The sequence below is a fragment of the Thermomonospora catenispora genome (assembly GCF_006363815.1).
GTDB lineage: Bacteria > Actinomycetota > Actinomycetes > Streptosporangiales > Streptosporangiaceae > Thermomonospora > Thermomonospora catenispora.
In genome coordinates this window covers 228,456-279,516 of sequence record NZ_RRYT01000003.1, presented here as the reverse complement: position 1 = coordinate 279,516, position 51,061 = coordinate 228,456, and the positions used below count along the sequence as shown (strand labels likewise).

The window sequence follows — 51,061 nt, the reverse complement described above, 5'->3', positions numbered from 1 at the left end:
GCCTCGAACAGGCTCGCCATGAGCACCACCGTCCTCGCGCGCAGAACCCGGCCGCAGGCGAGACTACACGTCCCGTTTTCAGGGGAATGGGGGACGAGGTCCCGCAGGCCCGCCGGTGCCCGGTTCCGGGCGGGTGATGCTCTGACCGTGGGCGGCCCGCCCCGGGGGGTGCCGCCGCGGTCGACCGGCGGGCGAGCGATGGACGCCTCGCCGCCCGCCTCCGGCGACGTCACATGTCACGTTGCGGCGGACACCCGCCTGTTCCGCTTTTTGATCTCCTCCCGGAACCACCGGGTGACCTCCTCCTGGTAGCGCATGTAGGAGGAGTGGACGTGGCGGAACCCCGGATACGGCTCCCTGGTGGGGTCCAGCGGCGCCGGCGGGCGGCGGCCGGAGAGGACGACGGACATGTGCAGGCGTTCGTCGAGCTTCCCCATGACGACGTAGGCGGCGAGCAGGGCCCTGATCCACTGCGGCGTCCGCGGGTCGATCTCCAGCGCCGGGCTGCCGAGTTCTCTCANGATCTCCAGCGCCGGGCTGCCGAGTTCTCTCATCCAGGCCCATACGGTGCCGTCCGGCGCGACGATGCGCACCGCGTGGTCGCCGGGGGCCAGGTCCCGCCGTAGCGAATCCATGGTCCACCGCACCCGCTGCACGACCTCACCCACGACCTCCTGGTTCCGGTTCCGCAGGTAGAACCGGCCGCTCAGCGTGACGACCCCATCGGGGCCCGCCGGCCGGTCCATCGGGTCCAGGGCCTTGTAGTGGTCGCTGACCGCGTACCCGAGCACGTTCCCGGACGGTTCGACGATCGCGCATTGCGGAGTAGCGGGATTGTCGACCAGTTTCTCCGCACGGTCGATGTAGAAGAGGGTCGAATTCTGTGGATCCGCGACCCTGAGGGTGACCCGCGGGATGTGGTATCGCGCCGCCCTGTAGAGGCGTCCCACCGTCCCTTCCTTGAGGACCCTCTTCAGCCAGGCGAATCCCCTCGGCGGCGGTGAGGCCTCCATGACGACCACGGGGGAGACCTCGGCGACCACGGTGCCCCTGCCGGGATCGGTCAATCGATAGTGCAGGTCCTCGGGGCGTTCTTCGATCCCCAGCTGTGCGGCCTCGAACAGGCTCGCCATGAGCACCACCGTCCTTACGCGAAGAACCCGGCCGCAGGGAGACTACAGGTCCTCTTTCGCGGGGAACGACCGCCGGAGCCGCAGAAGCCTCTTTGCGCAGGTCCGGGTCGGTGGCGGGAGGTGCGGAACGGCGGCGCACGCGCCCTCGAGGCCGCGAGGGCCGTCGATGGGTCCGCGGGTCCGGCGCGGCGGCGCCCGCGTGAGCCCCTCGGGCCGGGGCGCGGGAGCCGGCGGGTCCTCGGGTCCGGTGGGCCGAGGGCCCGTCACCGGCGTCGACGGCCGCATGGCCGGGGCCGGTCGGTGAGCCCTCCGACGTTCGCCGGATCCGCGCACCGGGAACCGGTCGCACCGCGCCGGAGGGCCGGTCGCACCGGTCGTCCGACGTCTCGTCCCGGTCTCGCCCGCCGCTCCGCTCACCGAGCGTCGTCCCGGTCGGCGCCGCGGTCCGGTGCGGCTCCGGGTGCGCCGAGTGCGGCGCCGAACGCGTCGAGGGCCGAACGCGCCCGGAAAGGGAGGCGTTTCCTTTCCGCGCAAGGCGCGCCGGGTGCGCGATTCCCCATCGGGATTCGGGAATCTGCACGGATCGATCGTCCGTACCCGGCCGGCCGCCTTGGGGATGCGCGGCGGCGCCGGAATCGTCGTGCGGTGCACCGCGCCGTTCCATGGCAGCGGAAACATGTCATTGCCTGATAAGGGCTTCGTCACATATGGCTTGAACGGAGGCGCTCCCGCTGGCATCTGCCCACAGCATGTCCGTTTCATCCTAGACTTTCCGATTCCACCGTGTGACCATTCCAGCGAGATGACGGTCCGTTACGGACCGTGACGACACTCGGTGCCGGCCCGTCGTGCACGACGGGGCTTTCGAGGCGGTTCCGCGGCAGGAGGTTCCGGTCATGCGGGCTGGGGATCCGGCGCTGGTGGAACGCGACGGGGACCTGGCGGCTCTGGTCGCGGCGCTCGTCCGGCCGTCCGGCGTGGCGGTCGTGGCGGGCGAGCCGGGCGTCGGCAAGTCCCGGCTGGTGCGCGAGGCGTTGTCCGATCCGCGGCTCGCCGGACGGCTCCGGCTGGTCGGGCGGGCCGGCCCCACCCTGGCGCCCTGCCCGTTGGGGCCGGTGATCGAGGCGCTGGCCGGGGTGGACCGTCCGCCAGCGCGTCCGCTGGGACCGCTGGCCGGGGCGTTGCGGCCGGTGCTGCCGGATCTGGCCGCCGTCCTGCCGCCGCTCCCGCCTCCGTTGGGCGATCCGCGGATGCGCCGTCACCGGCTGGTGCGGGCGATGGCGGAGCTGCTGGCCGCGCTGGGGCCGACGATCCTGGTGCTGGAGGACCTGCAGTGGGCCGACGAGGACACCGTCGAGCTGCTGCGGATGATCGACGCGCGACCCCCCGCGGAGCTGGCGGTGGTGGTCACCTGCGACGCCGCCGAGACCGTCCCCGGCGCCCGACGCATCCGCCTGTCGCCGCTCTCCCCCGCGGGCGCCCGGCGGCTGGCCGCCGCATGCCTCGGGGCGGACGCCGCGGTTCCCCGGAGGCTCGCCGACCTGCTCTACCGCCGGCACGGCGGGGTGCCGGGAGCGGTGTGCGAGGATCTGCGGCTGCTGCGGGAACGCGGTCTGCTCCGCCCGGTGGACGGCCGCTGGGTCCTGGCGGACGGCGCGGATCCGGCGGCGCTGGTCCCGCCCGCGGTCGGGGCGGAGATCACGGCGCGGGCGCGGCGGCTGGGCGCGGACGGGATCGTCGTGCTGGAGGCCGCCTCCGTGCTGGCCGAATCCGCCGAACCCGAGCTGGTCGCCGGGGTCGCGGGAGTGGACTCCGCCCGGGTCGACGCCGCCCTGGCGGCGGCGGTGCGCTGCGGGCTGGTGCGGGAGCACTCCGTCGGCGGGGTCGTCGTCTTCCGCCATGAGCTGGCTCGGCTGGCGGTCTATCACGCCATTCCCGGTCCCCGGCGGCGTCGGCTGCACGCCCGCGCCGCCCGCGAGCTGACCCGCACCGGTCGGGCGGCCCTGCTGGTGCGGGCGGTGGAGCACCATCGACGGGCGGGCGACGGGCGAGGGTGGGCGGCGAGCGCGGAGGTCGCCGCCGGGATCGCCGCGCAGGCGGGGGACTTCGACGCCGCGCACGCCCGTCTGCTCGCCGTGCTGCGGGCGGGCGCGGTCACGGGGCATCGGCGGGTGGAGCTGGCGATCAAGCTGGGGTGGGCGGCGCTGCACGGCGGCCGCGTCGACTCCGAGACCCTCGCCGTGCTGGCCGAGACCTGCGAGGACGCCACGCCGGCCCAACGCGCCGAGGCGTCCCTGCTCCGCGCCTGGGCGCTGGTGGAGTCCGCCGAGCCGGAGCGCCGGACGGCCGAGGCCGTGGCCGGGTTGCGGGCGGCGTTGCCGGAGCTGGCCCGGCGTCCCGGGCTGCACGCCATCGCGCTGGCCGTGCTCGCCAGGCCGGACCGGCTGCCGGATCTGGACCTGGCGGCGCAACGGGCGTCGCTGGAGCAGGCCCGTGCGGTGCTCGCCGGGTCCGCCGACCCGCTGGCGCGGGCGATCGTCTCGGCCGGGGCCGCCCGCCTGTCGCTGGCCGAGGGGGATCCGGCGGGCTGGTCGGCCGCCGCCGCACTGACCGTCACCGGGGAGCGGCCCGAGGTCGACCGGCACATCGTCCGCGCCCTGCGCGCCCTGGCCGACGACGCCTTCCACCTGGGCCACTACGGGCGCGCCGTGGAGCTGGCGGACCGCGCCGGGGATCCCGGGCTGCGCGTCCGCCGGGCGCTGGGCGAGGCCCGCCCGGACGGCGCCGCCGGGGACGGCGACGAGCGGTTGGGCGGGCGGCTGCTGGCGGCGCAGACGGCCGCGGAGCGGGGCCGGCTGGGGCGGGCGCGGCGGATGCTGCGCGCGGTGGCCGAGGAGGCGTGCGAGGTGGGGGAACTGGCCGTCGCCGCGCAGGCGGCGGCGGAGTTCACCCGGATCGCGCCGCCGGGGACGGACCTGGAGGTCGGGCGGGCGCTCGCCGGGCGGGCGGCGGAGGCGCTGGACCGCAAAGGGGCGTGGGTGTGGGCGGCTCCGCTGCTGGTGTTCGCCCCGATGGAGCTGGTGGAGGCGGTGCTGCCGCGGTATCGCGCCGGCGTGGCCGGCCGGGACGCGCCGCTCGCGCTGGCGGCGCTGGACGTCGCCGAGGCCCGCCGCCGGGAGCGCTCGGGCGACCTCGAGGGGGCGGCGGCCGCTTACCGCCGGGCCCGCCGCCGGTATGCGGAGCTGCCGGATCCCCGGTTGGCGGCGCATGCGCGCGTCGCCGAGGCCCGATGCCGGATGGCGGCGGGGCGGGCGCCGGACGCCGAGTCGTTGCGGCAGGCGTGGCGCACGTTCACCGGTCTGGGCGCCGTCTGGGACGCCGACCGGACCAAGCAGCTCATGCGGGCGGCGGGTCTGCCGGTCCCCCATCGGCGCGGCCGGCCCGGCTACGGCGATCGGCTCTCGCCCCGGGAGCGGGAGGTCGCCGCGCTGGCCGCCGCCGGCCGCACCAACACCGACATCGCCGCCGAGTTGTGCCTGTCGGACCGGACGGTGAAGTTCCACCTGGCCAACGCCATGCGCAAGCTCGGGGTGCGCAGCAGGCGGCAGCTGGGCGAGGCGCTGGAGCCGGGCGGGACGCATGTCTGCCGGTGCATCCGATGCGGACGGCGGATGGGCGAATGAAGGCGAATAAAACTGTCCTCCATGGACGGGTCGGCCGCCGCGGATCCCGCCGATTATGAGGGAGATTCACGTTCGCCGGGTGCCGCGAACACGAACCACCCCCGCGGCCCGCGCCGAACGGCGGCTCCGGGACCGCGCACACCCGAGGAGGAAGCCCATGAGATCCGCCATCCTGCTCGCCGGAATCTCCCTCACCGCCCTGGCCGTCACGGCCGCCCCGGCCCACGCCGCCACCGGGCTGGTCGACGGCGCCGTCACCGCCGCCGGCGTCACCTGCTCCTGGACGAACGCCACCACCAGCGACGTGCCGCCGAACACGCTGGTCGTCGACCACACCACGGTCCACCCCTCCTGCAGCAGCGGCGGCATCAGCGTCACCCTCTCCGCCAGCCCCACCGTCTCCTTCGACGATGCGGCCGGGACCGCCTTCTCCCCGCAGATCGACGTCAGCGTCAGCGCCCCGATCGTCGGGACCTGCTCGTACCGGGTGACGAACGCGACGGTGAACCGGCAGGGCACGGGACGCACCTACACCGGCGGCGGGCTGACCGCCACCGAGACCTCCAACCGGCTCCTGTGCCCCGACACCCAGACCATCGACTCGGTCACCTTCACCTTCCACTGATCCCTGCGCCGTCCCACCCCCGCCCGTGCCCCTGGACCGCCGCGTTCCAGGGGCACGGCCCCGTGCGGGGAACGCCCTCATGCGCGCGTCCGGCGACGTCGTCGCGCCGCGGGCACGGCCCCGCGCGGGGCGCCTCGCCGCGTGGGCGCGGGGCCCGGGTCGGCCGGCGACCGGCCGTCCCCGCGCAAAGCCGTGCCGCCGGCCGTGTCGGCCCTGAGGGGCCTGCCGGGACCGCCGAGCGGACGCCTCCGCCGGGGTCCGCCGAATCCACGGAATCCATTGCGTGCCTCCCAGCGCCGCACGGCCGCCGGGACGCGGAGCGGACGACGCCTCGGACGGATGAACCCGATCACACCTGCGCTCATCGAAGATCCGTAAAGATCCCGAGTCTGGAAACGGATCCCATGAGCTACGCGATCATGTCGTACGCCGTCCGCATGGAGTCCCTGGAGAAGGTGGTCGGCTCCGGTGAGGAGCGGCTCTTCACCACGCTGGTGAGCCGGGCCGAGGACGAGCTGGCGCGCCTCGACGAGATGATGGGGGACACCCTGTCGGCCAGGGACGCTCTGCGCCACATGATCATGGGTGAGGAGTACGACAAAGAGGCCGGCGCGGTCTACGGGTACTGCCTGAAGCTGTTGTGCGAGTTCCTCAACGACAGCACGTGGCTGCCCAACGACTATTGGAGCGGCATGCGGTTCGGCTGGTTCGACGTGGTGCACGGCGAGCTGAAGCGGGCGGGCGTGCACTTCGACCCCACCGACCTGATCTACGGCCCCATACCGTTCGGGCTGCCGTCCCCCGACGACTTCCCCAACATCGGTCACACGACGCTCGCCGAGATACCGCCCCTGCTGGAGAAGTTCGACGCCATGGACCCGGAGGCCGTCACCGATCCCGACGCCCGGGGGGCCATCGAGCAGATCCACGACTGGCTGCGCACCTGCGACGAGATGAAGCGCGACCTGATCTGCTTCTACCACTGAGCGGCGGCCCCGCCCGCCGGCGCTCCGGATGCGGGCCCGGCGGGCGGCCCATGCGCATGGGCCGCCCGCCGTGCAACGGCGCCCTCCGCGGTGCACCGTGCGGCGGTCGGGCCGAGTCTGAAGGACAGGGACACCAAGAATTCGGACCACAGGTCCGGGCGGGGTCGACGGCGCCCCGCACCGGTCGGCGCCGGCGGCCGCCCCACCGGCCGGGCGCGGATGCGGGCTCGGCCGCGGGGGACAGGCGTCTTCCGGCCGGGGTCAGCGGACGGCCGTGAAGGCGTCGAGGGTGCTCAGCCGATGGTGGACGACCTGGGTGAAGACGTCGGCCAGGGCGTCGTTCAGCCGGGCGAGCCGGTCCTCGGGCAGGCGGAGGCTGCGGGCCAGCCGGGAGGCGCCCTTCCCGCCGTGCCAGGCGACCAGGAGGGTGCCGCCGGGTTTGAGGACCCGGTGCAGCTCGCGCAGGCCGGCGTCCAGATCGGGCCAGACGGCGACGCTGTTGACCGAGACGACGACGTCGACGCTCCGTTCGGCGAGGCCGGTGTCCGCCGCGGTGCCGATCCGCAGGTCGACCCGCCCGGCGGCGACGGCGGCGCGGTTGCTCCGGGAGGCGGCGGCGCGCATCTCCGCGGAGGGGTCCACGCCCAGGATGTGGTCTGCCGGGGTGCGCTCGGACAGCAGCCGGATCAGGGCCCCGGGGCCGTAGCCGACCTCCAGGACCCTCTGGCCCGGCTCGATGTCGAGCAGCGCGAGGACCTCCCGCTGGTCCCGCCGGTTGGTCCACCGCATGATCGCCCCGGAGAGCCGACCCAGCAGCCCTTCCGGGCGGGCGAACGGCGACGATGCGGGCTGGTCGAAAGCCCACGAACGTTCTGCTGCGTCCATGTCCCCCAGGGTGCACCGACGATCATGCGGTCGGGGACGAGTCAGGACTTGTGGGTGTTCAGGAACTCGAGCAGGTCCTCGCACAGCTGCTGCTTGTGGGTGTCGGTCAGACCGTGCGGGGCGCCGGGATAGGTCTTCAGCTCGGCGTCCGGGATGAGCCTGGCCGCGGCCTGCCCGCCGACCTCGTACGGGACGATCTGATCGTCGCTGCCGTGGACGATCAGGGTGGGCAGGGTGAAGCCGCGCAGATCGTCGCGGAAGTCGGTGGCCGAGAACGCGGCGATCGAGTCGTAGGCGTTCTTGTGGCCGGCCTGCATGCCCTGCAGCCAGAAGAAGTCCCGCGCGCCTTGGGACACCGCGGCGCCGGGCCGGTTGTTGCCGAAGAACGGCCCGTCGGCCAGGTCCCGGTACAGCTGGGAGCGGTCGGCGATGGACTGCTCGCGCAGCCCGTCGAACACCTCGATCGGGACCCCGCCCGGGTTGTCGTCGGTCTGGAGCATGAACGGCGTGACGGCGCTGACGAGGACGAGCTGGACCACCCGGTCGGTGCCGTGACGGGCGAGGTAGCGGACGACCTCGCCGCCGCCCGTGGAGAACCCGATCAAGGTGGCCTCCGACAGGTCGAGGGCGTCGATGACGGCGGCCAGGTCGTCGGCGTAGTGGTCCATGTCGTTGCCGTCCCAGACCTGGGCGGAACGGCCGTGGCCGCGGCGGTCGTGCGCGATGCACCGGTAGCCGTGCTCGGCCAGGAAGAGCATCTGCGCCTCCCAGCTGTCGGAGTTGAGCGGCCATCCATGGCTGAAGACGACGGGGCGTCCCGTCCCCCAGTCCTTGTAGAAGATCTCGACGCCGTCGGGTGTGGTGACATAAGGCATGGGCGAGTCCTCTCCCTTCGTTGCGACTCTCGCCCCTTGCCCCGTTCGGCCGGGGTGAATCCTCCGCCGGCCCGATCGCGGGGCGTCGGCCCGGGCCCGGCCGGCATCGACGCGGGAGCGGAGGAGCGGCCCGGCCCGATCACCGTCCCCGCCGCCCGCGACCGACGAGGACGCCCTGCGGACCGCGGATGAATTTGCTCCCGCCCGAGACGGCGCGGTATTCGTTCCCGACTGTGATCGTTCGCGTCATCCGTGCACTCATCGACTCCTATGACCGGGGTGCGGGCATGTCCGTGGGCACCGCTTGGGACGACCCGGACCTCGCCGCCGTGCTGCGCGCCCCCGCCCGGAAGCGGCTGCGGCAGGGGCTGGCGCTGCTGGCCGAGTCGAGGGGGTTCCCCGAGCTGCGGGCGTTGCGGGTCCGGGTGCTCGCCCGAGGGCTCACCGGGCGGCTCAAGGAGCTCGCCGCCGCCCCCTCCGACGACCCGGACGCGATGCTGCTGCTGGGGACGACCCGGATCCACTACGCCTGGAACATCCGCGGCGGCGCCTACGCCGAGCACGTCAAGCGGGAGCGTTTCCAGCGGTTCTGGGCCGAGCTCCAGCACGCCCAGGCCCCGCTGCTGCGGGCCGCCGACCTGCTGCCGCCCGACCCGGTGCCCTGGGATCAGCTTCAGCGGTACGCCATGGGCATGCAGCTGGAGCGGGAGGAGCTCGACCGGGTGTGGCACGAGGTCCTGTGGCGGGCGCCGTCGCTGTACTCGGCGCACTGCACCCGGGTCCAGGCGATCTCCGCCAAGTGGTACGGCTCGGACGAGGAGGCCGCCGCGTTCGCCGAGGAGGTGGTCGACCGCGCCGCGCCCGGCGACCCGGTGGTGGCCGCGGCCGCCGCGGTCCACTTCGAGATCGCCGGACGCCGGATCGAGGACATGAGCCGGTGCGAGGCCGTGCTGCGCTCCCACTTCCGCGATCCGGCGGTGACCGATCTCATGGTCCGCGCCGCCGACCGGTGGCTGCGCTCCCCCATGCCCCACCCCCGGACGCCGGAGGCCCACCACATGTTCGGCGCGGCCTTCCATTTCGCCGGTGAGGAGGACCGCGCCCGGCACCATCTGCGGCAGACGGACAGGCGCATGCCCGAGCTCCTCCCCTGGAGCGTCGCCTCCCTGACCCCGGCCCGCTACTACGCCAAGACCCGCGCCGCCCTGGGCGTGTGAGCACGAGCGCGCCCCCGCCGCGGCGGGCGGGCTCGGCCGGGCGGAGGTGTGCGGCCTGGTGGCGGCGCTGGCCGGGGCGGCCCTGCTCCGCCGCCTGTCGCACGTCCGCCGGACGAGGAGGGCGCGCCGCGGGGACTCCCCAGGCCGCGGGGAGTTCTCAGGCGGCCCGAAGTCCTCAGGCCGTCAGGAGCCCCCGGGCCGCTCGGACTCCTCGGCCAGGCCGGCGTAGCGGGTGCGCAGCTCGCGCTTGAGGATCTTGCCGCTGGGGTTCTTGGGCAGCGAGTCGGCGATGACGACGTACTTGGGGCGCTTGAAGCCCGCCAGGCGCTCGCGGGCGTGGGCGTGGACGTCGTCGGCGGTCAACGCGGCGCCCGGCTTGGGGACGACCACGGCGGTCACCGCCTCGATCCAGTGCGGATGGCTGATGCCGAAGACGGCGACCTCGGCGACCCCCTCCAGCTCGTAGATGACCTCTTCGACCTCGCGGCTGGCGACGTTCTCGCCGCCGGTCTTGATCATGTCCTTCTTGCGGTCCACGACGGTGAGGTAGCCGTCGGCGTCCAGCACGCCCAGGTCGCCGGAGTGGAACCAGCCGCCGCGGAACGCCTCCGCGGTCTTGTCCTCGTCGTTGTAGTAGCCCAGGGCGGCGTGCGGGCTGCGGTGCACGATCTCGCCGATCTGGCCGACCGGCACGGGGTTGCCGTCGTCGTCGACGAGCATGGTCTCCACGTTGATCGCCGCGCGGCCGGCGCTGCCGGGCTTGGTCAGCTGCTCCTCCGGCCGCAGGATCGTGGCCAGCGGGGACATCTCGGTCTGGCCGTAGAAGTTCCACAGCCGCACGTTCGGCAGCCGCCGCTGCAGCTCGCGCAGCACCTCGACCGGCATCGGGGAGGCGCCGTAGTAACCCTTGCGCAGGCTGGACAGGTCGGTGGAGTCGAACGCCGGGTGCCGCAGCAGCGAGATCCACACCGTCGGCGGGCAGAACAGCTTGGTGACCTTCTCCCGCTCGATGGTGGCCAGCAGCGCCGCCGGGTCGGGGGCGGGCAGGATGATGCTGGTGGCGCCCAGGTAGACGTCCACGGAGAAGAAGCAGTCCAGCTGGGCGCAGTGGTACATCGGCAGGGCGTGCACCTCGACGTCGTCGCCGCTCATGCCGCCGTCGATGATGCAGGACACGTACTGGGAGATCAGCGAGCGGCTGGAGAGCATCACGCCCTTGGGGCGGGATTCGGTGCCGGAGGTGTACATCAGCCGCAGCGGGTCGTCGTCGGCGACGTGCACCTGCGGGGCCTCCTCCGGGCCCTCCCGCCACCAGGGGTCCACGTCCTCCCAGCCGGGGGCGGGCGCGGCGCCCGACAGCCCGATCCAGCCGCGCACTCCCCCGTCGATCCCCGCGGCGGCCAGCGCCTTCTCGGCGGTGGGCGCCAGCGCGTCCTCGGCGACGATGCCGCTCGCCCCCGAGTGCCGCAGGATGTAGGCGATCTCGTCGGCGTTCAGCATGAAGTTGATCGGCACCAGCACCACGCCGAGCCGGGCGGTGGCGAACGCCAGCACCGCGAACTGCCAGCAGTTGTGCGACAGCAGCGCCAGCCGGTCGCCCTTGGCCAGCCCGCGGTCGGCCAGCGCGTGGGCGGTCCGGTTCACCGCCCGGTCGAACTCGGCGTAGGTGATGCGCAGATCCCCGAAGACCACGGCGAGCTTGTCGGGTTCGCGGCGGGCGGTGCGGTGCAGCAGGTCCCCCAGCGAGTGCTGGCGGGCGCGGGCGACCAGCGACGAGACCTCGGGCGAGTACACGATCGGCGTCCCTCCGAACACGGTTCTTGGAACGATCAAATACCCCCGCGCACCTTGACCGCAATACCCCTTTTTCAGCACCCCTTTTTCAGCGGGCCGCCAGGAGGGCGGCGGCCTGGCGGCGGACGATGTGGCGCTGCAGCTTGCCGGTGGCGGTGGTGGGGAGCTCCTCGACGATCAGCACCTCGCGGGGGCGTTTGAACGAGGCCAGCCCCGCCCGGCAGAACTCGATCAGCTCCGCCGGGTCCGCCGCGGTCCCCTCCCGGGGAACGACGCAGGCCACCGGCTTGTCCAGCCCGTCGCCGTCCGGAACGCCGACGACGGCGGCCATCGCGACCGAGGGGTGCTCCAGCAGGCGGGCCTCGACCTCGGCGGGCGAGACCCAGATGCCGCCGGCCTTGAGCATGTCGCCGGTGCGGCCCAGGCAGGTGTAGTAGCCGTCCTCGGACCGCACGTAGGTGTCGCCGGTCCGCAGCCATTCGCCCTGGAAGACCTGCCGGGTGACCGCGGTCTGCGCCCAGTAGCCGGTGGCGATGGATTCGCCGCCGACCAGCAGCGTGCCGGGGGTTCCGGGGGCGACGTCCCGTCCGTGCTCGTCCACCAGGCGCACCCGGTAGCCGGGGACGGGGGTGCCGGTGGTGCCCGGCCGCACCTCTCCCGGCCGGTTGGACAGGAAGATGTGCAGGGCCTCGGTGGAGCCGATCCCGTCCAGCAGCTCCACCCCGTACCGCTCGGTGAAGCGGTGGTACAGCTCCGCGGGGAGCGGTTCGCCGGCCGAGACCGCCAGCCGTACCGAGGCGAAGGCCTCCCGCGGCACCTCGGCGTTCAGCAGCGCCGCGTAGAACGTGGGGACGGCGAAGAACAGCGTCGGCCGGTGCTCCACCAGCCGTTCGGCCACCCCCTGGGGGGTGGGGCGGGCCGGGTCCAGGATCGTCGTCGCCCCGGCGGCCAGGGGGAAGAACAGCGAGTTCCCGATGCCGTAGGCGAAGAACAGCTTGGCGATCGAGTAGCAGCGGTCCTCGGCGGTGATCCGCAGGACGTGCCGGGCGTAGCCCTCCACCACATGGCGGATGGCGGCGTGCCGGTGCATCGCCGCCTTGGGCGTCCCGGTGGTGCCGGAGGTGTACAGCCACAGGGCGCAGGAGTCCTCGCAGGTGAGGTAGGGGTCGACCAGTTCCCCGCCGCGGCGGCGACCGTCCTCGACCAGCTCGGCGAACGGCCGCAGGCGCACCCCGGGCGGGACGGGGAAGCCGGGGCCGCCGTCGACGGCCACCCAGCTCACCGTCGGGGTCTGCGCCACGGCCGCCTCGGCGGCCGCCGTGAACGGCTCGCCGACCAGCAGGATGCGGGCACGGGAGTCGGCCAGCAGGGCGGCCAGCTCGGGGCCGGTGAGCATGGTGGACACCGGGACGGGGACGGCTCCCAGCCGCATCGCGGCCAAGACGGCGGCGGCCATCGACGGCCCGTCCGGCATGAAGAGCATCACGCGTTCCTCGGGCCGCAGTCCCCAGGCCTGCAGACCGGCGGCCAGGTGTCCGACCAGCTCGTCCAGCTCGGCGTAGGTGAGCTCGCCGGCGGGTCCGGTGATGGCGGTGCGGGCGGCGCCCTCGGGGCGGCGGGCCGAGCGCAGCAGCAGATCGCAGGCGTTGAACGGCGTCATCATGCGGACTTCCCTTCGCCGGGTGGCGACATGTTCCACAGAAAATCCGCGGACGTCAATAGTTTTGTGGAATGCCGTAGATGGGATACTTGCCGGGATACGCCGAAGTACGGGGACGGAGGTCGCAGATGAGCGATCCGCTGGCGCGCGGGAAGGCGGACGGCGGCGGGTTCGGGCCGTGGCCGGGGTTCGACACCGTGCTGGGCCTGAACTACACCGAGCTGACGCCCGACCGGGTCACGGCGACCTGCACGATCACCCCCGAGCTGCGGCAACCGTACGGGATCGTGCACGGCGGGGTCTACTGCGCGCTGGTGGAGAGCACCGCGAGCACGGGGGCGGCGCTGTGGTTCGGCGACCGGGGGAACGTGGTGGGGGTGTCCAACCACACCAACTTCCTGCGGGCCAAGCGGGAGGGGACGCTCACCGTGACCGCCGCCCCGATCCACCGGGGTCGCACCCAGCAGTTGTGGCAGGTGGTCATCACCGACGAGGGCGCCCGGGAGATCGCCCGCGGCGAGGTGCGGCTGGTCAACCTGGCGTCGGCGGACGGACTGGGCCGCGAGCACAAGTAACGCTACATAAAATTGTAGCCGCGACACAAGAGTGTAGAGTGTCGCGTATGGACGGAGTGGTGATCGGCGCCGGGACCATGGGTCTCGGCATCGCATACGTGCTGGCGGCCGCCGGGGACGAGGTGACCGTGGTGGAGCCCGACGAGGGACAGGCCCGGGCCGCCCGGACCCGGATCGCGCAGGTCGCCCGGAACGCGGTCGAGCGCGGCAGGCTCGACTCCGCGGAGGCCGACGCGCTGGTGGAGCGGGTCGCCTTCGTCTCCTCGCTGGAGGAGGTGGAGACGACCGAGCCCGCGCTGGCGATCGAGGCCGTGCCCGAACGCCTGGAGCTGAAGCGGACCGTGCTGCGGGCGGCCGAGGCGCTCAGGCCCCGGATGCTCGCCACCAACACCAGCGGCCTGTCCATCGACGCCATCGCCGAGGGCCTGTCCGACCCGGCGTCCTTCATCGGCCTGCACTTCTTCAACCCGGTGTGGGCGATGCCGCTGGTGGAGATCGTGCGCGGCTCGGCCACCGCGGAGCCGACCCTGCAGGCGGCCCGGGACCTGGCGGCCCGCATCGGCAAGGAGGCCATCGTCGTCAAGGACTCCCCCGGCTTCGCCACCAGCCGCCTGGGCGTCGCGCTCGGGTTGGAGGCCATGCGGATGCTGGAGGAGGGCGTGGCCGAGGCCGCCGACATCGACCGCGCGATGGAGCTGGGCTACCGGCACCCGATGGGACCGCTGCGGCTGACCGACCTGGTGGGGCTGGACGTCCGCCTCGACATCGCCCGGCACCTCGCCGAGACCTACGGCCCGCGCTTCGCTCCGCCGCGCATCCTGGAGGAGAAGGTCGCCAAGGGCGAGCTGGGCAAGAAGACCGGCCGCGGCTTCTACGACTGGAGCGAGTGATGGGGTACCGCACGCTCGAGCTGCAGGAGGGCGAGGGCCGCGTCACCGTCCGGCTCGACCGTCCCGAGCGGCGCAACGCCATCGACCTGGAGATGGTGCGCGAGCTGCACGCCGTGTGCGAGGAGCTGGAGCGCGAACCGCGCGTGATGATCCTGACCGGCGGCACGGACGGGGTGTTCGCGGCGGGCGCCGACATCGGCCAGCTCCTCCGGCGGGGCGCAGCGGACGCCCTGGCGGGCATCAACCTCAAGATCTTCCAGCGCATCCGCGAGCTGCCGATGCCCACCGTCGCGGCGGTCGACGGCCATGCCCTGGGCGGCGGGGCCGAGCTCGCCTACGCCTGCGACCTGCGCATCGCCACCGATCGGGCGGTGTTCGGCCAGCCCGAGGCGGCGTTGGGGATCATCGCGGGCGCCGGCGCCACCTGGCGTCTGCCGCGGCTGGTGGGCGAGAGCCTGGCCAAGGAGATGCTGCTGGCCGGCCGCCGGCTGGACGCCGAGGAGGCCCGCCGGTTCGGCCTGGTCACCGCCGTCGTCCCGCCGGAGAGGCTGCTGGAGGAGGCGAACGCGCTGGTGGACCGGATGCTCCGCAACGGCCCGCTGGCGCTGCGGCTGTCGAAGCTGGCGGTCGACGCCCCCGAGGGCGCCCATCCCGCGCTGGAGCTGGTCGCCCAGGCGGTGCTGTTCGAGAGCGCAGACAAGCGCGAGCGCATGACCGCGTTCCTGAACAGGCGCCGCCGCTGACGCCCCGCCCGGCTCAGCCCGCGGCGAGCTCCCGCCACCGCCGCTCGGCGCCTTCCTTCCAGGCGGCGTGCTTGTCGTCGAACAGGCGCCGGGCCTGGCGGCCGATCCAGCCGGGCGGCAGCAGGGCGTCGGGGAGCATCGGGTCCAGCAGCGGGAAGCGGCGCCATTCGTGCACCAGCCACACCTGGGCCTGCAGCATCGGGTCGCCGGGCTGGGGGCGCATCCCGGAGAACCGGTCGAGGAAGGCCGCATAGCGTTCGGCGACCTCGTCGAGGTTCCAGGCGCGGGCCACCAGCTCGGCCTCGGAGCCGATGGCGGCGAAGGGGCCGACGAAGGAGAACGCCGTGGAGCCGATGCCCAGATCGGCCATGATCTGCTTGACCTCGGCCTCCCGGTCGGGGTGCGGGCTGACCCACATCCCGGCGGTGGGGTTGCCGAAGCCGGCCCAGGCCAGGCGGGTGTGCAGCTGGTGGCGCAGCCGGCGCTGGGATTCGGGGACGGAGGTCATGACGACCAGCCAGCGCCCGTCCCAGGGGCGGCCGCCGACGCCGAAGGAGTAGATGCGCTCGGCGCCCTCGGTGAGCATGCGGCGGCCGGCCGGCGTCAGCTCCCAGCGGACGCGGCGGCCCTCGCGGCGGGAGACGATCCAGCCGTCGGCGGCGGTGCGGGTGATGGCCTGGCGGGAGGACTTCTCCTCCACGCCCAGGCCGCCCAGCACGTGCAGGAAGGTGGAGGTCCACACCGGCTCGCCGAACGGGAGCACGAACTCGCCCAGGACGGTGAGCAGCAGCGAGCGGGCGCTGGCGGCGCCGTTGCCGCCGCGCCGGGTCAGCACCTTGCCGGTCCCCATCGGGCCTCCGATCACGCTGGCGAGCCGCGCGCGGCCCCGCCGCCCGCATGATCGAAGGGGTGGCGGGGCCGCGCGACGCACGATTCATTTCCAGTATGACAGCCGTGACGACATCTTTTTGTCGGATGTCAGTAGGGTCACATCTGGATGGATTTGATCTCGCAGAACTCCTCCAGGCCGGCCTCGCCCAGCTCCCGGCCCACGCCTGAGCGCTTGTAGCCGCCGAACGGGGCCAGCGGGTTCCAGGCGGCGCCGTTGACGTCGACCTGGCCGGTGCGCAGCCGGCCGGCCACGCGCAGCGCCCGGTCGACGTCGGCGGACCAGACCGCGCCGTGCAGGCCGTAGTCGCTGTCGTTGGCGATCCGCACCGCCTCCTCCTCGCCGTCGTACGGCAGCACCGACAGCACCGGTCCGAAGATCTCCTCCCGGGCGATGCGCATGTCCGGCCGGACGTCGGCGAAGATCGTGGGCCGCACGTAGTAGCCGGGCCCCGGGGGCGTCTCGGGGCCGCCGCACACCGGCCGGGCGCCCTCGGCGATGCCGATCCGGATGTACTCCACGACGGTGTCGCGCTGCCGGGCCGAGGCCAGCGGGCCCAACCGGGTGGACTCCTCCAGCGGATGCCCGAGGGTGAGGCGCTCGGCGGCGCGGACGGCGATCTCCAGCGCCTCCTCCTGCATCGGGCGGGGCACCAGCATCCGGGTCCAGGCCGAGCAGGTCTGGCCGGAGTTGAGGAAGGCGTTGTTGACGCCGGTCCGCACCGCGCGCTCCAGGTCGGCGTCGTCGAGGATGACGTTGGCCGACTTGCCGCCCAGCTCCAGGGAGACCTTCTTGACGGTGCCGGCGGCCAGCTCGGCGACCCGCCGGCCGGCCCGGGTGGAGCCGGTGAAGGACACCATGTCGACGCCGGGGTGGGCGGCGATGGCCTCGCCGACGACGGGTCCGGAGCCGGTCACCACATTGAGCACCCCGGCGGGCACCCCGGCCTCGTGGGCGGCCTCCATCAGCATGAACACGCTCAGCGGGGCGTCGTCGGCGGGCTTGAGCACCACGGTGCAGCCGGCGGCCAGCGCCGCGCCGATCTTGGCGACGACCTGGTGCAGCGGATAGTTCCACGGGGTGATGGCGCCGACCACCCCGGCGGGCTCGCGCACGACCAGCGAGGTGCCGACCCGCCGCCGCCAGGGGAAGTCGGCGGCCATCTCGGCGTAGGAGGCCAGCACCGCCAGCGGCGCCCCGACCTGGACGCGGCGGGACATCTTCAGCGGGGTGCCGACCTCCTGCGCGATGGTGACGGCCAGGTCCTCGGCGCGCGCCTCCAGCGCCCGGTGCAGCGCGGCGAGCACGGCGCCGCGTTCGGCGGGCGGGACGGCCGCCCAGCCGTCGAAGGCGGCGCGGGCGGCCCGCACCGCCGCGTCCACGTCCGCCGTGCCGCCTCGGGGGATACGTCCGATCGCCGCCGCGTCCGCCGCGCCGAGCACGTCGACGAAGGCGGGTTCCTGGGGAGCGACCCACTTCCCGTCGATGTAGAGGGCGTCGTACTGCCTCATGAGCTGCCTCCCGAGCACTCAAACATGCTACAGAGTCTTGACGTAGCGGAATGAAGATGTCAAAGATTGGCCCACGAGGCACCCCACCGAAGCAAAGGGAGGCACCGACCCATGTCCCTCACCGCGGCGGCGGAGACACCCACCGGGCAGGAAGCGGTGCCCGTGGTGTCGTTCGACGCGCACCCCGACTCCTACCGGCACCTGCGGCTGGAGATCGACGGCGAGATCGCCCGCATCGTGCTCCGGGTCGACGAGCACGGCGGGCTGACGCCCGGCTATGAGCTGAAGCTGAACTCCTACGACCTCGGCGTGGACATCGAGCTGTACGACGCGGTGCAGCGGCTGCGCTTCGAGCACCCCGAGGTGCGCGCCGTGGTGATCACCGGCGGGTTGGAGAAGGTGTTCTGCGCCGGCGCCAACATCCGGATGCTGGCCGCCGCCAGCCACCCGTGGAAGGTCAACTTCTGCAAGTTCACCAACGAGACCCGCAACGGCATCGAGGACGCCACCGCCCACTCCGGCCAGACCTACCTGGCCGCGGTCAACGGCACCGCCGCGGGCGGCGGCTATGAGCTGGCGCTGGCCTGCGAGCACATCATCCTCATCGACGACGGCTCCTCGGCGGTGTCGCTGCCGGAGGTGCCGCTGCTGGCGGTGCTGCCGGGCACCGGCGGGCTGACCCGGGTGGTGGACAAGCGCGGCGTCCGCAAGGACCTGGCCGACGTGTTCGCCACCAAGAGCGAGGGCGTGCGCGGCGCCACCGCCGTGGAGTGGAAGCTGGTGGACGAGGCCGTGCCGCGCAGCCGGTTCGCCGAGACGGTGCTGCAGCGGGCGCGGGAGTTCGCCGCCCGCTCCACCCGGCCCCGCGACGCCGAGGGCATCGCGCTCACCCCGCTGGAGCGGACGATCACCGCCGACCGCATCGCCTACCGGCACGTCACCGCCGAGCTGGACCGCGAGCTGGGGGTCGTCGCCATCACCCTGCACGGCCCCGCGGAGGACGCCCCCGCCGGCGTCGACGGCGTCCACGAGCGCGGCGCCGACTTCTGGCCGCTGGCGCTGACCCGCGAGCTGGACGACCTGATCCTGCGGCTGCGCACCAACGAGCTGGAGCTGGGCACGTGGGTGTTCAAGACCCGCGGCGACATCGGCCGGGTGCTGGCCTACGACGACCTGCTGGCCGTGCACGCCGACGACTGGCTGGTCAACGAGATCCGCCACTACCTCAAGCGGACCCTCAAGCGCCTCGACGTCACCAGCCGCAGCCTGATCGCCCTCATCGAGCCGGGCTCCTGCTTCGCCGGCCCGCTGCTGGAGGTCGCCCTGGCCTGCGACCGCTCCTACATGCTCGAGGGGACCTTCGAGGACGACCCCGACGCCGAGCCCGCCCGGATCGTGCTGACCGGGGCGAACTTCGGCCCCTACCCGATGGGCAACGGCCTGACCCGGCTGCAGTCCCGCTTCCACGGCGAGCCGGCGCAGGTGCAGCGGCTGCACGAGCTGACCGGCCGTCCCCTCCAGGCCGCCGAGGCCGCCGAGCTGGGGCTGGTGACCTACGCCTTCGACGACATCGACTGGGAGGACGAGGTGCGCATCGCCCTGGAGGAGCGCTCCTCGCTCAGCCCCGACGCGCTGACCGGGATGGAGGCCAACCACCGATTCGTCGGCCCCGAGACCGTGGAGACCAAGATCTTCGGCCGGCTGTCGGCCTGGCAGAACTGGATCTTCCAACGCCCCAACGCCGCCGGCCCGGACGGCGCGCTGCGCAGATACGGCACCGGACTCAAGGCCGCCTACGACCGGAAGCGAGTGTGACCATGACCAGCACCGTCGACTACACCGAGCGGATCCCCAACAACGTCGACCTCTCCAGCGACCGGCGGCTGCAGCGGGCGCTGGAGTCCTGGCAGCCCAAGTTCCTGCAGTGGTGGAGCGAGATGGGCCCGGCGCTGCCCACCAAGGACGTCTACCTGCGCACCGCCGTGTCCGTGGGCCGCGAGGGCTGGGCGCAGTTCGGGCACGTGGCGCTGCCGGAGTACCGGTGGGGCATCTTCCTGTCCGAACGCGACCCCGACCGGCGCATCGCCTTCGGCGAGCACAAGGGCGAGCCGGTCTGGCAGCAGGTCCCCGGCGAGTACCGGGCGGACCTGCAGCGGCTGATCGTCATCCAGGGCGACACCGAGCCCGCCTCCGTCGAGCAGCAGCGGCACCTGGGCATGACCGCGCCGAGCCTGTACGACCTGCGCAACCTGTTCCAGGTGAACGTGGAGGAGGGCCGTCACCTGTGGGCGATGGTCTACCTGCTGCACGCCTACTTCGGGCGCACCGGCCGGGAGGAGGCCGAGGCGCTGCTGCACCGCAACTCCGGCAGCGACGACTCCCCGCGCATCCTCGGCGCGTTCAACGAGGAGACGCCCGACTGGCTGTCGTTCTTCATGTTCACCTACTTCACCGACCGGGACGGCAAGTACCAGCTCGGCACGCTGAAGGAGAGCGCCTTCGACCCGCTGTCGCGGACCTGCCAGTTCATGCTCAAGGAAGAGGCCCACCACATGTTCGTGGGCACCACCGGCGTGGACCGGGTGGTGGAGCGGACCGCGCAGCTGATGGTCGAGCACGACACCGACGACGTGCGGGCCTACGGCGGGATCCCGCTGGAGATCGTCCAGAAGTACCTCAACTTCCACTACAGCGTCTCGCTCGACCTGTTCGGGTCGGAGACCTCCACCAACGTGGCCAACTACTTCACCGCCGGGCTCAAGGGCCGCTGGCAGGAGGAGCGCCGCAAGGACGACCACGTGCTGGCCGACGACGTCGCCACCGTCGCCCAGGTGGAGGACGGCCGGATCGTGGAGGTCGAGACGCCCGCGCTGATCGCCCTCAACAACGACCTGCGCGGCGAGTACGTCTCCGACTGCCAGAACGGGGTGACCCGCTGGAACCGGATCCTGGAGGACGCCGGCATCGACGTCCGGCTGCGGCTGCCGCACGTGGGCTTCCACCGCAAGGTGGGGCTGTTCGCCGGGCACCACATCACCCCCGACGGCCGGGTCGTCACCGAGCGGGAGTGGCAGGCCCGCAAGGACGAGTGGCTGCCCACCGACGACGACCGCGCCTACGTCGCCTCGCTGATGCGGCCGGTCTACGAGCCGGGCAAGATCGCCGCCTGGCTCACTCCGCCCAAGCAGGGCATCAACGGTCAGCCGTTCGACTACGAGTACGTCCACCTGGCCTGAGGCGGGAGACCCCCCATGCCCCACCCCTTCAACGCCTCCGCCTACCTGGTCGACAGGCGGCTCGAGCTCGGTCACGGCGACCGCGTCGCGGTCGCCGGGCCGGGCGGTTCCCTCACCTACGCGCAGCTCGCCGAGCGGGTCCGCCGGGCCGCCGCCGGGCTGCGCGCCGCCGGGCTCCGCCCCGAGGAGCGGATCGTGCTGTTCGCCGCCGACGGGCCGGAGCTGCTGATCACGTTCCTGGCCGGGCTGCGGATCGGGGCCGTGCCCGTGCCGGTGTCCACCATGTACAACGGCGCCGAGCTGGGCCGGCTGCTGGCCGACTCGCGGGCGCGGATGCTGCTGGTCACCCCCCAGTTCACGGCCGCCGCGCAGGAGGCGCTGGCCGGCACCGAGATCCGGGACGTGGTGCTGGCCGGCGACGCCGTCGTCGACCCGCCCGCCGGGATGCGGGCCTGGCGGTGGGAGGAGCTGCTGGCCGCGGGAGACGACGCCTCGGTGTACGGCACCTGGGAGGAGTCGCCCGCGTTCTGGCTCTACACCTCCGGCACCACCGGGACGCCCAAGGCGGCGATGCACCGGCACGGCAGCATCCGGCACGTCGCCGAGTGCTATGGAGCGCAGGTCCTCGGCATCACCGCCGAGGACCGTTGTTTCTCGGTGGCCAAGCTGTTCTTCGCCTACGGGCTGGGGAACGCGGCGCTGTTCCCGCTGTCGGCGGGGGCGACGACGATCCTGGACCCGGCCCGCCCCACCCCCCAGGGGGTGGCCGAACGGCTGGTGGAGCACCGGCCGACGCTGTTCTTCGCCGTCCCCACGTTCTACGCGGCGCTGCTGGACGCCGGCGTGCCGCGGGAGGCCTTCGCCTCGGTGCGGCTGGCGGTCTCGGCCGGCGAGCCGTTGCCGCCGGAGCTGTACCGGCGCTTCACCGAGCGGTACGGGGTGGAGCTGCTGGACGGGATCGGCTCCACCGAGGCCCTGCACATCTTCCTGTCCAACCGGCCGGGAGAGGTGCGGCCGGGGACCTCCGGACGCCCGGTGCCGGGCTATGAGGTGAAGGTGGTGGACGAGACCGGTGCGGAGGTCCCGCCCGGGCAGCCCGGCGACCTGCTGGTCCGGGGTCCGTCGCTGACCACCGGGTACTGGTGCCGCACCGAGGTCACCCGCCGCGCCTTCCAGGGCGAGTGGATGCGGACCGGCGACACCTACGTGCGGTCCGAGGACGGCTACTACGCCTGTCTGGGCCGCAGCGACGACATGATCAAGGCCGGCGGGATCTGGGTCTCGCCGACCGAGGTCGAGCAGTGCCTGGTGGAGCACCCCTCCGTGGCCGAGGTCGCGGTGGTGGCGGTGCCGGACGGTCACGGCCTGGACAAGCCGGTCGCCTGCGTGGTCCCCGCCTCCGGCGCCGCGGTCGACGCCGAGGAGCTGATCGCCCACTGCCGGGCGCGCCTGGCGGCCTTCAAACGCCCCCGGCAGGTCCTGGTGGTGGAGGAGCTGCCCAAGACCGCCACCGGCAAGCTCCGCCGCTTCGCCATCCGGGAGCTGGCCCGGGAGCTGCTCCAGGAGCGGCCCGAGGAGCCCGAGCGGGAGCCCGAGGAGAGGGTGACGCCGGTATGACCAAGGTCGACCTGCTGATCGTGGGGGCCGGCCCGGTGGGCCTGTTCGGGGCCTACTACGCGGGCTTCCGGGAGATGTCGGTGGCGGTGATGGACTCGCTGCCCGAGCCGGGCGGCCAGGTCACCGCGATGTACCCGGAGAAGCCGATCTACGACGTCGCCGGGTTCCCGGCGGTCAAGGGCCGGGACCTGGTGACCGGGCTGGTGGAGCAGGCGGGCCGGTTCGACCCGACCTATCTGCTCGGGCACTGCGCCCAGACCCTCGAGCAGGACGGGGACCGGTTCCACGTGACCAGCCGGGAGGGGGCCTCGGTGGAGTGCCGGGCCGTGCTGGTGACCGGCGGGATCGGGACGTTCACCCCCCGCCCGCTGCCCGCCGGCGGCGAGTACGAGGGCCGGGGCCTGGCGTACTTCGTGCCGCGTCCACAGGAGTACGCCGACGCCGACGTGGTGATCGTCGGGGGCGGGGACAGCGCGTTCGACTGGGCGCTGACCCTGCATCCCATCGCCCGTTCGGTGACGCTGGTGCACCGGCGGGAGACGTTCCGCGCCCACGCCCGCACCGTGCGGCAGGTGCGGGAGGCGGGCGTGGAGATCCTCACCAGCTCCCAGGTCGCCGCGCTGCGCGGCGACCCGGAGGTGGAGTCGGTCGAGGTCGTGCACACCCCCACCGGGGAGCGGCGGGAGCTGAAGGCGCAGCGGGTGGTCGCCGCGCTGGGCTTCACCGCCAATCTGGGGCCGCTGAACGACTGGGGCCTGAACGTCCGCGACCGCCGGCACATCCCGGTGGACACCACCATGAGCACCGCCCGTCGCGGGGTCTTCGCGGCCGGCGACATCACCGACTACCCCGGCAAGGTCCGGCTGATCGCCGTGGGGTTCGGGGAGGCCGCCACCGCCGTCAACAACGCGGCGGTGTTCCTCGATCCGCAGGCCGCGCTGTTCCCCGGCCATTCCACCGACGCGCTGTAGGAGGAGCCGCATGCCCTACGTCATCGCCGAGCCCTGCATCGACGAGATGGACATGTCCTGTGTGGACGAGTGCCCCGTCGACTGCATCTACCAGGGCGAGCGCAAGCTCTACATCAATCCGAAGGAGTGCATCGACTGCGGCGCCTGCGAGCCGGCCTGCCCGGTGGAGGCCATCGCGCAGGACCGCCGGGTCCGCCCCGAGTACCGGGAGTACATCGCCGACAACGCCCGTTTCTTCACCGAGCCGTTGCCGGGCAGGTCCGAGAGCCTGGGCAATCCGGGGGGCGCGTCCCTCGTCGGGAAGATCGGGGTGGACACCGAGCTGGTCGCCGCCCACCCCGCCGGCTGAGAGGAGAGACATGCTGGACGGGCACCTGCTGATCGACGCGCACGTGCACGCGGCCCGGCTGCCCACGCTGCGTCCGGCGTGGCGGGCGTGGGCGGAGGAGTTCGGGCGCTCCCATCCGTGGCCGGATCTGTACGACGCGGACGGTGCGCTGGTGCCCGAACGGGTCGACGCCTACTTCGCCGCCGAGGGCGTGGACGCGGCCCTGCTGTTGTGCGAGTACAGCCCCAAGGCCACCGGGATGCAGCCGATCGAGGACGTGCTGCCGCTGGTCGAGCACAACCCGCGGCGGTTCCGCCCGGTCGCGAGCGTCAACCCGCACCTGCACCACCCGATCGACGCGGAGCTGAGCCGGCAGATCGAGCTGGGCGCGGTGGCGTTGAAGCTGCACCCGGTGCACGGGGGGTTCAGTCCGTCGGACCCGGCGCTGTATCCGGCGTACTTCGTGTGCCGGGAGGCGGGCATCCCGGTGATCGTGCACTGCGGGACCAGCACGTTCCCGGGGTCCTCCAACAAGTACGCCGACCCCGCCCTGCTGGACGACGTGCTGCGGGACTTCCCGGGGCTGACCATCGTGCTGGCGCACGGCGGCCGGGGCTGGTGGTACGACGCGGCGGCGTTCCTGGCGCTGTCCCGCGAGAACGTGTGGATCGAGCTGTCGGGTCTGCCGCCGCGTCGGCTGCCGGACTACTACGCCCGATACGACCTGGCCCGCCTGGCCCGCAAGTTCATCTTCGGCACCGACTGGCCGGGGGTGCCGGGCGTCGCCCGCAACGCCCGCGCCATCGCCGATCTGGGGCTGGACGAGGAGACCGTCGCGCTCGTGCACGGCGGCAACGCCCTTCGGGTATATCCCGCGCTGCGCGACCTGGAACGCTAGGCCGGCGCGGTGCGCCCCGCCCTCTCCCGGCCGGCCGGGGGAGGCGTCCCCGCCGTCTCGTCGAAGGAGAATCGCATGGCCGTCTACGCGCTCGGCGACCGGGTGCCCGTCATCCACGAGACCGCCTACGTGCACCCCGACGCGGTGGTGATCGGCGCGGTGACGCTGGGACCGGAGTCGTCGGTCTGGCCCGGCGCCGTGCTGCGCGGCGACTACGGCCGCATCGAGGTCGGCGCCCGCACGTCCGTCCAGGACGGCACGGTGCTGCACACGACCGAGGAGTGGCCCACGCTGATCGGCGCCGACTGCGTGGTCGGCCACAACGTCCATGCCGAGGGCTGCACGGTCGAGGACCGCTGTCTGATCGGCTCGGGGTCGGTCGTCCTCAACCGGGCCCGGATCGGCACCGGCTCCATCGTCGGCGCGTGCGCGCTGGTCCCCGAGGATCTCCAGGTCCCGCCGGGGTCCATGGCGCTGGGCGTCCCCGCCCGCATCCGGCCGATGGGCGAGCGGGCCCGCCACGGGGAGTGGCTGGAGGAGGCGGTGCGGCTGTATGTGGGCAACGCCCGCGACTATCGCGAGAACCTGCGCCGTCTCGACTGACCTCGGCTCGGCCGATCTCGGCTCGACCGACCTCGCCTCGGCTGCGCCCTGCCTCGGCCGAGAGCCGCCGGGCGCCCTGGGGCCCCGCGCGTCGCACGATGCGCGGGGCCCAGAGCGCATGCGGTCGGATGCAGCCTGCATCATTTGTCAACAGATGTTTGCAACGACTCCTGTCTAGTGTCGAACATCTGAACGCTTCACACCTAGGGCAACGCTGTCACAGCATGTGATCAGCCGATCGACGCAAAAAAGATCTAAGACAAAGTATTGACGTGACGGCTATCACATGTAGATTTTGAGCCCAGTTCCACCGACCGGAAGGTCGGCGTTCCACCCCCCTCGAGGAGGAACCATGGGTGTTCTCTCCGCCGTTCTCCGCTCCCTGCGCCGCACCACGACGATCAGCGGGCTGGCCGTCGGCGCCCTCGCGCTGTCCGGCTGCGCCGGCTCCAGCCTCGACCAGTCCGGATCACAGGGTTCCGGCGACGAGGTCAAGCTCGGTCTGCTGGTGCCGCTGTCGGGCGTGTACGCCCCGCTCGGCGAGGACATGCGCGACGGCTTCCAGCTCTACCTCGACCAGCACGGCGGCAGGCTCGGCGGCAAGACCGTGCGGGTCGTCACCGTCGACGAGGGCGAGACCCCCCAGACCGGCGTCCCCGCCGCGCAGAAGCTCGTCACCCAGGACCGGGTCACCGCCGTCGTCGGGGTGGTCAACTCGGCCACCGCGCTGGGCCTGCGCGACTTCTTCCACGAGTCGAAGGTGCCGCTGCTGGTCGCCAACGCCGGCGCCGACGCCATCACCGGCGAGCGCAGCTCCCCGTACGTGTGGCGGACCAGCTTCGCCAACGGCAAGGTCGGCGCCGCGCTCGGCCCGGCGGTGGCCGAGGAGGTCGACGGCGGCGTCTACCTGATCACCGCGGACTACGCCGCCGGACGGGAGATGGTCGGCGGGTTCCGCAAGGCGTTCGAGGCGGCCGGCGGCAAGATCGCCGGGGAGAAGTACACGCCGTTCGGCAAGACCCAGGACTACCAGCCCTACCTGTCGGCGATCCGCAACTCCGGCGCCAAGGCGGTCTTCAGCTTCTACGCCGGGGCCGAGGCGGTGAACTTCGTCAAGCAGTACAAGCAGTTCGGACTGGCCGACCGGATCCCGCTGTACGGCACCGGGTTCCTCACCGAGGGCGGGGTGCTGAACGCCCAGGGCGCCTCCGCGGTCGGCGTGAAGACCTCCCTGCACTACTCCACCGAGCTGGACACCCCGATCAACAAGGCGTTCGTGGAGGCCTACCGCACGAAGCACGGCAAGGCCCCCACCGTCTACTCCGTGCAGGCCTACGACGCCGCCGCGGCGCTGGACAAGGCGATCGCCAAGGCGGACGGCACCGGCGGCGAGGACATCGCCGAGGCGCTCGGCGGCATCGGCACCATCGACAGCCCGCGCGGGCCGTGGAGCTTCGACGCCGACCACGACGCCCGGCAGAAGTACTACCTGCGCGAGGTCCGCTCCGACGGCGGCTCCTTCGTCAACGCGGTCCTCGGCGAGCTGGACTGACCCATGGACACGTACCTGGTGACCGTTCTCAACGGGCTGGCGATGGGGTCGCTGCTGTTCGCCATCGCGCTGGGCCTGTCGCTGGTGTTCGGCATGATGGACGTCCTCAACCTCGCGCACGGCGCGATCTACCTGGTCGGCGCGTACGTCGCGGTCGCGCTGACGGGGGACGGCGCCGGTCCGGCGATGTTCGTGGCGGCGGTGCTGGCCGCCGCCGCGGCGGGCGCGGTGCTCGGCGGGGCGCTGGCGGGCATGACCCGGGCCACGCCGCACCACCTCGACCAGGCGCTGCTGACGCTCGGGGTGGCGCTGGTCGTCGCGGAGTCGCTGACGGTGGTGTTCGGCAGCGACGTGCACTCGCTGGCGGCCCCCGCCCCGCTCGACGGCGGGGTGCAGATCCTCGGCCAGACCTACCCGGTGTACCGGCTGCTGGTCATCGCCTTCGGCGCGATCCTCGCGCTCGTCGTCTACCGCCTGGTCGAGCGCAGCCGGCTCGGCGCGGTGATCCGGGCCACGGTCGCCGACCGGGCCATGGTGTCGGCGCTGGGCATCGACACCGGCCGGGTGCTGGTCGGGGTGTTCGCGGCGGGGGCGGCGCTGGCGGCGGTCGGCGGAGTGCTGGCCGGGCCGATCCTGGGCGCGCAGCCCGGCCTGGACGAGAAGGTGCTGCTGCTGGCGCTGGTGGTGGTCGTCGTCGGCGGGCTCGGGTCGGTGCGCGGCGCGCTGCTCGGCGCGGTGCTGATCGGGCAGGTGCAGGCGCTGGGGGTCGCCCTGCTGCCGGAGTACGCCTCGTTCCTGTTGTTCGCGGCCATGGCGGCGGTGCTGCTGATGCGGCCCGCCGGGCTGCTCCCCGCTCCCACGGCGGTGCGCGCATGAAGGCCGTGGAGACGACGGCGCCCGCACCGGCCGTGGCGGCGCGCCCGCGCCGCCCGGCCCGGCGCGGCCGGGCGGTCGCGGCGGCGGTGACGGCGGCGGCCCTGCTGGCGGCCGTGCCGCTGGTGCTCGGCGCCTACCCGGTGTCGATGATGACGCGGATGCTGGCGTTCGCGGTGCTGGTGCTCAGCGTCGATCTGCTGACCGGCATCACCGGGATGCCGACGCTGGGCCAGGCCGCCTACTTCGGGGTGGGCGCGTACACGGCCGCGCTGGTCGGCGTCCACCTCACCTCGGACGGGGCGGTGCAGGTCGCCGCGGCCCTGCTGGCGGGGCTGGCGGCCGCCGCCGTCACCGGGTGGATCGCGGTGCGGGCGCACGGGATCGTGTTCTTGATGCTCACGTTGGCGATCGGCGAGTCGGTGCACCAGCTCGCCGACACCTGGTCGCTGGTGGGCGGCGGCAACGGGCTGGCCGGGATGCCGCCGGTCAGCGTGCTCGGCACCGCGCTCCCGGCGGCCGGATTCGTCTACTGGTGGGTGCTGGCGGTGGCCGCGGCGGCGTTCGCGGTCGTGGCGCTGGTGGCGCGCTCCCCCTACGGGCGGACGCTGCGCGGCATCCGCGACAACGAGGCCCGGATGCGGGCCCTGGGCTACCGGCCCGGGCCGGCCAAGTTCGGCGTCTTCTGCCTGGCGGGGGCGGTCGCGGCCGTGGGCGGCGCGCTGTGGGCGGCCCAGGTCCGCTTCGTGTCCCCCGGCGACCTGGGCTTCGAGGTCGCCGCGCTGGCGCTGCTCAGCGTCGTGATCGGCGGTTCGGGCACCCTGTGGGGGCCCTGTCTGGGCGCGGCGCTGGTGCTGCTGGTCCGCGACAACCTGTCCGCCCATGTCGGCGGGCACGGCGCGTTGGTGCTGGGGGCGGTGTTCGTGGCGGTCGTGTTCACGATGCCGCGCGGGCTGGCCGGCCTGGCCCGGCGGCCCCGTCGCACGGAGGCGCGGTCATGACGCCGGCGCTTCGGCTGGAGGGCCTCACCCGTTCCTACGGGTCGCTGACCGCCGTCGATCATGTGGATCTGACCGTCGCCCGCGGCGAGCGGCACGCGCTCATCGGCCCCAACGGGGCGGGCAAGTCGACGCTGTTCGCCACCGTCGCCGGGACGCTGCGGGCGACCTCGGGGCGGGTGCTGCTGAACGGGCGGGACGTGACGGCGCTGTCGGAGTCCGAGCGGGCCCGGCGGGGGCTGCTGCGCACCTACCAGCACTCCAGCCTGTTCCTGGGCTGCACGGTGCTGGACAACGTGGCGCTGGCGGTGCAGCGGGTGCAGCGGGTCGCGCACCGTTTCGACCGTCCGGCGCGCGGTTTCCGGCGCGTCCAGGCGCGGGCGCTGGAGCATCTGGAGTCAGTCGGGCTGGCCGGGCGCGCCCACGACACGGCCTCGGAGCTGTCGCACGGAGAGCGACGGCAGCTGGAGGTGGCGATGGTGCTCGCCGCCGAGCCGGCCGTGGTGATGTTCGACGAGCCCACCGCGGGGATGTCGGCCGCCGAGACCGAACGGTTCGCGACGCTGCTGGAGGGGCTGCCCCGCAGCCTGACCGTCGTCATCGTCGAACACGACCTGGACGTGGTGTTCCGGCTGGCCGACCGCGTCACCGTGCTGCATCTGGGCGCCGTGCTGGCCTCCGGGCCGCCCGCGGCGATCCGCTCCGACGAGGCGGTGCGGGCGGCCTATCTGGGCGCCGCCCGCACCGAGGACCTGTTCACCGGAGGTGCCCGATGACCGACCTGCTCACCGTCTCCGGGCTGCGCGCCGGGTATGCGGGCGGCACCGTGCTGGACGGCGTGGACCTCACCGTCCCCGCCGGGTCGGTGGTGGCGCTGCTGGGCCGCAACGGCGTCGGCAAGACCACGTTCGTCCACACGGTGATGGGGATGCTGCGGCCCTATTCCGGCAGCGTCCGCCTGGGCGGACGGGAGCTGGCCGGCGCCCCGGCGCACGTCGTCGCCCGCGCCGGGGCGGCCATCGTGCCGCAGGGCCGCCGGGTGTTCGCGCCGCTGACCGTCGAGGAGAACCTTCAGATCGCCGCTCCCCGCCGCGGCGGCCCCTGGACGGTGGAGCGCGTCTATGAGCTGATGCCCCGGCTGGCCGAGCGCCGCGCCAACCGGGGCGACCAGCTCTCCGGCGGCGAGCAGCAGATGCTCGCCATCGGCCGGGTGCTGCTGCGCGCCCCCCGGCTGCTGCTGCTCGACGAGCCGTCCGACGGGCTGGCCCCCGCCGTGGTGGACCAGATCGCCGGGGTGCTGGAGCGGCTGTGCGCCGAGGGCATCTCCGCCGTCCTGGTCGAGCAGGACCTGCACCTGGCGTTCCGGCTGGCCGACAAGGTCGCGGTGATGCGCAAGGGCCGGATCGTGCACCGCGGCCCCACCGCCGAGTTCCGCTCCGACCGCCGCCGCGCCCACGCCCTCCTCGGTGTGGCGTGACCACAACCCGATGAGGTCCGTCTCGCCCGTTTGTCGCCTTTGGCCCCTCCTCACCTCGTCATTGCCAGGTTGTGAGGAGACGCAACTAGGCTTGCGGGCAGCCAAGCAGGGAGGAATCGGGCGTGCACGAGAGGCTTGAGCCGATCTATGAGCAGGTGGTGCGACGGAACGCCGGCGAGCTGGAGTTCCACCAGGCGGTCCGGGAGGTGTTCGAGAGTGTGGGACCGGTGATCGCCAAGCATCCCGAGCTCACCGAGGCCAAGATCATCGAGCGCATCTGCGAGCCCGAGCGCCAGATCATCTTCCGCGTGCCGTGGGAGGACGACCGCGGGGAGGTGCACGTCGAGCGGGGGTTCCGGGTGGAGTTCAACAGCGCGTTGGGCCCCTACAAGGGCGGGCTGCGCTTCCACCCCTCGGTCAACCTAGGGATCGTGAAGTTCCTGGGGTTCGAGCAGATCTTCAAAAACAGCCTGACCGGCCTGCCCCTGGGCGGCGGCAAGGGCGGCTCGGACTTCGACCCCAAGGGGCGCTCGGATTCGGAGATCATGCGCTTTTGCCAGTCGTTCATGACCGAGCTGTACCGCTACCTCGGCGAACACACCGACGTGCCGGCCGGCGACATCGGGGTGGGCAGCCGGGAGATCGGCTATCTGTTCGGCCAGTACAAGAGGATCACCAACCGGTACGAGTCGGGGGTGCTCACCGGCAAGCCGCTCCTGCACGGCGGGGCGCAGGTGCGCCGGGAGGCCACCGGGTACGGCTGCGTGTTCTTCGTGGACGAGATGCTGCGGGTCCGCGGCACCTCCTTCGACGGCAAGCGGGTGGTGGTCTCCGGGTCCGGCAACGTCGCCATCTACGCGATCGAGAAGGCCGCCCAGCTCGGCGGGGTCGTGGTGGCCTGCTCGGACTCCAGCGGCTACGTGGTCGACGAGAAGGGCATCGACCTGGAGCTGCTCAAGGAGATCAAGGAGGTCCGGCGGCAGCGGATCTCCGAGTACGCCAAGGCGCGGGCCGGCAGCGGGGCGGTGTTCGTGCCCGGCCGCAGCGTCTGGGAGGTGCCGTGCGAGGTGGCGCTGCCGTCGGCCACGCAGAACGAGATCACCGGGGCCGACGCGGCGCGGATGGTCAAGAACGGCCTCATCGCGGTCGGCGAGGGCGCCAACATGCCGACGATGCCGGAGGCGATTCGGATCTTCCGGGAGGCCGGGGTGGCGTTCGGGCCCGGCAAGGCCGCCAACGCGGGCGGAGTGGCGACCAGCGCCCTGGAGATGCAGCAGAACGCCAGCCGGGACTCCTGGTCGTTCGAGTACTCCGAGGAGCGGCTCCGCCAGATCATGAAGGACATCCACACCCGCTGCATGACCACCGCCGAGGCCTACGGGATGCCCGGCGACTACGTGGCGGGGGCCAACATCGACGGGTTCACCCGGGTGGCCGAGGCGATGCTCGGCCTGGGGCTGGTCTGACCGCGCGACGCCGACGAGGTCGGCGGGCGCGGGCCCGCCGACCCGATCCGGCGGCGGGCGCCCTCACCCGCCGGAGCGCTCGGCGACCGCCGCAGGGCGCTCCGTCGCGACCTCGACCTTCCGGTCCTCCCCGGACTCCGCGGGCCGGGCGCGCCGGGCGCGCGCGGCCGTCAGCAGATCGCGGCCGGTGCCCCACAGGCCCTTGCGGAACAGCAGCACGATCAGCACGAAGATGGCGCCGGTGACGATGCCGGTCTCCTCGAACCCGGCGGTGGCCAGATAGTCGTTCAGCGTGACGATCACGGCCGCGCCCAGCACCGCGCCCCACAGGGTGCCGATCCCGCCGAGGATGACCATCATCACCGCCTGCCCGGAGGTGGTCCAGTACACGTCGTGCAGCGAGGCGAAGCCGTGGCTGATGGCGAACACCCCGCCGCCCAACCCGGCCAACGCCGCCGACAGCACGAACGCCAGCAGCCGGTAGCGGTCCACCGGATAGCCCAGCGCCCGCGCCCGAGAGGGGTTGTCGCGGATCGACACCAGCACCTGCCCGAAGGGGCTGCGCACGATCCGCCAGGCCGCCCACAGGCCCAGCAGCACGAACGGGAGGCCCGCGTAGTAGAAGTAGAACGGGTCCGACAGGTCCGCCCCCAGCAGCTCCCTGGGCACCCCCTGCAGCCCGTTCTCCCCGCCGGTCACATCCCGCCACTGGTTGACGATGAAGTAGATCATCTGGGCGAACGCCAGCGTCACCATGGCGAAGTAGATGCCGCTCAGCCGCACCGACAGGTAGCCGATCGGCACCGCCAGCGCCGCCGCCGCCAGCGCCCCGCCCACGATCGCCACCGGGAACGGCAGCCCGGTGTGCAGCGCGATCAGCCCAGTGGTGTAGGCCGAGGTCCCCCAGAACGCGGCGTGGCCGAACGACAGCAGCCCGCCGTATCCCAGCAGCAGGTCCACCGCCACCGCCAGCAGCGCCCACGCCATGATGTCCATCGCCACCGGCGGGTAGATCAGCCACGGCAGCGCCAGCGCGGCGATCAGCCCGATCCCCGCCGCGACCGGCCGCCGGGCCAGCAGACGGATGATCATGTGAGTCCCTCCTGCCGTCCGAACAGGCCGGCCGGGCGCCACAGCAGCACGGCCGCCATCAGGATGAACACCAGCGTCTGCGACAGCGCCGGGACGTACAGGTTGCCCAGCGCCGAGACCAGCCCGATGAGGAACCCGGCCGCCACCGACCCGAACACCGAGCCCAGCCCGCCGATCACCACGACCGCGAACACCACGATGATCAGGTCACCGCCCATCAGCGGGTTGATCGCCCGCATGGGGGCGGCCAGCACCCCGGCCAGGCCCGCCAGCGCGATCCCGAACCCGAACACCGGGGTCACCCAGCGCGACACGTCGATGCCCAGCGCCCGGGTCAGTTCGGGCTTCTCGGTGGACGCCCGGACGATCATGCCGATCTTGGTGCGGGTCAGCAGCAGCCACACCGCCCCGCACACCACCGCCGACAGCGCCAGCACGAACACCTGGTAGGCGGGGTAGTCGAACAGCCCCAGGTTCAGCGTGCCGCCGAGCAGCTCCGGCCGGGCGTACTGCTGGGACTGCACCCCGTACTGCCGCCTGACCAGGTCCTGCAGGATCAGCGCCAGCCCGAACGTCAGCAGGAACCCATACAGCGGGTCCAGTCCCGACAGCCGCCGGATCAGCAGCCGCTCCAGCGCCATGCCGACCAGCCCGAGCAGCACCGGCACGATCACCAGGGCCGCCCAGAACCCGATCCCGAACGAGTCCAGCAGGATGAACGCGCCGAACGCGCCGAGCATGTAGAAGGCGCCGTGGGCGAAGTTGACCACGCCCAGCATCCCGAAGATGACCGCCAGGCCGAGGGCGAGCAGGGCGTAGAACGCCCCGCCCACCAGGCCGTTGAACGCCTGCTCGATCATCAGAGCCTGCAGCTTCCGTCCGCCGGCTGGAACGCCTGCTCGGCCGGGATGGTCTTGAGGATCTTCTCGTAGTCCCAGGGCTCCTTGACCTCGGAGGACGGCTTGACCTGGGCGAGCTCCACGTCGTGCAGCAGCAGGTGGTCCTCGGCGCGGATCGTGGCGTTGTCGGCGAACACGTCGTTGAAGGTGTGGCCCTCCAGCTCCTTGACCACCGCGTCGGCGTCGTCGGTGCCGGCCCGCTGCACGGCCTCCAGGTACTGCAGGGCGGCCGAGTAGTTGGCGGCGTGCGCGAACGACGGCCGCGTGCCGGTCTTGGCCATGAACTTGTCGGCCCAGGCCCGGTTCTGCTGGTTGGCGTTCCAGTACCAGGGGTCGGTGAACGTGGTGCCGGCCAGCGCGTCGGGGCCGAGCGAGTGGATGTCGGTGATGAACATCAGCCCGACCGCCAGGTCGATGCCCTTGTCCTGGAGCTTGTACTCGTTGTACTGCTTGACCAGGTTGACCAGGTCGCCGCCGGCCTGCATGGTGCCCAGGACCTGCGGCTTGGGGTTCAGGTTCGGGGCCTTGAGCAGGAACGTGGAGAAGTTGTCGTTGGGGAACGGCGTGGGGTCGCTGCGCACCACGGTCCCGCCGGCCTTCTGGATGGCGGCGGTGAAGCTCTTGTTCATGTCCTGCCCGAACGCGTAGTCCGGGTAGACGATGTACCAGGTCTTGGCCCCGTCGGCGGTGACCGTGCTGCCGGTGCCGTTGGCCAGCATGTAGGTGTTGTAGCCGTAGTGGAAGGTGTACTTATTGCACTGCTTGCCTTCCAGCTCGGTGGTCGCCGCGCCGATGTCGATGAAGATCTTCTTCTTGGCCTTGGCCTGGGTGGCGACGGCCAGCGCGGCGGCCGAGGACGGCACGTCCAAGATCACGTCGGCGCGCCGCCGGTCGTACAGCTCCTGGGCCTTGGAGTTGGCCAGGTCCGGCTTGTTCTGATGGTCGGCCGAGATCACCTCGATCTTGTCGGCCACCGCCTTGTCGCCGTACTTGGCCTTGTAGTCGGCGACCGCCATCTCCACCGCGGTCACGCTGTTCTTGCCGGACAGGTCGGCGTAGACCGCGCTCTGGTCGTTGAGCACGGCCAGCGTGACGCCGCCGTCGCTGATCTTCCCCCCGCCCCCGCCGGGACCGCCGCCGCAGCCGGCCAGGAGGGCGCCGGCGGTGACGACGGCGATGGACAGCCCCTTTGCCTTCATCTTCATCTCCCACATGGGTCAGATTCCGAGGTGTTCGAGGAGTTCGTCTTGGCGGGCGCGGACCTCGGCGTTGTCGAGCGCGTCGACGACGCGGCCCTCGGCCAGCAGGTAGTGGCGGTCGGCGACGGAGGCGGCGAAGTGCACGTTCTGCTCGACCAGCAGGACGGTGACGCCGCGGTCCTTGACCTGCCGCAGGATGTCGCCGATCTGCTCGACGATCACGGGCGCCAGCCCTTCGGTGGGCTCGTCGCACAGCAGCAGCCGGGAACCGGTGCGCAGCACCCGCGCCATGGCGAGCATCTGCTGCTCGCCGCCGGACAGCCGGGTCCCCGGGGATCGGCGGCGCTCCTTGAGCCGGGGGAACGCCGCGTAGATCTCCTCCATCGACCACGGCTCGGGCCCGGTGACGGGCGGCAGCAAGAGGTTCTCCTCGACCGAGAGGGTGGCGTAGACGCCGCGGTCGTCGGGCACCCAGCCGATGCCGAGCCGGGCCCTGCGGTGCGGGGGCAGGGCGGTCAGGTCGGCGCCGCGCAGCGACATCGCGCCGCCGACGCGGGCATGCAGGCCCATGACGCAGCGCAGCAGGGTGGTCTTGCCGGCCCCGTTGCGGCCGACCAGGGTGACGATCTCGCCCTCGGCGACCTGGAGCGACACCTCCCGCAGCACCTGGGCCTCGCCGTACCAGGCGGACAGGTTCTCAACGGTGAGCATCGGCGTCTCCCAGATAGGCGGTGATCACGCGAGGGTCGTGGCGGATCTGGGCGTAGGGGCCCTCGACCAGCACCCGTCCGGACTGCAGGACGGTGACCCGGTCGGCGAGGCTGGAGACCACGGACATGTTGTGCTCGACCATCACCACCGTCCGGCCCGCGCGGACCCGGCGGATCAGCTCCACGGTGCGGTCCACGTCCTCGGCGCCCATCCCGGCGGTGGGTTCGTCCAGCAGCAGGACCTTGGGGTCCAGGGACAGCGCGAGGGCCAGCTCCAGCGCCCGTTTGCGGCCGTAGGCGAGGGTGCCGGCGGGCCGGTCGGCGAACTCCAGCAGCCCGACCTGGTCGAGCAGCTCGTCGGCGCGCGCGGAGAACGCCGCCAGCGCCTTGTCCGACCGCCAGAACCGCCAGCCCAGCCCGGTCGGCCCGGCCAGCGCCAGCTCCAGGTGCCGCCGCACGGTCTGCTCGGGGAACAGGCTGGTGATCTGGAACGACCTGGCCAGTCCGGCGCGGGCGACCTGCTCGGGGCGGCGTCCGGTCAGCTCCCGGCCGGCCAGCGCGATGGTGCCCGCGGTGGGCGGCAGGAAGCCGGTGAGCAGGTTGAACAGCGTGGTCTTGCCGGCCCCGTTGGGGCCGACCAGGGCGTGCACGCTGCCCTCGGCGACGTCCAGGTCGACGCCGTCGACGGCGCGGAAGCCGCGGAACTCCTTGACCAGACCCCGCGCCGTCAAAATGGCACCAGTCACGGTCCTGGACCTCCTCAAGGTGGACGACGCAGGCCCAATCCGGGTGATCCGGCCCACATCGGTCGTTGTGACGCGGGACACTATGGCAACCGCGAACGGCGCCCACCATGTCGGACAACCCCACAAACCAGACGGAAGCTGTGTGGGCATTCGACATCGCGCCGGGTGCACGGGCCTCATGTCCGCCGGACACATGAGCCGGCCGCCTCCCATGGCCCGATCCCCCACCCCCGGTCGGACGGCGCGCGGGCGGGAGGGCCGGCCGGACCCTCGAGGCGCGGCGCCGCGCGGCGGCCGGCCGACCCGGCCCGCCCCGTCGGGCCCGGGCCGCCGGGAGCCGGCGCGTTCGGCGCGCCGTGGCGGCGGGACACACGCGCGCCGCGGCGAATGTGTGCCGCCGCGACGTGGCACGGGCCACAGCGGCCGCTCAGGATGATCGGCATCCACCCTGGAGGAGGCTCGATGCCGATCATCCGAACTCTTCTGGCGGCCGCACTGGCCGGCGGCGCGGCGATCGTCCCGGCCGGCCCCGCGGCCGCCGACCCCTGTCCGCCCTCATCTCGGCTCAAGGTCCCGGGCGCCGAGCATCAGGTCATCGCCTGCCTGGAGGACCTGACCACCGCCGGGACCGTCGTCTCCGGCCACACCGTCCCCGCCGACTACGCCGGGCTGCACCCGTCCGGGGCGCGCAACCCCGGCGGGGTGCCCGGCATCCAGATCGACGGCTACTTCCCGGACGATTCCACGTTCAACACCCACCACGGCTGGAACCACGACAGCCAGTTCGTGATCCGGCTGCCGAAGCGGTGGAACGGCGGGCTGGTGGTGGCGGGCAGCCCGGGCAACCGGCGGCAGTACGCCAACGACTTCACCATCGCCGACCGGGCGCTGGCCAAGGGGTACGCCTACGCGGCGACCGACAAGGGCAACAGCGGGACGGAGTTCTACGCCGACGGCCGCCGGCCCGGCGACGCCATCGCCGAGTGGCACTTCCGGCTGACCCAGCTCACCAAGGCCGCCCGGAAGGTCGTCGAGCAGCGCTACGGAAGGCCGCCGAGCCGGACTTACGCGGTGGGCGTCTCCAACGGCGGCTACCTGGTGCGCCGGCAGCTGGAGAGGCACCCCGAGCTGTACACCGGCGGCATCGACTGGGGGGGCGCCCTGTGGACCGACGAGGGGCCCAACCTGCTCACCTTCCTGCCGACCGTGCTGCGCGGCTCGCCGGAGAAGGTGTATCCGGCCGCCTCGTCGTTCCTGTGGCCCTACCACGAGCAGGTGTACTGGGATCTGACGCAGCGGATCTACCGGGAGGAGCTCGACCCCGACTACGACGGCGACCTGCAGGCGGGGATCCCCTACTGCTCGCCGGGCACCCCGCGATGCGACGCCGACTACGACTACGCCTCCCGTCCCCGCCGGGTCCACCAGGCGGTGCGGAAGATCTCCCTCACCGGCCGGATCGGCCGTCCGATGATCACGATCCACGGGACGCTGGACGCGCTGCTGCCGATCGACGCCGCCTCCGACCGCTACGCGGAGATGATCCGCCGGCAGGGCCGCTCGGCGCTGCACCGCTACTACCGGATCGAGGACGGCAACCACACCGATGGGCTGTACGACGCGTTCCCCGACCGGCTGCGCCCGTTGCTGCCCTGCTACCACAGCGCCTTCGACGCCCTGGAGGCCTGGACCGTGCGGGGCGACGCCCCGCCCCCCTCGGCCACGCTGCCCCGCCCGGCCGGCGACGTGGTCACCACCTGCCCGCTGAACGGAGGTCGCCGATGAGACTCCGCCTGTGCGCGCTGACCGCCGCGCTCGCGCTCGCCCTCACCGGGGCCCCGGCCCCCGCCGCCGAGGCCGCGGTGCCCCCGCCCACCCCCGGGGACCTGCGCTCTTACGACATCGACGAGGTCTATGTCTCCGGGGTCTCCTCCGGCGGCTACATGGCCGTCCAACTGCACGTCGCCTACTCGGGGGTGTTCCAGGGCGCGGGCGTCTTCTCCGCCGGTCCCTACCGGTGCGCCCAGGGCGATCTGACCACCGCGTTGAACGCCTGCATGCAGACGTACCTGCCGCGCAAGACGCCCGCCCAGCTGGTCTCCGAGACCCGCGCGCTGGCGAGCGGCGGGGCGGTGGACCCGGTGGAGAACCTCTCCGGCGACCCGGTGTACCTGTACCACGGGTCGAACGACCAGACGGTGGTGCGCGCGGTCAACGACGACCTGGCCGCCTACTACCAGAGCCTCGGGGCGCAGGTGTCGTACCGCAAGACCGCCTCGGGCCACGCGTGGGTCTCCCCCCTCGGCCCGGTGAGCTGCACCGCCACCGCCTCCCCGTTCGTCAACGACTGCGGGGACGACCCGCCCGGCCAGATGCTGGCGCACCTGTTCGGCTCCTCGGTGAACGCGCCCGCCTCCCAGCCGAGCGGCACGCTGATCCGGTTCGACCAGGACGACTATGCGGTGGGCGGCAACGCCTCGGGCATCAGCATGGGCCAGGAGGGATTCGTCTACGTGCCGCCCGACTGCGCGAGCGGGGCGCGATGCCGGCTGATGGTGGCCCTGCACGGCTGCAAGCAGGGCTACCGGTACCCCTCGTTCGGGGACGCGTTCATGCGCTACGCGTACCTGAACGAGTACGCCGACACCAACCGCATGATCGTGCTGTACCCGCAGGCGGCCCCCACCGCCGACCTGACCAACCCGAACGGCTGCTGGAACTGGTGGGGCTACCAGGGCGACACCCGGTACGCCCAGCACGGCGGCGCCCAGATCGAGACCATCCTCGCCATGGTGCGGACCCTCACCGGCTCGGCCCCCGCGCCCGGCCCCGACCCGACCCCCGAGTGCGTGACCGCCAGCAACTACGCCCACACCGTGGCGGGCCGCGCCCACGTCCTGTACGGCGGCACCTACGCCAACGGCTCCGGCCAGTACCTGGGACTGTGGAACATCTACACGACCAGCAGCATCAAACAGACCGGCCCAGGCTACTGGGTGAAGTGCTGACACCTTCCGCGGCCTTTGCGGCGGCCCGGGGGAGCCTCCCCCGGGCCCGTGTCATCCCCGGCCGGTCCGCGGACCCCGCGCCGCGGGCTTGACCTTGACGCCGGCGTCAAGCCCATAGCGTCCGGGCATGACCGCTCCCGCTCTGCGCCCGGCGGCGGCCCGGGCCGGCGATCGACGTGACGCGCCCCTGCCGCCGTGGCTGCTCGCGCTGTTCCTGCTGGCCTTCGCGTTCGGCACCGACGACCTGGTGATCGCGGGGATCCTGCCGCTGATCGCCGCCGACCTGGAGGTGTCGGTGCCGGCCGCGGGGCAGCTTGTCACGGCCTTCGCCCTCGCCTATGCGCTGGGCGCCCCGGTCGCGGCGTTCTGGACCGCCCGGCTGCCGCGCCGCACGGTGCTGACCGGCGCCGGCGCGGCGTTCGTCCTGGCCAACCTGGCGGCGGCCGCGGCCCCCGGCTACGGGCCGCTGCTCGCGGCGCGGATCGTCGCGGGCCTGGCCGCCGCCACCGCCTCCCCGGCCGCCTTCGCCGTCGCCGCGACGGCGGCGCCGCCGAGGCGGCGCGGCCGTTTCATCGCCGTGGTCAGCGCCGGCCTGACCACGGCGATCGTCGCGGGCGTGCCGCTGGGCGCCTGGATCGGCGACGCGCTCGGCTGGCGGGCCGTGATGATCTTCGTCGCGCTGCTCGCGTCCGTCGCCGCGATCGCCCTGGCGGTCGTGCTGCCCCCGCTGCCGGGGGCCGCCCCGGGCCGGCTGCGCGACCGGCTGGCGCCGCTCCGCCGGCCGGAGACCGTGACGGCGCTGGCGGCGATGGCCGTCGCCGCGACGGGCGGCAACATGTCCTACGTCTACATCACCGAGATCGCCGGCCGGCTCGGCGACGTGCACGGCTCCGCGCTCGCCCCGCTGATCACGGGGATCGGGGTCGCCGGGATCCTCGGGGCCTTCGTCTGCGGACGGGCCGTCGACGCGCTGGGCGCGGCCCGAGCCATGCTGCTCTTCCTGGTCGGCGTGCTCGCCGCCCCGGCGCTGATGGCGCTGCTCGGCGTCCTCGGCGGCCCCTATCCGGTGCCCGTGACGGCCGCTCTGCTCGTCCTGTACGGGCTGTTCACCTGGGGCTTCTCCCCCGCCTCCCAGGCGTGGCTGCTGGGTCGCGCCGCGGGCTCCGCCGATGAGCTGATCGCGCTGAACAACAGCGCCATGTTCCTGGGGTTCTCCCTCTCAGGGGGTCTGGGCGGCCTCGCCCTGGACGGGGGCGGTCCGCTCGCCGTGCCCGCCACGGCCGCCGGATGCGTGGCGGCGTCGCTGGTGTTGTTCCTCGCGGCGTTCCGCTCCGGCGGCGGATCCCGACGCCGCGACGAGGAACGCGATGAAGAACGCGATGAGGAACGTGACGAGGAGCGCGACGAGGAGGACGCATGATGCGGATCGGCGAGGTGGCGCGACGCGCCGGGGTGACCCCGCGGGCCCTGCGCTACTACGAGGAGAAGGGCCTGCTGCGGGCGCGCCGGGACCACAACGGCTACCGGGTGTACGAGGAGGACACCGTGCACGCGGCCCGCAACATCGCCCGGCTGCTGCGCGCCGGTCTCAGCTCCGAGGACGTCGCGCGCTTCGGCGACTGCCTGCGCCGGGAGCGCATGGACCCGTCCCCGGACTGCGCGGCGCTGCTGGAGGTGTACACCGCCCGACTGGCGATGCTGGACCGGCGCATCGAGGCGCTGACCGAGCTGCGCGGGCGGCTCGCCGAGGAGGCACGGCGCCTGCGGGCCGCCATGGCGGCCCACGCCTCCGATCCGGATCGTTCACCGGGCCGTCGAGAGCCGGTGCAGGCGTAGGGCGAGCTGGAGCTCCAGGGCCCGTTCGGGCTCCTGCCAGCCGGGGCCGAGGAGACGGCCGACGCGCTCCAGCCGCTGGGTGACGGTGTTGGTGTGGATGTGCAGGCGGGAGGCGGTCTTGCTGAGCGCCCCGCCGCAGCCGAAGTAGGCGTCGAGGGTGGCGACCAGCTCGGTGCCGCGTTTGGCGTCGTAGTCCAGGACGGGGCCGAGGGTCGACTCGATGAAGCCGGCGACGTCGTTGTCGCGGCCGATGAGCAGGCCGATGAAGCCGAGCTCCGCGGCCCCGGCGCCGGCGCCGCGCCGCCCCAGCGCCAGCAGGGCGTCGACGCAGCGCCCGGCCTCCTCGTAGACCTCGGTCAGCGGCTCCAGGGCGGTGACGGGCCCGGCGGCCCCGGCGGTGGCGGGCGCGCCGAGGGACTGGCCCAGCTCGCGGGCGACGCCGCGGGCGACCTCGCCGGGCTCCTCCCCCGGCAGCAGCAGGACGATCTCGGCGCCCTGCACCTGGAAGAGGCCGTGGTGGGCGGCGGCGTGGGAGGCCGCCCAGAACGCGGCGCGGCGGCGGCCGGTCTCGTCGTCGGCGTCGTGCCGGACCACCACCAGCACGTGCCGGGCGCCGGGTTCCACCCCGACGCGCCGGGCGCGGTCGGCCACCGTCTGCCGGTCGTGCACCCGGCCGTCCAGCAGGTCCCGCAGCAGGTCGCCGCGCACCCGGCCCTCGGCCTCGGCGACGCTGCGCTGGATCAGCCGCAGCAGTGCGATGACGATGGCGGCGCGTTCCAGGATCCGCTGGTCGATGTCGGACAGCTCCTCCTCGCAGCGCAGCACCAGCGCGCACAACGTCTCCGCGCCGGCGGTGGCGGTGGCGACCCGCAGAGCGCCCCGGGAGACGGTGCGCGCGGTGGTGCGGGAGGCGGCGGCCAGGTCGACGGCGAGCGCCAGCTCGGCCGGGTCGGGCTCGCCGCCGACCGAGGCCAGCACGGTGTCGCCCTCCAGCACGAACACCATGCCGCCCAGCACGTCCACGACCACCTGGCAGATGTCGGCCACGCCCGCGCCGCGCACCACCAGGTCGGCCATCCGGTCGTGGGCCTGGGCGGCGCGCTCCACCGCGTCGCCGCGCGCCCGGATCACCTCGTTGGCGGCGCTCAGCTCCTCCAGGGCGGCGCGGGTCTCGGCGAGCAGCCGGGCGTTGTCGATCGCCACCGCCGCGTAGGCGGCCAGCGAGCTGAGCAGCGCCACCTCCTCCTTGGCGAACGGATGGTCGCTGCGGTGCGCGGCGAACAGCACCCCGATCGACCGGGAGCCCAGCCGCATCGGCACCCCGAGGATGGAGACCAGTCCTTCCTCGGCGACCGCGGCGTCGATCTCGGTGGTGTGCCGGAACTGGTCGTCCGACAGGTAGGAGCCGGAGGTGTAGGGCATCCCGGTCTGGGCGACCAGCCCGCCGAGCCCGGCCCCCAGCGGCAGCCGCAGCGACCGGAACGCCGCCGACACCGACCCGTCGGTGACCCGCATGTAGGTGTCGCCGCGTTCGTCGTCGTGGAGGGTCATGTAGGACACGTCGGCGTTCAACAGCCGCCGCGCCCGCCGCACGATGGCCTCCAGCACCGCGTCCAGATCCCGCAGCCCGGCCAGGTCGCCGGCGGTCTCGAACAGCGCCGCCAGCTCGGCCTCCCGTCGGGCCCGGCGCTCCAGGGTGGCCCGGATCTGCAGGGCGATCCGCTTGCCCCGCTCCAGCCGCTCCAGCGTCTCCGGGCTCGCCCCGGCCGCCCGCGCCTCCAGCACGGGAGCCTCGAACTCGACCGCGGGGGCCTCGCGGGCCAGCAGCTCCAGGAAGAATTCGAGGCTCATACGAGACAGGATCAACCCGCCGTCCATCCGCCGTCGATGGTCAGATGCGAACCCGTGATCATCGCGGCCTGCGGAGTGCACAGGTAGGCGACCAGTTCGGCGACCTCCTCGGGCTCGATCAGCCGCTTGATCGCGGCCCGGCGCAGCATCACCTGCTCCACCACCTCGCCGGGCTCGATGCCGTGCGCGACGGCCTGGTCGGCGATCTGCCCCTCCACCAGGGGGGTGCGCACATAGGCGGGGTTGACGCAGTTGGAGGTGACCCCGTGGGGGGCGCCTTCCAGCGCGATGACCTTGGACAGGCCCTCCAGGGCGTGTTTGGCGGACACATAGGCGGACTTGTAGGGGGAGGCCCGCAGCCCGTGCACGCTGGAGATGTTGATCACCCGTCCCCAGTTCCGCCGGTACATGTGCGGCAGGGCGGCGGCGACGATCCGGAACGGCGTCTCCGCCATGAGCCGCAGGATCCGGGTGAACGTCTCGGGCGGGAACTCCTCGATCGGCGCCACGTGCTGGAACCCGGCGTTGTTCACCACGACGTCCGCGGTGGCGGCGGCCTCCAGCACCGGATCCAGCGCGTCGGGGTCGGCCAGGTCGGCGATCACGGCGCGCCCGTCCAGCTCGGCGGCGATCCTCCCGGCGGCCTCGGCGTCGATGTCGACGATCACCACCTGTGCGCCCGCGCGGGCCAGCCGTCGGGCGCAGGCACGGCCGATGCCGCTGGCGGCCCCGGTGACCAGGGCGTGGCGGCCGGACAGGTCCGGGATCGCAACTGGGTCGGTCATGGCCACAGAAGCTACGGAGTGAAGTGTGCCGCCACCATGGCGGTGCGCCCCATGCTTTCCGGGGACCTTGTGGGTCCGCCCCACATGCCCGGCGCACGGGCTCTCCGGCGAGGCGCGGTCTTCGAGGGCCCCGGGATTCCACAGGCCCGGGGCGCCGTTCCACGGCCGCGGCGGGCAGGCCGAAGGGCCGGACGCCGACACCGGCCGGCGCGAGGCGGCCCGGTCGGCCCGCTTCTCAGGTCCGGGCCGACCGGGCCGCGGCCGGGTCTGCGGATCCGCGCAGCTCGGCGCGATTTGACAAGACGGGATGACCGCTTCGTCCTAGGCTTGTGTCGTGACCCAGGAACCTCCCGACATCGACACCTCCGTATCCCATGTGGCCCGGATCTGGAACTACTGGCTGGGCGGCAAGGACAATTTCGAAATCGACCGCCAGGTCGGCGACCAGATCCTGCAGATGCTCCCGGACGTGGCCCGGCTGGCCAGGGCCTCCCGGATGTATTTGAACCGGGTGGTGTGGCATCTGGCCGCCGAAGCCGGGGTCCGCCAGTTCCTGGACATCGGCACCGGGCTGCCGACCGTGGACAACACCCACGAGGTGGCGCAGCGCGCCGCCCCCGAGTCCCGGATCGTGTACGTCGATCACGACCCGCTGGTGCTGGCGCACGCCCGCGCCCTGCTGACCAGCACCCCCGAGGGCAAGACCGACTACGTCCACGCCGATCTGCGCGAGCCGGAGAAGATCCTCACGGAGGCCCGTCGGACGCTGGACTTCGACAAGCCCGTCGCGCTGATCCTGATGGGCGTGCTGGAGTTCATCACCGACGACGAGGAGGCCTACTCGATCGTCCGGCGGCTGATGGAGGCCCTGCCCTCCGGCAGCTATCTGGCCATGTACGACGGCACCAACGTCGTCCACCGGGAGGCCTCGGACCGGATCGTCGAGGTGTGGAACGCCTCCGGCAACGCCCCGCTGGTGCTGCGCACCCCCGAGCAGATCGGCCGGTTCTTCGAGGGGCTGGAGATCCTCGAGCCGGGCGTGGTGTCGGTGACCCACTGGCGGCCGGAGATCCCGCCGGGCGGTGAGCCGGACGCGGTGGACGCCTTCGGCGCGGTCGGCCGCAAGCCCTAGCCGGTCCTCGGGTCCGCCGGCCGCCCACGTGGATCCCGGCCGTCGCGGGGTATCGGCTGGGCATGACGCACACCACCGTTCCCGAGCCGGATCCTCCGCATGAGGTCGGCGTGTCGGCGGCCGGCAAGCTGAGCGAGGCGCTGGAGACCGTCGAGCGCGCACGGGGCCACCTGTACTCGTTCCATCAGCTCATCGGGCATGCGGACTTCGCCGTCGAGGAGGCCGCCGAGCTGCTGGCCCAGGCCGGGCGGCAGGACCTGGCCGAGGAGGTGATGACCGAGATCATGGGTCGCAACGTGCTGCCCGGCCGATGGACCTACCAGGTGGTGGACGACTTCGAGGTGACCTACTACGAGCCGTTCCGCGATCTGGAGCGCCGAGTGCGGGAGGCGCTGACCGGCGGCCGCAAGCACGTCTATGAGGCCCGGTTGAAGGAGCGTCGCCGCACCCACGGCCGTCCGGGCCATGAGGCCGCTCCCGTGGACGGTCCGCCGTGACGCGCGCCCGGCGGGCGGCGGTGGCGGCGTCGGGTTCGTGGATCGACCCCGACGACGGGGTGCGGACACCGGCGGGCGAGGTGCACGCCTGGTCGCCGGGCGCCAACCAGACGCTGTGCGGGCTCGCGCTCAGCCGGAGCGGGCTGCTGCGCTTCCCGCACGTCGCCTGGCCGGACGTGCAGCCGCACTCGGGCGGCTCGGCCGACCGGGTACGACGGGTCTGCCCGCGGTGCGCCGCGGCGATGGGCCGGCGCGGCGGGGGCAGACCCTGGACGCGCACCGATCCCAGGCCCTGAGCGGCGACGGCGGGTCGGGCGCCGGGAGCGCCGTGGGCGCCCGACCCGCCGGGAACGGACCGCCGAAGCGGCCGCGGGTCACGGCCGGGGACCGGCGCGGCCCGGGGCCCGATCGCCGCGCCGCCCCCGGTCAGGCCTGGGCGACGCCCTTGCGCCAGTAACCGGAGAAGTAGATGTCGCGGCGGTCGATGCCGCGGTCGTTCACCAGGTGGCGACGGATCCGCGTGACGGCGCCGGACTCCCCGGCGACCCACGCGTACGGGCGCCCGGCCGGGAAGTCCGCCTCGGTGACGGCGGTGAGCAGGGACTCTCCGGCGTCGCGGTGCACCCAGGTCAGCTCGGCGCCGGCGGGCAGCTCGAGAGGCTGCTCCTCGGCCGCGGAGCCGACCTCCACCAGGACCCGGGCGGTGGTGGCGGCGGGCATGGATTCGAGGATGGCGCCGATGGCGGGGAGGGCGGTCTCGTCCCCGGCCAGCAGCACCCAGTCGGCGTGGGCGGGCGGGGCGTACTCGGCGCGCGGCCCCCACAGGCCCACCTGGTCGCCGGGGGCGGCGTTCGCGGCCCAGCGGGAGCCGGGGCCGGCGTCGTCGTGCAGGACGAAGTCGATGTCGACCTCGCCGGCCTCGGGGCGGTGCCGCCGGATGGTGTAGGTGCGGAACACCGCGCGGACCGGTTCGACCTGCCAGCGCTGCCACCAGTCGTCGCCGGTGGGGTAGATCGGGCGTTCCTCACCGGGCAGCGGGAAGAACACCTTGACCCGGTGGTCCAGTCCGGCGCCGGGGAAGTCCTCCAGGCCGCCCAGCGTGATGCGCGCCATGTGCGGGGTGATCCGGTCGACCCGGGTGACGTGGGCGGAGTAGTGCCGGTACGTCATCGGCTCGCCTCGGCCTCCACGAGGCTGCGGGGGCGCAGGTCGGTCCAGTGGGTGCGCACGTACTCCAGGCACTCCTCGCGTCCGGCGGGACCGAACGCGGTGGACCATCCGGCGGGCACGGCCGCGAAGACCGGCCACAGCGAGTGCTGCCCCTCGGAGTTGACGAGCACGAGGTAGTCGGCGTCGGGGTTCTCGAAGGGGTTGCTGCTCATTACCGTGCCTCCTGTCGTGGGCTCTGGCCGCGGGGCGCCGTCCCGGGCTCGGGCGGGGACGGCCCGGGACGGTGCTCACCCCCCGGGGCGGTTCGCGGCACCCGCCCCGGGGAGGCGAGCGCTCAGCCCGCCTTGGCGGCGGCCTGAGCGATCTGCGGGATGACGTTGTCCGCCACGTACGGGACGGCCAGCACCGTCGGGGTGCGCAGCGGCCAGAAGGACTTCAGGTCCAGCGCCACATAGGAGCCGCGCTTGACCACGTCCAGGCCGGAGAAGATGCGGTCCTGCTCGAACTTCTTCTGCGCGGCGGCGTCGTCGTTGTAGTGCGCGATCAGCACGTCGGTGTCCAGCACGCCGAGCTTCTCGTTGCTGAGCTCGGCGTAGAAGTTCTCGCCGGGGAGCCCCTTGATCTGCTCGGGCAGCGTCATCCCGAGCTGGTTGAGCAGCTTGACGCTGAGGTCCTCGGTGGACTTCATCACGGCGAGGTTGCCGGAGGGGAGGGACACCACGAACGCGAAGCCCTTGCCGGCCAGCTCGGGGTGCTTGGCCTTGGTCGCGTTGATCTTCTCCTCGACGTCGGCGATCAGCTTGCGGCCCTCGTCCTCCTTGCCGACCGCCTTGGCGACCTGCTCGGTGATCTGCTGCCAGCTGTCCTCGGCGGGGCCGGTCTGGTAGGCGACGGTCGGCGCCAGCTGGGAGAGCTTGGAGTAGTACTTGTCGATGTAGTAGTCGCCGGCGGCCAGGATCAGGTCCGGCTTGAGCGCGGCGACCTCCTCCAGCTTGAAGCCGGAGTCGCCGGACTTGAGCAGGGTGGGCTTGGCACCCGACAGCTTCGGCGCGCTCCACGGGGTGAGGCCGTCGGGCTGGATGCCGGTCAGCTCGACCATGCCGACGGGCTGCACGCCGAGCGCCAGCAGCGCGTCCTGGTCGACCTCGCCGAGCGCGACGATCCGCTTCGGCTCGGACTTGACGGTGGTGGTGCCGAGCTTGTGAGTGATCGTGACCGGGAACGCCCCCGACCCGGTCGAGCCCGCGGCGGGCTCTTCGGTGTCATCGCCGCACGCCGCCGTCAGGCTCAGGCCCAGCAGCAGCGCGCTCGTCGCGGCCAGTCGCCGCATCAACGTACGCATGGGGGATGCGTGTCCTTCCTGTGCTGTCAGCGCCGCACCAATATCATTAGGTAAGGCTTGCCTAACTTAGCAAGTCCTTACCTCGCCTGGGAACCCGCCCCCCGCATCAGTTCGGCAACGCCCACCAGGGAACATCCGCCGGAGCCGGGCCGCCCGAGGCCGTGCGACCGCCGGCGCCGCGGACGAGGAACGATCACGCGGAACGGCGGCGCGGAGGACGCGCCGACCGCTGCCCGGAAAACGAGGGATGTCCTACCCTCCCGGCATGAGCCTGCCGGAGAAGCCCACGCCCGAGGAGCCGCCCGCCCAGCGGCCGCGGAACGTCCTGGCCTGGGCCCTGATCGTCCCCACCGCAGCGCTGCTGGGCGCCGCCCTGGCGCAGTACCCGTCCGTCCTCGCCTCCTACGGCGGCATCCTGCTCGCCCTGGGCGCGTGGGCGGCCGCGGCCGCGGTCACGGGCGGCATCTGGGGGCGGACGTGGCCGACCCTGCTGATGTCGCTGAGCCTGCTGGCATTGCTGCTGTTCGGCGGCCCGGCCTACGCCGAGCTCTACATGAAGCGCCTGGGCGAGCCGGCCCCCGCCGTCGTGGTCGACATCCGGGACCGCTCCCGGGAGGGCGGTCGCCCGGTCGACGGCGACGGCGACCTGGTGTGCACGGTGATGGAGCTGAACGACGAACGCACCGTGCACCGGGTGTCCCAGCAGGAGAACTGCTGGGACCAGTTCACCGCGGGACAGCGCATCACCATCCGCAAGGACCCGCTCGGGCTCCTGGAGCCCCGGCTGCCGGACGGCCCCGATCAGGGCGGCACCCTCGCCCTCACCGTGGCCGTCGCCGCGGGCGCCTATCTGCTGACCGCCGCCGCGATCGTGCACGCCGGACGCCGCCGCTGAAGGGAAGGAACGGACCGGCCCGCGGACCTCGTCATCGGGCGGGGGCGCGGCCCGTGGATCCGCCGCCGCCCGGAGCCGCCGGAGCACCGGCGCCGGATGAGCCTGCGGTGACGCGCCCCGGGCGCGCACCGGACGTTGATCGGAGCGTTATCGACTTGATCGCACACTGGGGCATGCGCTGGTGCACGGCTGTGATCGCGGCGATCTGCCTGTGCGGCGCGCTCTGCCTCCCGGCCGCCGCATCGACGCGGCCGGAGGACCGGGTGGTGCTGGTCGGCGTCCCGGGGCTGCGCTGGGAGGACGTGCGGCCGCAGACCACCCCCGTGCTGTGGGGGCTGGCCCGGCGGGGGGCGATCGCCAACATCGCGGTGCGGACGGTGGACGAGCACACCTGCGCCGCCGAGGGCTGGCTGACGATCTCCGCGGGGGCGCGCGCCCGGCCGGCGCGCGACGCATGCGACCCGCCGCCCGGGCCATTGCCCGCCGGCTCCGGCGCGGTCGTCCCCGGACACGCCCGGCTGCGCGCCCACAACGCCGCCACCGTCTACGCCGCACAGGTGGGGCTGCTGGGCGAGACGCTGCGGCGGGCGGGCGACTGCGCCGCCGGGGTCGGCGCCGGCGGCGCGCTCGCCGCGGCCGACTCCGCGGGCCGGGTCGCCGTGTACCGCGACCAGGTGCACCGGATGACGGCCGAGGACTGGCGGCGCTGCCGGGTGACGGTGGTGGACGCGGCCGGCCTCACCACGGCGCCGGCACAGGTCGACCGGCTCCTCGGCGAGGTGCTGCGGCGGGTCCCCGCGGACGCGGCCGTGCTGGTCGTCGGGGTCGCGGACGCGGGGCGTCCCGGGCTGCGGATCGCGATCGACGCCCGCCCGACGTCCGGCCCGGGCCGTCTCACCGCCTCCTCCACCCGGCGGACGGGGCTGGTGACGCTGACCGACGTGACGCCCACGGTGCTGCGGCTGGCGGGCGCGCCCGTGCCCGCGCGGCTCACCGGCGCGCCGTGGACTCCCCGCCCCGCGCCGCGCGAGGGGCGCGTCCAGTCGCTGCGGGATCGGGCCCGCGCCGCCCGCACCGCCCGTTCGATGGTCGCGCCGTTCAACGTCGCGCTGGTCGGCGGGCAGGTCGTCGCGTTCGGGCTGGCCGCGCTGGCCTGGCGACGCGGCGGCGCGGCCCGGCGGCGCCGGATCCGGGCGATCGCCCGGTGGACGGCGCTGGCCGCGGCCGCCGCCCCCGCCGCCGCCTATCTGGCGAACCTGCTGCCGTGGTGGCGGCTCGCGCATCCGGCGGCCGGGCTGGCCGGCGCGGTGCTCGCCGCCGACCTGGTCCTGGTGGGGGTCGCCGTGCTGGGGCCGTGGGGGCGGCGCCCCTTCGGTCCGGTCACGGCGGTGGCGGCGGCGACCTGCCTGATCCTGGCGGCCGACGCCGTCGCGGGCTCCCCTCTGCAGGCCGACAGCCTGAACGGCAACTTCTCGCTGACCGCCGGGCGGTTCTACGGGTTCGGCAACCTGACCTTCGCGGTGTTCGCCACCGCGGCGCTGTTCTGCGCCGCCCTGCTGGCCGCGCGGGCCTCCCGGCCCCGCCGCGCCGTGGCGACGGTCGCGGGGATCGGCGGCGGCGCCGTGCTCGTGGACGGCTGGCCGGGCTGGGGCAGCGACTTCGGCGGGGTCCTGGCGCTCACTCCCGGGGTGGTCTTCCTCACCCTGTGGGCCGCGGGCCGCCGCCCCGGTCCCCGCGTCCTGCCGGCCGCCTCGATCGCCGGCGCCCTGCTGGTGGCCGTCATCTCCTGGCTCGACGCCCGCCGCCCGCCCGGCGAACGCTCCCACCTGGGCGATTTCTGGCATCGCGTGCTGAACGGCGAGGCCGGGCAGATCCTGGTCCGCAAGGCCGATTCCATGCTCGGTTCCCTGGGGAGCCCGTGGCTCACCGTTCCGGCCGCCGTGGCGCTGGGGCTGATCCTGTTCGCGCTGGTGCGCCCCGGCGGCCCGTTGGACGGGCTCTTCCGCCGCGTCCCGCCGCTGCGCCCGGCCCTGCTGGCCGTCCTGATCACGGTCGCCGTGGGTTTCGTCGTCAACGACTCCGGCATCGCCGTCCCCGCCGTGGCCGTCCTCCTCGCCGTCCCCCTCACCGTGGCCATGGCCCTGACCGCGGCGGCGCCCGAGCCGCAGGGGTGCGGCGCCCCGGCCGTCCCGGCCCGCTGAACCGCCCCGGCCGCCCTGGTCCGCCGAACCGTCCCGGGCGGGACGGAGGCGCCCCGGCGGGCGTCTCCGGACGCCCGTCCCCACTATCAAACTAAATCAGTAGGAATAGTTGACTTATGGGGTGTTCCGTGTTCCGATGACGGCATGCGCGTTCGGCTCGCTCTCACCCGGCAGCGGCATGTGGACTACCGCCACGTGACCACCGCGAGCTGT

45 protein-coding genes are annotated in these 51,061 nt (G+C 73.2%); 29 read left to right on the top strand and 16 right to left on the bottom strand.

Going from position 1 to position 51,061, the window contains the following annotated elements; genetic code table 11:
- The first annotated feature begins 2,029 nt into the window (after positions 1-2,029).
- The 3 genes from EIO00_RS25520 (at position 2,030) to EIO00_RS04640 (ending at position 6,427) form a co-directional block, all read left to right on the top strand.
- Complete coding sequence (locus tag EIO00_RS25520) at positions 2,030-4,816, top strand: AAA family ATPase (protein WP_140175646.1); 2,787 nt, start codon at positions 2,030-2,032, stop codon at positions 4,814-4,816.
- A gap of 157 nt (positions 4,817-4,973) precedes the next feature.
- On the top strand, positions 4,974-5,441 hold the full coding sequence (locus tag EIO00_RS25515; protein ID WP_140175645.1) for a hypothetical protein: 468 nt from the start codon (positions 4,974-4,976) through the stop codon (positions 5,439-5,441).
- A 404-nt stretch (positions 5,442-5,845) separates the two neighbouring features.
- Positions 5,846-6,427 carry a DUF7691 family protein gene (locus EIO00_RS04640; protein WP_140175644.1) on the top strand — a complete coding sequence of 194 codons (582 nt, stop codon included), beginning with the start codon at positions 5,846-5,848 and terminating at the stop codon, positions 6,425-6,427.
- Positions 6,428-6,688: 261 nt separating this feature from the next.
- Here the strand turns inward: EIO00_RS04640 and EIO00_RS04635 are convergent, their stop codons facing one another.
- Both EIO00_RS04635 and EIO00_RS04630 read right to left on the bottom strand, forming a co-directional pair.
- On the bottom strand, positions 6,689-7,312 hold the full coding sequence (locus tag EIO00_RS04635; protein ID WP_140175643.1) for a class I SAM-dependent methyltransferase: 624 nt from the start codon (positions 7,310-7,312) through the stop codon (positions 6,689-6,691).
- A 41-nt stretch (positions 7,313-7,353) separates the two neighbouring features.
- The gene (locus EIO00_RS04630; protein WP_140175642.1) at positions 7,354-8,187 is read right to left on the bottom strand and encodes an alpha/beta fold hydrolase; all 834 of its coding nucleotides are present in this window, start codon (positions 8,185-8,187) and stop codon (positions 7,354-7,356) included.
- Between the two features lie 287 nt (positions 8,188-8,474).
- On the opposite strand from EIO00_RS04630, the gene EIO00_RS04625 reads away from it, so the two are divergent.
- Positions 8,475-9,404 carry a hypothetical protein gene (locus EIO00_RS04625; protein ID WP_140175641.1) on the top strand — a complete coding sequence of 310 codons (930 nt, stop codon included), beginning with the start codon at positions 8,475-8,477 and terminating at the stop codon, positions 9,402-9,404.
- A 183-nt stretch (positions 9,405-9,587) separates the two neighbouring features.
- Here EIO00_RS04625 and EIO00_RS04620 read toward each other — a convergent pair whose 3' ends face one another.
- Both EIO00_RS04620 and EIO00_RS04615 read right to left on the bottom strand, forming a co-directional pair.
- Positions 9,588-11,198, bottom strand: coding sequence for an acyl-CoA synthetase (locus EIO00_RS04620; protein WP_241661107.1), 1,611 nt, complete (start codon positions 11,196-11,198; stop codon positions 9,588-9,590).
- A gap of 88 nt (positions 11,199-11,286) precedes the next feature.
- Positions 11,287-12,861, bottom strand: coding sequence for a benzoate-CoA ligase family protein (locus tag EIO00_RS04615; protein WP_140175640.1), 1,575 nt, complete (start codon positions 12,859-12,861; stop codon positions 11,287-11,289).
- Between the two features lie 125 nt (positions 12,862-12,986).
- On the opposite strand from EIO00_RS04615, the gene EIO00_RS04610 reads away from it, so the two are divergent.
- From EIO00_RS04610 to EIO00_RS04600, 3 genes are read left to right on the top strand one after another with little or no spacing between them, the layout of a single operon-like run.
- The gene (locus EIO00_RS04610) at positions 12,987-13,433 is read left to right on the top strand and encodes a PaaI family thioesterase (RefSeq protein ID WP_140175639.1); all 447 of its coding nucleotides are present in this window, start codon (positions 12,987-12,989) and stop codon (positions 13,431-13,433) included.
- Between the two features lie 47 nt (positions 13,434-13,480).
- On the top strand, positions 13,481-14,323 hold the full coding sequence (locus EIO00_RS04605) for a 3-hydroxyacyl-CoA dehydrogenase family protein (RefSeq protein WP_140175638.1): 843 nt from the start codon (positions 13,481-13,483) through the stop codon (positions 14,321-14,323).
- Entirely contained in the window at positions 14,323-15,066 is a 744-nt protein-coding gene (locus tag EIO00_RS04600) for an enoyl-CoA hydratase/isomerase family protein (protein ID WP_140175637.1), read from the top strand. The genes EIO00_RS04605 and EIO00_RS04600 overlap by 1 nt, the downstream gene beginning before the upstream one ends.
- 13 nt (positions 15,067-15,079) lie before the next feature.
- Here EIO00_RS04600 and EIO00_RS04595 read toward each other — a convergent pair whose 3' ends face one another.
- Both EIO00_RS04595 and EIO00_RS04590 read right to left on the bottom strand, forming a co-directional pair.
- Complete coding sequence (locus EIO00_RS04595) at positions 15,080-15,916, bottom strand: PaaX family transcriptional regulator (RefSeq protein WP_140175636.1); 837 nt, start codon at positions 15,914-15,916, stop codon at positions 15,080-15,082.
- 137 nt (positions 15,917-16,053) lie between these two features.
- Complete coding sequence (locus EIO00_RS04590) at positions 16,054-17,466, bottom strand: aldehyde dehydrogenase family protein (protein ID WP_140175635.1); 1,413 nt, start codon at positions 17,464-17,466, stop codon at positions 16,054-16,056.
- 111 nt (positions 17,467-17,577) lie between these two features.
- Between EIO00_RS04590 and boxC the strand changes: the two genes are divergently transcribed.
- The 13 genes from boxC to gdhA all read left to right on the top strand — a co-directional run bounded on the left by boxC (position 17,578) and on the right by gdhA (position 31,485).
- Positions 17,578-19,281, top strand: a complete 1,704-nt coding sequence (boxC, locus tag EIO00_RS04585; protein WP_140175634.1) for a 2,3-epoxybenzoyl-CoA dihydrolase — start codon at positions 17,578-17,580, stop codon at positions 19,279-19,281.
- A gap of 2 nt (positions 19,282-19,283) precedes the next feature.
- Complete coding sequence (gene boxB / locus EIO00_RS04580) at positions 19,284-20,702, top strand: benzoyl-CoA 2,3-epoxidase subunit BoxB (RefSeq protein ID WP_140175633.1); 1,419 nt, start codon at positions 19,284-19,286, stop codon at positions 20,700-20,702.
- A gap of 15 nt (positions 20,703-20,717) precedes the next feature.
- On the top strand, positions 20,718-22,319 hold the full coding sequence (locus tag EIO00_RS04575; RefSeq protein ID WP_140175632.1) for a benzoate-CoA ligase family protein: 1,602 nt from the start codon (positions 20,718-20,720) through the stop codon (positions 22,317-22,319).
- A complete protein-coding gene (locus EIO00_RS04570) occupies positions 22,316-23,290 on the top strand; it encodes an NAD(P)/FAD-dependent oxidoreductase (RefSeq protein ID WP_140175631.1) in 975 nt (324 codons plus the stop codon). Before EIO00_RS04575 ends, EIO00_RS04570 begins: the two co-directional genes overlap by 4 nt.
- Positions 23,291-23,300: 10 nt before the next feature.
- Positions 23,301-23,639 (top strand): ferredoxin, encoded by a 339-nt coding sequence (fdxA, locus tag EIO00_RS04565; protein ID WP_140175630.1) that lies wholly within the window; start codon positions 23,301-23,303, stop codon positions 23,637-23,639.
- Positions 23,640-23,649: 10 nt separating this feature from the next.
- Positions 23,650-24,516: an amidohydrolase family protein gene (locus EIO00_RS04560; RefSeq protein ID WP_140175629.1), complete on the top strand. Its 867-nt coding sequence runs from the start codon at positions 23,650-23,652 to the stop codon at positions 24,514-24,516.
- A 75-nt stretch (positions 24,517-24,591) separates the two neighbouring features.
- The gene (locus EIO00_RS04555) at positions 24,592-25,119 is read left to right on the top strand and encodes a gamma carbonic anhydrase family protein (protein WP_140175628.1); all 528 of its coding nucleotides are present in this window, start codon (positions 24,592-24,594) and stop codon (positions 25,117-25,119) included.
- 352 nt (positions 25,120-25,471) lie between these two features.
- Complete coding sequence (locus EIO00_RS04550) at positions 25,472-26,671, top strand: ABC transporter substrate-binding protein (protein ID WP_140175627.1); 1,200 nt, start codon at positions 25,472-25,474, stop codon at positions 26,669-26,671.
- 3 nt (positions 26,672-26,674) lie between these two features.
- The gene (locus EIO00_RS04545) at positions 26,675-27,547 is read left to right on the top strand and encodes a branched-chain amino acid ABC transporter permease (RefSeq protein ID WP_140175626.1); all 873 of its coding nucleotides are present in this window, start codon (positions 26,675-26,677) and stop codon (positions 27,545-27,547) included.
- Complete coding sequence (locus tag EIO00_RS04540; protein WP_140175625.1) at positions 27,544-28,545, top strand: branched-chain amino acid ABC transporter permease; 1,002 nt, start codon at positions 27,544-27,546, stop codon at positions 28,543-28,545. The genes EIO00_RS04545 and EIO00_RS04540 overlap by 4 nt, the downstream gene beginning before the upstream one ends.
- Positions 28,542-29,318: an ABC transporter ATP-binding protein gene (locus EIO00_RS04535; RefSeq protein ID WP_140175624.1), complete on the top strand. Its 777-nt coding sequence runs from the start codon at positions 28,542-28,544 to the stop codon at positions 29,316-29,318. The genes EIO00_RS04540 and EIO00_RS04535 overlap by 4 nt, the downstream gene beginning before the upstream one ends.
- Complete coding sequence (locus EIO00_RS04530) at positions 29,315-30,019, top strand: ABC transporter ATP-binding protein (RefSeq protein ID WP_206664030.1); 705 nt, start codon at positions 29,315-29,317, stop codon at positions 30,017-30,019. Before EIO00_RS04535 ends, EIO00_RS04530 begins: the two co-directional genes overlap by 4 nt.
- Positions 30,020-30,141: 122 nt before the next feature.
- Positions 30,142-31,485: an NADP-specific glutamate dehydrogenase gene (gene gdhA / locus EIO00_RS04525; RefSeq protein WP_140175623.1), complete on the top strand. Its 1,344-nt coding sequence runs from the start codon at positions 30,142-30,144 to the stop codon at positions 31,483-31,485.
- Positions 31,486-31,548: 63 nt separating this feature from the next.
- On the opposite strand, the gene EIO00_RS04520 is transcribed toward gdhA, so the two are convergent.
- Genes EIO00_RS04520 through EIO00_RS04500 form a run of 5 tightly spaced genes read right to left on the bottom strand, consistent with a single transcriptional unit; the run spans position 31,549 to position 36,131 of the window.
- Positions 31,549-32,577 (bottom strand): branched-chain amino acid ABC transporter permease, encoded by a 1,029-nt coding sequence (locus EIO00_RS04520; RefSeq protein WP_140175622.1) that lies wholly within the window; start codon positions 32,575-32,577, stop codon positions 31,549-31,551.
- On the bottom strand, positions 32,574-33,437 hold the full coding sequence (locus EIO00_RS04515; protein WP_140175621.1) for a branched-chain amino acid ABC transporter permease: 864 nt from the start codon (positions 33,435-33,437) through the stop codon (positions 32,574-32,576). Before EIO00_RS04515 ends, EIO00_RS04520 begins: the two co-directional genes overlap by 4 nt.
- Positions 33,437-34,681, bottom strand: a complete 1,245-nt coding sequence (locus tag EIO00_RS04510; protein ID WP_206664029.1) for an ABC transporter substrate-binding protein — start codon at positions 34,679-34,681, stop codon at positions 33,437-33,439. The genes EIO00_RS04515 and EIO00_RS04510 overlap by 1 nt, the downstream gene beginning before the upstream one ends.
- Before the next feature lie 12 nt (positions 34,682-34,693).
- Positions 34,694-35,386 carry an ABC transporter ATP-binding protein gene (locus EIO00_RS04505; RefSeq protein WP_140175620.1) on the bottom strand — a complete coding sequence of 231 codons (693 nt, stop codon included), beginning with the start codon at positions 35,384-35,386 and terminating at the stop codon, positions 34,694-34,696.
- Positions 35,373-36,131: an ABC transporter ATP-binding protein gene (locus tag EIO00_RS04500; RefSeq protein ID WP_206664028.1), complete on the bottom strand. Its 759-nt coding sequence runs from the start codon at positions 36,129-36,131 to the stop codon at positions 35,373-35,375. Before EIO00_RS04500 ends, EIO00_RS04505 begins: the two co-directional genes overlap by 14 nt.
- 462 nt (positions 36,132-36,593) lie before the next feature.
- Here EIO00_RS04500 and EIO00_RS04495 point away from each other — a divergent pair, with 462 nt between their 5' ends.
- The 4 genes from EIO00_RS04495 to EIO00_RS04480 all read left to right on the top strand — a co-directional run bounded on the left by EIO00_RS04495 (position 36,594) and on the right by EIO00_RS04480 (position 40,975).
- The gene (locus EIO00_RS04495) at positions 36,594-37,916 is read left to right on the top strand and encodes a tannase/feruloyl esterase family alpha/beta hydrolase (protein ID WP_241661106.1); all 1,323 of its coding nucleotides are present in this window, start codon (positions 36,594-36,596) and stop codon (positions 37,914-37,916) included.
- Positions 37,913-39,139 carry an extracellular catalytic domain type 2 short-chain-length polyhydroxyalkanoate depolymerase gene (locus EIO00_RS04490; protein ID WP_140175617.1) on the top strand — a complete coding sequence of 409 codons (1,227 nt, stop codon included), beginning with the start codon at positions 37,913-37,915 and terminating at the stop codon, positions 39,137-39,139. Before EIO00_RS04495 ends, EIO00_RS04490 begins: the two co-directional genes overlap by 4 nt.
- Before the next feature lie 127 nt (positions 39,140-39,266).
- The gene (locus EIO00_RS04485) at positions 39,267-40,559 is read left to right on the top strand and encodes an MFS transporter (protein ID WP_140175616.1); all 1,293 of its coding nucleotides are present in this window, start codon (positions 39,267-39,269) and stop codon (positions 40,557-40,559) included.
- The gene (locus EIO00_RS04480) at positions 40,556-40,975 is read left to right on the top strand and encodes a MerR family transcriptional regulator (protein ID WP_241661105.1); all 420 of its coding nucleotides are present in this window, start codon (positions 40,556-40,558) and stop codon (positions 40,973-40,975) included. The genes EIO00_RS04485 and EIO00_RS04480 overlap by 4 nt, the downstream gene beginning before the upstream one ends.
- On the opposite strand, the gene EIO00_RS04475 is transcribed toward EIO00_RS04480, so the two are convergent.
- Entirely contained in the window at positions 40,943-42,826 is a 1,884-nt protein-coding gene (locus tag EIO00_RS04475; RefSeq protein ID WP_241661104.1) for a helix-turn-helix domain-containing protein, read from the bottom strand. The two genes, EIO00_RS04480 and EIO00_RS04475, sit on opposite strands and share 33 nt — an antisense overlap.
- Before the next feature lie 11 nt (positions 42,827-42,837).
- Positions 42,838-43,611, bottom strand: coding sequence for a 3-hydroxybutyrate dehydrogenase (locus tag EIO00_RS04470; RefSeq protein ID WP_140175614.1), 774 nt, complete (start codon positions 43,609-43,611; stop codon positions 42,838-42,840).
- A 334-nt stretch (positions 43,612-43,945) separates the two neighbouring features.
- On the opposite strand from EIO00_RS04470, the gene EIO00_RS04465 reads away from it, so the two are divergent.
- From EIO00_RS04465 to EIO00_RS04455, 3 genes are all read left to right on the top strand, one after another.
- Positions 43,946-44,743: an SAM-dependent methyltransferase gene (locus tag EIO00_RS04465; RefSeq protein WP_140175613.1), complete on the top strand. Its 798-nt coding sequence runs from the start codon at positions 43,946-43,948 to the stop codon at positions 44,741-44,743.
- Positions 44,744-44,805: 62 nt separating this feature from the next.
- The gene (locus EIO00_RS04460; protein ID WP_140175612.1) at positions 44,806-45,240 is read left to right on the top strand and encodes a hypothetical protein; all 435 of its coding nucleotides are present in this window, start codon (positions 44,806-44,808) and stop codon (positions 45,238-45,240) included.
- Positions 45,237-45,536, top strand: coding sequence for a hypothetical protein (locus tag EIO00_RS04455; RefSeq protein ID WP_140175611.1), 300 nt, complete (start codon positions 45,237-45,239; stop codon positions 45,534-45,536). Before EIO00_RS04460 ends, EIO00_RS04455 begins: the two co-directional genes overlap by 4 nt.
- A 130-nt stretch (positions 45,537-45,666) precedes the next feature.
- Here the strand turns inward: EIO00_RS04455 and EIO00_RS04450 are convergent, their stop codons facing one another.
- The 3 genes from EIO00_RS04450 to EIO00_RS04440 all read right to left on the bottom strand — a co-directional run bounded on the left by EIO00_RS04450 (position 45,667) and on the right by EIO00_RS04440 (position 47,752).
- Entirely contained in the window at positions 45,667-46,410 is a 744-nt protein-coding gene (locus tag EIO00_RS04450; RefSeq protein ID WP_140175610.1) for a siderophore-interacting protein, read from the bottom strand.
- Positions 46,407-46,622 (bottom strand): MbtH family protein, encoded by a 216-nt coding sequence (locus tag EIO00_RS04445; protein WP_140175609.1) that lies wholly within the window; start codon positions 46,620-46,622, stop codon positions 46,407-46,409. The genes EIO00_RS04450 and EIO00_RS04445 overlap by 4 nt, the downstream gene beginning before the upstream one ends.
- A gap of 122 nt (positions 46,623-46,744) precedes the next feature.
- A complete protein-coding gene (locus EIO00_RS04440; RefSeq protein WP_140175608.1) occupies positions 46,745-47,752 on the bottom strand; it encodes an ABC transporter substrate-binding protein in 1,008 nt (335 codons plus the stop codon).
- Positions 47,753-48,017: 265 nt separating this feature from the next.
- On the opposite strand from EIO00_RS04440, the gene EIO00_RS04435 reads away from it, so the two are divergent.
- Both EIO00_RS04435 and EIO00_RS04430 read left to right on the top strand, forming a co-directional pair.
- Positions 48,018-48,647: a hypothetical protein gene (locus tag EIO00_RS04435; protein ID WP_140175607.1), complete on the top strand. Its 630-nt coding sequence runs from the start codon at positions 48,018-48,020 to the stop codon at positions 48,645-48,647.
- Positions 48,648-48,802: 155 nt separating this feature from the next.
- Entirely contained in the window at positions 48,803-50,848 is a 2,046-nt protein-coding gene (locus EIO00_RS04430) for an alkaline phosphatase family protein (protein ID WP_140175606.1), read from the top strand.
- Positions 50,849-51,061 lie beyond the last annotated feature (213 nt).

Excerpts from the sequence above, each read along its gene's own strand:
- EIO00_RS04635 (WP_140175643.1), bottom strand. The coding sequence starts at position 7,312 with ATGGACGCAGCAGAACGTTCGTGGGCTTTCGACCAGCCCGCATCGTCG.
- EIO00_RS04445 (WP_140175609.1), bottom strand. The coding sequence starts at position 46,622 with ATGAGCAGCAACCCCTTCGAGAACCCCGACGCCGACTACCTCGTGCTC.
- EIO00_RS25520 (WP_140175646.1), top strand. The coding sequence starts at position 2,030 with ATGCGGGCTGGGGATCCGGCGCTGGTGGAACGCGACGGGGACCTGGCG.
- EIO00_RS04470 (WP_140175614.1), bottom strand. The coding sequence starts at position 43,611 with ATGACCGACCCAGTTGCGATCCCGGACCTGTCCGGCCGCCACGCCCTG.
- EIO00_RS04600 (WP_140175637.1), top strand. The coding sequence starts at position 14,323 with ATGGGGTACCGCACGCTCGAGCTGCAGGAGGGCGAGGGCCGCGTCACC.
- EIO00_RS04610 (WP_140175639.1), top strand. The coding sequence starts at position 12,987 with ATGAGCGATCCGCTGGCGCGCGGGAAGGCGGACGGCGGCGGGTTCGGG.
- EIO00_RS04440 (WP_140175608.1), bottom strand. The coding sequence starts at position 47,752 with ATGCGTACGTTGATGCGGCGACTGGCCGCGACGAGCGCGCTGCTGCTG.
- boxC (WP_140175634.1), top strand. The coding sequence starts at position 17,578 with ATGTCCCTCACCGCGGCGGCGGAGACACCCACCGGGCAGGAAGCGGTG.
- EIO00_RS04590 (WP_140175635.1), bottom strand. The coding sequence starts at position 17,466 with ATGAGGCAGTACGACGCCCTCTACATCGACGGGAAGTGGGTCGCTCCC.
- EIO00_RS04530 (WP_206664030.1), top strand. The coding sequence starts at position 29,315 with ATGACCGACCTGCTCACCGTCTCCGGGCTGCGCGCCGGGTATGCGGGC.
- fdxA (WP_140175630.1), top strand. The coding sequence starts at position 23,301 with ATGCCCTACGTCATCGCCGAGCCCTGCATCGACGAGATGGACATGTCC.
- EIO00_RS04540 (WP_140175625.1), top strand. The coding sequence starts at position 27,544 with ATGAAGGCCGTGGAGACGACGGCGCCCGCACCGGCCGTGGCGGCGCGC.
- EIO00_RS04505 (WP_140175620.1), bottom strand. The coding sequence starts at position 35,386 with ATGCTCACCGTTGAGAACCTGTCCGCCTGGTACGGCGAGGCCCAGGTG.
- EIO00_RS04615 (WP_140175640.1), bottom strand. The coding sequence starts at position 12,861 with ATGATGACGCCGTTCAACGCCTGCGATCTGCTGCTGCGCTCGGCCCGC.
- EIO00_RS04480 (WP_241661105.1), top strand. The coding sequence starts at position 40,556 with ATGATGCGGATCGGCGAGGTGGCGCGACGCGCCGGGGTGACCCCGCGG.
- EIO00_RS04520 (WP_140175622.1), bottom strand. The coding sequence starts at position 32,577 with ATGATCATCCGTCTGCTGGCCCGGCGGCCGGTCGCGGCGGGGATCGGG.
- EIO00_RS04625 (WP_140175641.1), top strand. The coding sequence starts at position 8,475 with ATGTCCGTGGGCACCGCTTGGGACGACCCGGACCTCGCCGCCGTGCTG.
- EIO00_RS04510 (WP_206664029.1), bottom strand. The coding sequence starts at position 34,681 with ATGAAGATGAAGGCAAAGGGGCTGTCCATCGCCGTCGTCACCGCCGGC.
- EIO00_RS04595 (WP_140175636.1), bottom strand. The coding sequence starts at position 15,916 with ATGGGGACCGGCAAGGTGCTGACCCGGCGCGGCGGCAACGGCGCCGCC.
- EIO00_RS04560 (WP_140175629.1), top strand. The coding sequence starts at position 23,650 with ATGCTGGACGGGCACCTGCTGATCGACGCGCACGTGCACGCGGCCCGG.
- EIO00_RS04535 (WP_140175624.1), top strand. The coding sequence starts at position 28,542 with ATGACGCCGGCGCTTCGGCTGGAGGGCCTCACCCGTTCCTACGGGTCG.
- EIO00_RS04630 (WP_140175642.1), bottom strand. The coding sequence starts at position 8,187 with ATGCCTTATGTCACCACACCCGACGGCGTCGAGATCTTCTACAAGGAC.
- EIO00_RS04495 (WP_241661106.1), top strand. The coding sequence starts at position 36,594 with ATGCCGATCATCCGAACTCTTCTGGCGGCCGCACTGGCCGGCGGCGCG.
- EIO00_RS04515 (WP_140175621.1), bottom strand. The coding sequence starts at position 33,437 with ATGATCGAGCAGGCGTTCAACGGCCTGGTGGGCGGGGCGTTCTACGCC.
- EIO00_RS04575 (WP_140175632.1), top strand. The coding sequence starts at position 20,718 with ATGCCCCACCCCTTCAACGCCTCCGCCTACCTGGTCGACAGGCGGCTC.
- EIO00_RS04450 (WP_140175610.1), bottom strand. The coding sequence starts at position 46,410 with ATGACGTACCGGCACTACTCCGCCCACGTCACCCGGGTCGACCGGATC.
- EIO00_RS25515 (WP_140175645.1), top strand. The coding sequence starts at position 4,974 with ATGAGATCCGCCATCCTGCTCGCCGGAATCTCCCTCACCGCCCTGGCC.
- EIO00_RS04545 (WP_140175626.1), top strand. The coding sequence starts at position 26,675 with ATGGACACGTACCTGGTGACCGTTCTCAACGGGCTGGCGATGGGGTCG.
- EIO00_RS04475 (WP_241661104.1), bottom strand. The coding sequence starts at position 42,826 with ATGAGCCTCGAATTCTTCCTGGAGCTGCTGGCCCGCGAGGCCCCCGCG.
- EIO00_RS04435 (WP_140175607.1), top strand. The coding sequence starts at position 48,018 with ATGAGCCTGCCGGAGAAGCCCACGCCCGAGGAGCCGCCCGCCCAGCGG.
- EIO00_RS04640 (WP_140175644.1), top strand. The coding sequence starts at position 5,846 with ATGAGCTACGCGATCATGTCGTACGCCGTCCGCATGGAGTCCCTGGAG.
- EIO00_RS04555 (WP_140175628.1), top strand. The coding sequence starts at position 24,592 with ATGGCCGTCTACGCGCTCGGCGACCGGGTGCCCGTCATCCACGAGACC.
- boxB (WP_140175633.1), top strand. The coding sequence starts at position 19,284 with ATGACCAGCACCGTCGACTACACCGAGCGGATCCCCAACAACGTCGAC.
- EIO00_RS04490 (WP_140175617.1), top strand. The coding sequence starts at position 37,913 with ATGAGACTCCGCCTGTGCGCGCTGACCGCCGCGCTCGCGCTCGCCCTC.
- EIO00_RS04605 (WP_140175638.1), top strand. The coding sequence starts at position 13,481 with ATGGACGGAGTGGTGATCGGCGCCGGGACCATGGGTCTCGGCATCGCA.
- EIO00_RS04570 (WP_140175631.1), top strand. The coding sequence starts at position 22,316 with ATGACCAAGGTCGACCTGCTGATCGTGGGGGCCGGCCCGGTGGGCCTG.
- EIO00_RS04460 (WP_140175612.1), top strand. The coding sequence starts at position 44,806 with ATGACGCACACCACCGTTCCCGAGCCGGATCCTCCGCATGAGGTCGGC.
- EIO00_RS04550 (WP_140175627.1), top strand. The coding sequence starts at position 25,472 with ATGGGTGTTCTCTCCGCCGTTCTCCGCTCCCTGCGCCGCACCACGACG.
- EIO00_RS04485 (WP_140175616.1), top strand. The coding sequence starts at position 39,267 with ATGACCGCTCCCGCTCTGCGCCCGGCGGCGGCCCGGGCCGGCGATCGA.